At 60.0% G+C, this 43,841-nt stretch carries 42 protein-coding genes and 1 pseudogene (1 of these 43 cut by a window edge); 21 read left to right on the top strand and 22 right to left on the bottom strand.

The window, feature by feature from the left end; translation table 11 throughout:
- The 5 genes in view from QRN31_RS09770 to QRN31_RS09790 are tightly spaced (at most 17 nt apart) and all read right to left on the bottom strand, a layout consistent with a single transcriptional unit that may run on beyond the window.
- On the bottom strand, positions 1-1,614 hold the 5' portion of the coding sequence (locus QRN31_RS09770; protein WP_285431760.1) for a vWA domain-containing protein. 378 nt of this gene lie to the left of the window's left edge; the window shows 1,614 of its 1,992 coding nt (coding positions 1-1,614); it begins with the start codon at positions 1,612-1,614; its stop codon lies off the left edge, out of view.
- Complete coding sequence (locus QRN31_RS09775; protein WP_285431709.1) at positions 1,614-2,630, bottom strand: hypothetical protein; 1,017 nt, start codon at positions 2,628-2,630, stop codon at positions 1,614-1,616. The genes QRN31_RS09770 and QRN31_RS09775 overlap by 1 nt, the downstream gene beginning before the upstream one ends.
- 3 nt (positions 2,631-2,633) lie before the next feature.
- Positions 2,634-5,345, bottom strand: coding sequence for a putative virulence factor (locus QRN31_RS09780; protein ID WP_285431710.1), 2,712 nt, complete (start codon positions 5,343-5,345; stop codon positions 2,634-2,636).
- Positions 5,342-8,407, bottom strand: coding sequence for a virulence factor SrfB (locus tag QRN31_RS09785; RefSeq protein WP_285431711.1), 3,066 nt, complete (start codon positions 8,405-8,407; stop codon positions 5,342-5,344). The genes QRN31_RS09780 and QRN31_RS09785 overlap by 4 nt, the downstream gene beginning before the upstream one ends.
- A 17-nt stretch (positions 8,408-8,424) precedes the next feature.
- Positions 8,425-9,813: an SrfA family protein gene (locus QRN31_RS09790; RefSeq protein WP_285431712.1), complete on the bottom strand. Its 1,389-nt coding sequence runs from the start codon at positions 9,811-9,813 to the stop codon at positions 8,425-8,427.
- A 265-nt stretch (positions 9,814-10,078) separates the two neighbouring features.
- Here QRN31_RS09790 and QRN31_RS09795 point away from each other — a divergent pair, with 265 nt between their 5' ends.
- On the top strand, positions 10,079-11,293 hold the full coding sequence (locus tag QRN31_RS09795; RefSeq protein ID WP_285431713.1) for an aldose 1-epimerase family protein: 1,215 nt from the start codon (positions 10,079-10,081) through the stop codon (positions 11,291-11,293).
- A 6-nt stretch (positions 11,294-11,299) separates the two neighbouring features.
- Here QRN31_RS09795 and QRN31_RS09800 read toward each other — a convergent pair whose 3' ends face one another.
- The 5 genes from QRN31_RS09800 to QRN31_RS09820 form a co-directional block, all read right to left on the bottom strand.
- Positions 11,300-12,793, bottom strand: a complete 1,494-nt coding sequence (locus QRN31_RS09800) for a YifB family Mg chelatase-like AAA ATPase (RefSeq protein WP_285431714.1) — start codon at positions 12,791-12,793, stop codon at positions 11,300-11,302.
- Positions 12,794-13,147: 354 nt separating this feature from the next.
- A complete protein-coding gene (locus QRN31_RS09805) occupies positions 13,148-13,318 on the bottom strand; it encodes a hypothetical protein (RefSeq protein ID WP_285431715.1) in 171 nt (56 codons plus the stop codon).
- A 33-nt stretch (positions 13,319-13,351) separates the two neighbouring features.
- Complete coding sequence (locus QRN31_RS09810; protein WP_285431716.1) at positions 13,352-13,888, bottom strand: N-acetyltransferase; 537 nt, start codon at positions 13,886-13,888, stop codon at positions 13,352-13,354.
- A gap of 211 nt (positions 13,889-14,099) precedes the next feature.
- Entirely contained in the window at positions 14,100-14,627 is a 528-nt protein-coding gene (locus QRN31_RS09815; protein WP_285431717.1) for a BRO-N domain-containing protein, read from the bottom strand.
- Positions 14,628-15,060: 433 nt separating this feature from the next.
- Positions 15,061-15,321 carry an accessory factor UbiK family protein gene (locus QRN31_RS09820; protein ID WP_285431718.1) on the bottom strand — a complete coding sequence of 87 codons (261 nt, stop codon included), beginning with the start codon at positions 15,319-15,321 and terminating at the stop codon, positions 15,061-15,063.
- Between the two features lie 417 nt (positions 15,322-15,738).
- Between QRN31_RS09820 and glnK the strand changes: the two genes are divergently transcribed.
- From glnK to sutA, 4 genes are all read left to right on the top strand, one after another.
- Positions 15,739-16,077, top strand: a complete 339-nt coding sequence (gene glnK, locus QRN31_RS09825) for a P-II family nitrogen regulator (RefSeq protein WP_002555808.1) — start codon at positions 15,739-15,741, stop codon at positions 16,075-16,077.
- 37 nt (positions 16,078-16,114) lie between these two features.
- Complete coding sequence (locus QRN31_RS09830; RefSeq protein WP_285431719.1) at positions 16,115-17,452, top strand: ammonium transporter; 1,338 nt, start codon at positions 16,115-16,117, stop codon at positions 17,450-17,452.
- A gap of 214 nt (positions 17,453-17,666) precedes the next feature.
- Positions 17,667-18,092, top strand: coding sequence for a secondary thiamine-phosphate synthase enzyme YjbQ (locus tag QRN31_RS09835; protein WP_222588975.1), 426 nt, complete (start codon positions 17,667-17,669; stop codon positions 18,090-18,092).
- Between the two features lie 101 nt (positions 18,093-18,193).
- Positions 18,194-18,517, top strand: a complete 324-nt coding sequence (gene sutA / locus QRN31_RS09840; protein WP_090178135.1) for a dormancy-specific transcriptional regulator SutA — start codon at positions 18,194-18,196, stop codon at positions 18,515-18,517.
- A 186-nt stretch (positions 18,518-18,703) separates the two neighbouring features.
- On the opposite strand, the gene QRN31_RS09845 is transcribed toward sutA, so the two are convergent.
- The 6 genes from QRN31_RS09845 to lptM are packed head-to-tail and all read right to left on the bottom strand — an operon-like array spanning position 18,704 to position 23,314.
- A complete protein-coding gene (locus QRN31_RS09845) occupies positions 18,704-19,411 on the bottom strand; it encodes an HAD family hydrolase (RefSeq protein WP_285431720.1) in 708 nt (235 codons plus the stop codon).
- Positions 19,411-20,307, bottom strand: coding sequence for a tyrosine recombinase XerC (gene xerC, locus QRN31_RS09850; protein WP_285431721.1), 897 nt, complete (start codon positions 20,305-20,307; stop codon positions 19,411-19,413). The genes QRN31_RS09845 and xerC overlap by 1 nt, the downstream gene beginning before the upstream one ends.
- A gap of 2 nt (positions 20,308-20,309) precedes the next feature.
- Entirely contained in the window at positions 20,310-21,035 is a 726-nt protein-coding gene (locus QRN31_RS09855; protein ID WP_090178145.1) for a DUF484 family protein, read from the bottom strand.
- Positions 21,036-21,048: 13 nt separating this feature from the next.
- Positions 21,049-21,879, bottom strand: coding sequence for a diaminopimelate epimerase (gene dapF / locus QRN31_RS09860; RefSeq protein ID WP_285431722.1), 831 nt, complete (start codon positions 21,877-21,879; stop codon positions 21,049-21,051).
- Between the two features lie 4 nt (positions 21,880-21,883).
- On the bottom strand, positions 21,884-23,131 hold the full coding sequence (lysA, locus tag QRN31_RS09865) for a diaminopimelate decarboxylase (protein ID WP_285431723.1): 1,248 nt from the start codon (positions 23,129-23,131) through the stop codon (positions 21,884-21,886).
- Positions 23,132-23,140: 9 nt separating this feature from the next.
- Positions 23,141-23,314 (bottom strand): LPS translocon maturation chaperone LptM, encoded by a 174-nt coding sequence (gene lptM, locus QRN31_RS09870; protein ID WP_285431724.1) that lies wholly within the window; start codon positions 23,312-23,314, stop codon positions 23,141-23,143.
- 328 nt (positions 23,315-23,642) lie between these two features.
- Between lptM and cyaY the strand changes: the two genes are divergently transcribed.
- The 3 genes from cyaY (at position 23,643) to rnk (ending at position 24,880) form a co-directional block, all read left to right on the top strand.
- On the top strand, positions 23,643-23,975 hold the full coding sequence (cyaY, locus tag QRN31_RS09875; protein WP_090178152.1) for an iron donor protein CyaY: 333 nt from the start codon (positions 23,643-23,645) through the stop codon (positions 23,973-23,975).
- A 4-nt stretch (positions 23,976-23,979) separates the two neighbouring features.
- Positions 23,980-24,192: a DUF1289 domain-containing protein gene (locus tag QRN31_RS09880; RefSeq protein ID WP_222588969.1), complete on the top strand. Its 213-nt coding sequence runs from the start codon at positions 23,980-23,982 to the stop codon at positions 24,190-24,192.
- A gap of 277 nt (positions 24,193-24,469) precedes the next feature.
- Positions 24,470-24,880, top strand: coding sequence for a nucleoside diphosphate kinase regulator (rnk, locus tag QRN31_RS09885; RefSeq protein WP_285431726.1), 411 nt, complete (start codon positions 24,470-24,472; stop codon positions 24,878-24,880).
- A gap of 6 nt (positions 24,881-24,886) precedes the next feature.
- On the opposite strand, the gene QRN31_RS09890 is transcribed toward rnk, so the two are convergent.
- The 3 genes from QRN31_RS09890 to QRN31_RS09900 all read right to left on the bottom strand — a co-directional run bounded on the left by QRN31_RS09890 (position 24,887) and on the right by QRN31_RS09900 (position 28,681).
- Positions 24,887-27,730 carry a class I adenylate cyclase gene (locus QRN31_RS09890; RefSeq protein WP_285431728.1) on the bottom strand — a complete coding sequence of 948 codons (2,844 nt, stop codon included), beginning with the start codon at positions 27,728-27,730 and terminating at the stop codon, positions 24,887-24,889.
- A 193-nt stretch (positions 27,731-27,923) separates the two neighbouring features.
- Complete coding sequence (locus QRN31_RS09895) at positions 27,924-28,169, bottom strand: TIGR02647 family protein (protein WP_285431730.1); 246 nt, start codon at positions 28,167-28,169, stop codon at positions 27,924-27,926.
- 227 nt (positions 28,170-28,396) lie between these two features.
- Positions 28,397-28,681 (bottom strand): hypothetical protein, encoded by a 285-nt coding sequence (locus QRN31_RS09900; RefSeq protein WP_007894899.1) that lies wholly within the window; start codon positions 28,679-28,681, stop codon positions 28,397-28,399.
- Positions 28,682-28,805: 124 nt separating this feature from the next.
- Between QRN31_RS09900 and QRN31_RS09905 the strand changes: the two genes are divergently transcribed.
- Positions 28,806-29,465: a glutathione S-transferase family protein gene (locus tag QRN31_RS09905; protein WP_285431733.1), complete on the top strand. Its 660-nt coding sequence runs from the start codon at positions 28,806-28,808 to the stop codon at positions 29,463-29,465.
- A gap of 99 nt (positions 29,466-29,564) precedes the next feature.
- Here QRN31_RS09905 and argH read toward each other — a convergent pair whose 3' ends face one another.
- Positions 29,565-30,959: an argininosuccinate lyase gene (gene argH, locus QRN31_RS09910; RefSeq protein ID WP_033060676.1), complete on the bottom strand. Its 1,395-nt coding sequence runs from the start codon at positions 30,957-30,959 to the stop codon at positions 29,565-29,567.
- Between the two features lie 347 nt (positions 30,960-31,306).
- Here argH and QRN31_RS31550 point away from each other — a divergent pair.
- The 8 genes and pseudogenes from QRN31_RS31550 to QRN31_RS09945 all read left to right on the top strand — a co-directional run.
- Positions 31,307-31,423 (top strand): annotated as a pseudogene (locus QRN31_RS31550) (sensor histidine kinase); the annotation flags it as partial.
- Positions 31,420-32,166 carry a LytR/AlgR family response regulator transcription factor gene (locus QRN31_RS09915; RefSeq protein ID WP_285431736.1) on the top strand — a complete coding sequence of 249 codons (747 nt, stop codon included), beginning with the start codon at positions 31,420-31,422 and terminating at the stop codon, positions 32,164-32,166. The pseudogene QRN31_RS31550 and the gene QRN31_RS09915, both read left to right, overlap by 4 nt.
- A 138-nt stretch (positions 32,167-32,304) precedes the next feature.
- Positions 32,305-33,246 (top strand): hydroxymethylbilane synthase, encoded by a 942-nt coding sequence (gene hemC / locus QRN31_RS09920; RefSeq protein ID WP_285431738.1) that lies wholly within the window; start codon positions 32,305-32,307, stop codon positions 33,244-33,246.
- Positions 33,243-34,010: a uroporphyrinogen-III synthase gene (locus QRN31_RS09925; protein ID WP_285431740.1), complete on the top strand. Its 768-nt coding sequence runs from the start codon at positions 33,243-33,245 to the stop codon at positions 34,008-34,010. Before hemC ends, QRN31_RS09925 begins: the two co-directional genes overlap by 4 nt.
- A gap of 16 nt (positions 34,011-34,026) precedes the next feature.
- Positions 34,027-35,181 (top strand): uroporphyrinogen-III C-methyltransferase, encoded by a 1,155-nt coding sequence (locus QRN31_RS09930; protein ID WP_285431742.1) that lies wholly within the window; start codon positions 34,027-34,029, stop codon positions 35,179-35,181.
- Entirely contained in the window at positions 35,178-36,416 is a 1,239-nt protein-coding gene (locus QRN31_RS09935; protein WP_285431744.1) for a heme biosynthesis protein HemY, read from the top strand. Before QRN31_RS09930 ends, QRN31_RS09935 begins: the two co-directional genes overlap by 4 nt.
- A gap of 263 nt (positions 36,417-36,679) precedes the next feature.
- Positions 36,680-37,228: a disulfide bond formation protein B gene (locus QRN31_RS09940; protein WP_285431746.1), complete on the top strand. Its 549-nt coding sequence runs from the start codon at positions 36,680-36,682 to the stop codon at positions 37,226-37,228.
- 176 nt (positions 37,229-37,404) lie between these two features.
- The gene (locus tag QRN31_RS09945) at positions 37,405-37,863 is read left to right on the top strand and encodes an Rsd/AlgQ family anti-sigma factor (protein WP_064680385.1); all 459 of its coding nucleotides are present in this window, start codon (positions 37,405-37,407) and stop codon (positions 37,861-37,863) included.
- 77 nt (positions 37,864-37,940) lie between these two features.
- Here QRN31_RS09945 and QRN31_RS09950 read toward each other — a convergent pair whose 3' ends face one another.
- Positions 37,941-38,606, bottom strand: coding sequence for an FKBP-type peptidyl-prolyl cis-trans isomerase (locus QRN31_RS09950; protein ID WP_285431747.1), 666 nt, complete (start codon positions 38,604-38,606; stop codon positions 37,941-37,943).
- Positions 38,607-38,798: 192 nt separating this feature from the next.
- Here QRN31_RS09950 and QRN31_RS09955 point away from each other — a divergent pair, with 192 nt between their 5' ends.
- Positions 38,799-39,911 carry an AlgP family protein gene (locus QRN31_RS09955; RefSeq protein WP_285431749.1) on the top strand — a complete coding sequence of 371 codons (1,113 nt, stop codon included), beginning with the start codon at positions 38,799-38,801 and terminating at the stop codon, positions 39,909-39,911.
- Here QRN31_RS09955 and QRN31_RS09960 read toward each other — a convergent pair.
- Positions 39,908-40,372 carry a TIGR02444 family protein gene (locus tag QRN31_RS09960; RefSeq protein WP_285431750.1) on the bottom strand — a complete coding sequence of 155 codons (465 nt, stop codon included), beginning with the start codon at positions 40,370-40,372 and terminating at the stop codon, positions 39,908-39,910. The genes QRN31_RS09955 and QRN31_RS09960 overlap by 4 nt on opposite strands.
- A gap of 50 nt (positions 40,373-40,422) precedes the next feature.
- On the opposite strand from QRN31_RS09960, the gene QRN31_RS09965 reads away from it, so the two are divergent.
- The 3 genes from QRN31_RS09965 (at position 40,423) to QRN31_RS09975 (ending at position 43,687) form a co-directional block, all read left to right on the top strand.
- Positions 40,423-42,333, top strand: a complete 1,911-nt coding sequence (locus QRN31_RS09965) for an ATP-binding cassette domain-containing protein (protein ID WP_285431752.1) — start codon at positions 40,423-40,425, stop codon at positions 42,331-42,333.
- Positions 42,333-42,914 carry a mechanosensitive ion channel family protein gene (locus QRN31_RS09970; protein ID WP_285431754.1) on the top strand — a complete coding sequence of 194 codons (582 nt, stop codon included), beginning with the start codon at positions 42,333-42,335 and terminating at the stop codon, positions 42,912-42,914. Before QRN31_RS09965 ends, QRN31_RS09970 begins: the two co-directional genes overlap by 1 nt.
- 140 nt (positions 42,915-43,054) lie before the next feature.
- Complete coding sequence (locus QRN31_RS09975; protein WP_285431755.1) at positions 43,055-43,687, top strand: LysE family transporter; 633 nt, start codon at positions 43,055-43,057, stop codon at positions 43,685-43,687.
- Positions 43,688-43,841: the final 154 nt, after the last annotated feature.

Genomic DNA, 43,841 nt, shown 5'->3' on the forward strand with positions numbered 1-43,841 from the left:
CACGTCGCTCAAGTCGCTGAGCTGGGATTTGGTCAGCAGCACCCGCACATCGGTGGTGGGGATGTTCTGCTTGATCAGGTCGCGGTCGGTGATCCATGCCTTGAACACCGGCGGCGCCTTGCTGTTGGTCTTCTCGCCCAGATAGGCGAGCTGCATGGCGTGGCCGATCAGGGCTGCGTCCTCGAGCATTTTCTTCTCGGCCGGGTCCTGCTTGGCGTTCGCGGCGCTGCCGATGGCGTCTTCACCCATGTAGGCGGCTTTCACCTGGGAGGTGATCGCGGTGGCCAAGGCGTCGACCTTGCGCCCGAACTCCTGAACGTCACCGGCGTTCACCGGGTAATACAGCGAGGTGTTGGTGCCCGGGTAGGTCGACAGGTTCCGGTACTGGGCTTCGGCCTTGGCGTGGTCTTTGACCCCGGCCGGGGTTTTCAGGTGCAACGTGTAAATCGCCACGCCCGGATTGGCCGCTTCGAGGCGAACCTGCGAGGCGCTCAAACCGGTCTTGGACAACTTGTCGTCGCCTTCGATGGCGCCCGCGTCGGTGATCAGCACCACATAGCGTGCGCCGAACTGGCTCCAGTCGACCTTGTCGATGCTCTCCATGACGCCGGCAAAAGCGTCTTCATCGAAGCTACTGCTGGAGACTTTGGCCTGCTTGAGGTCGGCGACCTTGGCAAGGAAGTCGGCGCTGTCTTTCACCTTGGTAGGGTCGGCGTACATCTTGGTGGTGTATTCCAGCCCCGGCACCGCTTGGGTGTTGGAGCGGAACGCAACCATGCCGAACTTGACCTGCTTGCCGAGGTTCTGCGACTCGATCTGTTGATAGACCTTGCGGATCGCCTCGCGGGTGCGATCGATGTACGGGTCCATGGAGATGGTCGAGTCGATGACAAACACCACCGCCGCGCTGAATTCCTTCAGCTGATTGGACTTTTTGTCCTCGGGGTCCTTACCGCCGGCCGCGTTGTTGGCTGCGCCGCCCTTGGCGTTCTTGTCATCCGGTTTGCTGACCGAGGCGACGTTGAGCAGGCGCGTGCGGAAACCGCTTTCGGTCATGACTTCTTCGCCGCTCAAAATGGGCAGCAGGTAGAACTGCTTTTGCAGGTCGACGAAGTATTCAGGTTCCTGGGCCAGCACGCCTGGGGCTTGCTGGCTTTTTTTCAGGGAGGCCCGCAGCGGAGCAACTTTGCTGACCGGGTCCGGCGCATCAAGGATGCCTTCGACCGTGGCGCGGTCCTTGAAGAACAACAAGCGGTCGCGGTTGGCCGGGTTGGTGAAGGCCAGCGTCAGCTGCATTTTCCAGTCGGTGGTGCAGCTCGCCGGTAGCCAGCCAATGGTTTTGCCATAGCTGTCGGGGCCGACTTTCAGCCATTCGGCGTTGGCCGCTTGCGCACGTTCGTACACATAAAAACGGCTGAAGACTGGTTGCTCATCACCCGCCGTTCCGCCTGCGCTCGGGCTGATTTTGCAGCCCGGCGTGGTCAGAACGCGCTGGAACAAGGTTTTCTTGCCGGTCTGGATCAGCGGCTTGTCATCGGCCTGGGACAGCGGGCTGATGCACAACGCCAAGAGGGCGGCGCCGCTCAGCAGGAATCGACTCACGGGAGAGCGCATCACTTCTGCAACTCCTCAAAACGCTGCTTGGCTTCGGCGTTGTTCGGGTCCTGGGTCAGGATGGTTTCATACCAGTAGGCGGCGGTGGCGTTGTCCGCGACCGGGAAGCACTCACTGGCTTTCAAGTATTTCGGGTCATATTCGCGGGCATAGGCGTTGGCGATCAGCGCATCACCGGCCTGGGCACGGTTGGCGTACAGACGCTGGGCGACGCCGCAATGCTTGCCGGCCTTGGCTTCGTTGATGATCTCCAGCAACTTGGCGCTGTCCGGCGCCGCCTTGATGCAGGTCTGGACGAAGGTCAGTTCGGGCAGGCTGTTCATGCTTTCCAGGGTGCAGGCTTGTGCATCGGCACCCGCAGGTGCAGCGGCTGCAACAACCGGGACAGCGGCCGGGGTGCGTTTCATAAGCCAGAACCCGACGGCGGCGGCCACCAGCAACAGCACCACGAGCGCCAGGCCGATCAGGCCTTTTTTGCTTTTCTTCACCGGGGGCGGTGGCGGGTTGTAGGCAGGTTCGTTGGGCACCGATTCCAGTACGATTTCCGGCTCGGCAGTGTGCAGGACCAGCTCCGGCAGCTCTGGAATCTCTGGCTCCGGCGCACTGGGCGCTGTCAGGTCCGCACCGCCATACGTCGAGCGCGTCTGGCCGCCAGCGGTGGATGCGAGCAAACCTACACCGGGCCGAACCACGCCTTTGTCAGCGTGGCCGAGGCTCTGTTCGCGCAGTTCGATCTGGAATTGCGAGCTGGCGCTGCCTTCCAGCAGCGGGTCGACCACTTCCGGGCCGACCTGCGCCTGGAGGCCTTCGCCACTGGCGGTGACATTGAAGCGTGAGACTTTGAACCAGAACGGATTGTTGCTCCAGGCCTTGCGGTCCTGGAGGTAGAAACCGTCCTGGTTGCGCTGAATGGAAAACTCCAGCTGTTCTTCGCCACCCTGCCATTTCTTCACGGTGAGGTATGCCTGGCCAGGCACGTTGGGTTCTAAGGCGAGCAGGTCGACACGAATTGGCATTGCTTATCTCGCTGTGAAGGCTGCGAGCACATGGCCCAGCCGTTCATTCTGTTCAGGGGTGATTTCGCGGCCGGCGCCATGGCCGGCGTTGTCCTGGGTGATGTAGGCCAGGCCCGAGAGCCAGTCGCCGAGAAACCGTTGCGCCTGGTTCGCTGGATGCGGCGGCAGCTCAGGCACTTGTCCCGGACCGATGTCGGTGTAGAACGAGAACAATGGCGCCTTGGCGCCAGCGCGGCTATTCGGGCGCTCGTTCACCGGTTTCTGCAGGTAGCCGAACCAGGACACGAAATCGCGCAGCACGCGTTGCACTTCCAGCACCTGGCGCTCGACCAGTTGATCGCGTCGCGCGCCGCTTTGCGCACGCTTGAGCACCGCGCGGCTCAGTTGGCCCGGCAGGTCCTGGCGGTAACCGGCCGTGATCAGTTCGTCGACCACGGCTTCGAGCAAGGCCTTTTCCAGGCCCAGCAGGTTGAGCAGGCTTTGGCGGGCGGTCAGCTCGCGCAGGTGCGCGATCCAGGCCTTGAAAGCGGCTTTGGCAAAACGGTGCTCGTTACTTTGCAGCTCCGGAGCCGGCGTTTGGGGTTTGCTGCTGACTGGCGATTCGTGGCTCGGGTCGTCGCCAAAATCGAAATCGAAACCGGCGTCGTTGCCATACAGGCTCTGGCTCGGTGTCGGGGCCACTGGCTCATCGTTGGTGACGAGGTCGTCTTCGGTTTCGTACACGCCGCTGAGGTACAGGTCGCGCACCTCTTCGCTCGGCATGTCGAGTTGATCGATGAGCTCACCCAGCACCGCCGGACGACGGCCCAGGCCGGTCAGAATCATCTGCGCCTGGGCTTTCTTGGCGGCTGCCGCGCCGTCGCCGTCGGCGTGATACCAAGTGCTCAGGCCGTGAGTGGTCAGGCCTTCGAGGCATTCGCTCAATTGCTCGCGGATGCGCTGCAACTTGAATTCGATGTTGGCCACGCCCTTGAAGCTGCTGCTGAAGTGGCTGATGCCACCGTCATCGTTGCGCAGCATTTCTTTCCAGGCATTGGCCGGATTGTTGATGTGTTTGCACACCAGTTCGTTCTCGGCAAAGCTCACGCCCAGGGCGTCGACACGTTCCTGGTAGCTGGCATTGAGGCCGGTCTCGGCGCCGCTTTCGTCTTGCACGATGAACGCAGCGTCCATGCGCGGTTTGCGCACCAGGAAGGTGTTCTGGAACGGTGTGCCGGCCCAATCGTTCATCCAGCTCAGGCTGCCGAAGCGCTCGAGCATGGTCAGCTTGACCATGCCGTTCCAGCTCTCGTCGTACTGATCGGGGGTCAGGCTCAGGGAGTTGGTGATGCGCAGGTCGAGCATGGTCAGCGCCCAGATCAGGCCGGTGTCGCGTTTACTGCGAGCGGCGGCATCGGCGCCTTGCGTCTTCTCGATCCAGCGCGTCAGCACCGGGCCGACGTCATTGACGTCGCTCTGCTTGGTCGAGCCGGTGCAGACCACCAGCGCGTTCATTTCCTGGTTGTCGGTGTAGCGTTCGAACAGGTAGGCGACCTTGCCACGCAGGATCAGCTGCGAGACCGAGTTGTCCTTGGTGCTTGATTCGGGGTCGCTGGAGTCGGCGATCTCGTGCAGCTTCTTGCGTCCGCGATAACCGGGGAAGTCCAGCAAGTCGACCTGGTTGACGATGTCGTCCGCTGGAGCCTCGATCAGGCCGAAGGTCATCTCGGCAGTCAGTGCTGCCAGTTGTGCGACAGGGATGCCCTGACTGTTTTGCAGGCGGCCATCGACCTGGGGACGCACGTCGATTGGCAAGTCCTGCGGGCTGCCGAAGCGCTCGAGGATGTCGACGTTCATGATGCTGTCACGCTGGCTGTAGGTGTCGTTTTCGAAACTCACCAAGGCGTGCAGCGGGGCGAATACGGTTTCGGGCAGGCCCAGCTTGTGCAGTGCGCCAGCCAGTTGCTGGTACACCCGCGTCAGCTCGCTTTGCTCACCCCAAAGGATGGAAAACAGCTCGGCACGCTCCTGGAAGTTCAGGCGCGGCGCCAGTTGCAACGCCGTGGGCCAATACAGGTGCTCAAGCTTCTTCACCGAATTACGGAAGTTGTCCCGCAGGTAATCCCACAGCGACACCAGGTCGTCGGCGCTGACGCCCGGCTGCAACGGCCCGGTCTCGCGTCCTTCGAACGGTTTCAGCACGCGCTGGATACGCTCTTCGTCGATCTCGTAGGAGATTCGTTCAAGGTCGAAATCCTTGAACCAGGAGTTGGCGAGAATCTTCGCCAGCTCGATTTCCTTGAACAGTGTCAGCTCGACCGGGAACTGCGGATCCTGGCTCGGCGTGGCGCGACGACTGAAGCGCGTCACCAGGCCGGTGGCTTCCTTGCCGCCACCCACCGGGTTGATGTGCTTGATGAAGTCCAGGCGCTGGCCACCGAAATCGGTTTCCAGTTTGCCGTTCCGGCCGGCCGCCAGCGCCGAAATCAGGTAGGACTTGCCGGCCTGGGACAAGCCGAAAAAGCCGATGGTCATCGGCGTGCAGGCCACACGACCCAGGCTGTGAGCCAGGTTGCGGGCACGGTGCAGGCGGATGTTCAGGTTGTCGGCTTCGCTGTCCAGGCGTGGCGCGTTGCCGCGCGTCTGGCCAATCCATTCCAGCGCCTGACCGGCACCTTCATAAACAGCGGCCCAACTGGCAGAGAGCTGAGTTTGATCGGGGGTCAGGTCATTCATTTGCGTTTCACACTTCCACTGTCGAGCCAGTACTTGGTCTCGCTCAGGCCGGCGTCAAGCATGGTGTTGAGTTCCAGCTCGAGGTCGCTGCGCGGGTTGAAGTTGACATTGCTACTGTTGGATTCGATGTCGCGGACCGAGAGGCGGTCGCTGACCAGATCCTGCTTGCGTGTGTACTTGTCCGCCGGCTTGACCTCGAAGCGCACCTTGAGCAGCGGCGCGCTGCCGTTTTCACCCACTGCGCGGGAGAACTTCTCCCGGCCAGCCTTGGTGAACCGCAAGGTGTACAGCGGCGAGGCGGCCCAGCGATCAGCGGCCAACTGGCGGAAACCGAGGCGCAGATCGCCGCGCATTTCCAGCTGTGGCGTGTCGGCATCGTCGCCGCTGCCGATTTCCGGCAGCTTGATTTTGTAGTCTTCGGACTGGATGTCGCGGTACAGCACATCGGCATCCTTGATCACGTTGTTCAGGTCGATGACGCCGATGTGCTTGACCGTCGAATACGGTTTGAGCGCCGAAGAGCGGAAGTAGAAGTTCGGCACGCTGTGGTTGGCGCACAACAGGCACAGCATCGCGCCAACCGACGCGGTGCTTTTCGGGTCGTCGATCCGGCCGTTCTTGTGGAACGGATACCAGCCGCCGGTGCGGTAGTTTTGCAGCGCCAGAATGCGCCCCGGAGGCAGCGGCAGCACCTTGCGAATGAACGCCTGAATACCGGGCAGACGCGAAGGGCGGCCGGTCAGCAGCAAGACGTCGCACGGGTAATAGGCGACCACTTCACACAGGGCACCAAGGATTTTGGTGATGTTGATCTGGCCGTTGAGGAACGCAGCGTGGAGCTTCTGCAGATCAAAGCCGATCAGCGCTTCATACAGGTCGAAACCGCTCTGGCCACCGACATCGCGGCGCACCGCGGCGTTGACGTAGTCGAGCACGGTCTTGCTGATCGCGTTGTCGCCCAGCAATTGGCGATAACTTTGCGGGCTGACTTCCTGCGGTACTTGCGGATCGTAATGCTCGTAAGCCTTGAGCAACGCCAGGCCCAGCGGTGCGAACACCTGCAGGTTCAATTGCTGGCGCAGAATCATGTCCTGGGCGCTGACCGATTCATCGCCACAGAGCCGCGACATCAATGAGTCCGGGGCTTTCACGCCAGCGTTCTGCAAGGCTTTCTCGAAGCTTGGCAGGATGAAGTCCTGAATCACGTCCAGCAGGATGTCGTCGCCGGCCACTTTGAAACCATCGCGAAAACGCTGCTCGGGCACGATGTGCGCATTGCTGCCGCTGCCGGTATTGCCTGCGCGGTCGAGGCGGTAGTCGGTAATGACCAGGTCCGTGGTGCCGCCGCCGATGTCGATGGTCGCCAGGGTGATGCGTTCGCGGTCAGTCTTGTCTGGCCGGGCGATGGTGTCGAAAAATTCTTCCGGGTGACCGGCGAAGTTTTCGTTGACCTCGGTGTACAGGTACACCAACTGGCCACACGAGGCCTCGTCCCATTCCACGCGGATGCTCGGGATCGGCGTGCGTGGGCTGACGGCCTGATCCTGATGCGGGTCTTCTTCGCCGACGTGCCAGCCGAGGCTTTTCCAGACCAGACCGATGGCTTGCAGCATGCGTTCGTTGAGAATGCTGCGCTCGGCCTGGGGCATGCCCGGCGGCACGGTCAGGGTGATGCTGTTGAGCTGGCGCGGCACACGGGTATGCCCCTGTCGCGAGCGCTGGGCCGGGCTGTTGATTTGCGACAGCGCCTGGGCCAGCACTTCGGCGAGCATGAAGGTCATCAGCGAGCTGCGCGAATAACGCGGCATGAACACCGGCAGGCGATCATCTTCTTCGAGGCTGTAAAGCGCCTCGCCGGTTTCGTTGATCAGGTGCGAAAACGGCGCGGCGGTGGCGTACGGCTCGCTGTCAGTCTTGATGTATGAGCAGTTGAAGCGCCAGCCGTGGCCGTAGGCATTTTCATCCCACAAGTAACGTTTCGGACTGGACAGGCCGGTGGAGCCTTCGGTGCCGCGACGACGGCTGGCCAGACGGCTGGCCTCGTTGCCGACCCGGGCGATCGTCGCCCACTGGAAGGCATCGTGCCGGCCACTCTTGACCGAACAGTGGTCCTTGCCGAAATACGCCTGGGCGAATTCGACGCGGCTTTCGAACGGCAGGTTGTAGGTGTGTTCGGGGGTGATCAGGTCGCGCAGTTCCAGCACGTAATTCTGCTTCAGGCCGGAGCCGGCCTGACCATGGTTTTCGATCAGAATGCCGCAGGTGCGCGAGTTGCCGACGTCCAGCACCAGGTCCACCGGAATCGGTTTGACCAGACCATTGCTGTCGTTGGCGACTACTTTCAGCTCAGGAATTTCAACTTTCGCACGGGTCGTCGACTGCTGGGCGGCGGACGGATTGCTCAGCAGACTCAGCAAGTTGAGGTAGTGCGCCAAGTGATAGTTGGCGCGGATGTCGGTGTCCAGCTCTGCGCGCGAGCGGTGGGCATTGCCCTCGTTGAACACTTCCAACAGCCATTCGTTGACCCACGGCTGGGCCAGGAACCAGCGGGTTTCGCTGGCCTTCGTCGCCAGTTTGAAGGACACGCCGGAGCTGATGTCTTCTTCGTTTGGCGCCAGGTAAGCGGTGCCGTCACGCTTGGGCATCACGCGGCTGTCGAAGGCCATCGTCAGGCGGTGGGTGTTGCCGTCAATGTCGGGTGTCGCCAGTTTGACCAGGCGCATGCGCGACCAGTTGGTCGGGCCTTCGTCGAAGCGGTGCGGCGGCATGAAACGGAAAAACGGGGTCGGCAGCCAGACACCGTCGAGCAGCTCGAGGCTGCTTTTCATGTCGACGCTGAACGCAGGTTTGGCCTTCTCGATTTTTTCCGGCTCTGGCTCGTAGAAAAAGAAGTCTTTCTCTTCGTTGTACGACAGGCGGCAGATCAACCCGCTGATCATCGGCGCGAACTCGCCCGCCGGTTCTTTGCGAGGATCCAGGCGCAGGGCGAAATCCATGAACTGGATGCCGGTGTCGCTGACCAGCGTGACGGTGTCTTCGAATTGGGTGACTTCAGGCAACATGTCGGGTTATTCCGTCTTTATTCGGCCACGTGCCGCATGGACATGGGGAATTGTTCTTTGCCATAACCGCCGGTGCAGTCTGCGACTGTGGTCGCCCCTTTGCGGCAGTTGACCTTGGGCATGTCGTAAGTGCTGCCATCGCCACACACGGCCTGGCCCTGACTGTCGATGGCCAGGCTGCCACCCTTCATAGTAGCGCTCACCGGCCCGGTGCATTTCGTGCCGTCGGCCTGGTGTACGGTGACTTCGCCCTTACCGTCCTTGAGCTGGTATTCCAGACGCAGGGGTTTGCCGGTTCGACGATCCTGAATACCGGCACCGGCGCGGAACTGACCGTCGAGGAACTTGGCGGCACCGTCGGCGGCGTCTGGCGGAATGCTCAGGGGAGGGCCGGGTTTTGCGGCGGCGGATTTTTCGGCCTCGGGCGATGTGATATCCGGCGGCGCAGTTTTGTTTTCGGGTGGCGCGGTTGGGGCTTCGGCTGCCGGGTCATTGGCTGCGTCTTTGGCAGGGTCTTTGGCCAGGTCGGCCGGCGCTGCATCAGCCTCGTTGCCATCGACCGCCGGCGCTTCCACGTCACGGGTTTCGGTCACAGCGGTACCGGTGCCGGTTCCAATGGTGGAGCCTACAACTGTGCCCGTCACCGGAACGCCGTTCAACGTCGTGGCATTGCCGGTCAGTTGCGGCTCTTCCCGCTGTTTTTCCACCGGCACAATGCCCTCAGGCAGCAGGTCTACCGCGACCAACGGAATCGGCACGCAACCGCGCAAACCGAGCAACAGCCACAAAAGCAGCAGCAGGAACGGCAGCAGCAACAGCCACCACCAGCGACGCCACCACGGACGAGCAACCACCGGCACGACGGGCGCAACCACAGGCGCGGCTTCGACCACAGGGGGCAGCGTAAACGCGGGCGGAACCTGATAGAGGCAGTGCAGGGGATCGATGTTGCCAGTGCCGGCATGCTCGAAACCCCAAAAGGTCAACACCGGCTTGCCTTGCACCAGGTAAACGAAATTCTCATCGGGGAAATGAATCACGCGCTTGAGCAGTTTGCCGAACACGGCTTTGTCGCCTTGCTGCTGTTCGCCGGAGTCAGTGACCAGAAAACGCTGGCTCAATTCCTCGAGCGCGGTTTTCAGCGATTCAAGTTGGCGACGGGCCGGAGCGCGTTCTTCTTCGGTCGCGCTGCTCCACGGGATCACATCGCCGTCGAGGCCGCTGTACCAGTCGATCTGGTTGCCGAGTTCATCGCTTTGAGGGATGGCCAGATGATCGACCATTTCAGGGTTCTTGCGGCGAATGGCTTCGCGCAATTGCAGGGCTGCCCGGTAGACCGGTTGACCTGTCTCGCCCAGGGCTGTGAATGACCCGCTCTTACCGCTGCGTAATAGTGCCCCGCGCATTCAAACTCCATATGTTTCGTTGCGCAAAAATGACAGACAAAGGTGTCTGCGCTTGCTCCTGCAATTAGCAGGCGACCTTAATGTCATAATGATGTCGCCGTCAATCAACCGGAGGTCCAAAACCGTATGAGACTAGCGTAAGCGTGCGGAGGTTGCATGGGGTCAATTTAAATTCGCTTGGGAAGGCGCGAGCGTAGGCTTTTTAATCTTGCTGAATCGTTTCATCAGCGTTATAAAAAAGCACAACTCCAAGAAAGGCTTCCCCATGACCCCGCTCAAACTTGCCATCGCTCTCGGTGCTCTGACCGCTGCCTCCCACGCCATGGCTTGGGATTACGTGCTGCTCGACAGCGACAAAGCCGCCCAGAACTGGCAGATCACCAGCCAGCAACTCGGCGTGAAAACCGACAAACCCTTCTCCGTGACCCTGCGCACTTTGCACGGTGGCCGGCAGGAGGGCGTCAGCATCGTCGACATCGATAACGGCGCGCTGAAACTTTCGGTGGTACCGACTCGCGGGATGAACGTCCTGCAAGCATCTGTCGGCGATGTGCGCATGGGCTGGGATTCGCCGGTCAAGGACGTGGTCAATCCGTCCTTCATCGAACTCAACGGCCGAGGCGGACTGGGCTGGCTCGAAGGCTTCAACGAACTGGTCGCCCGCTGTGGTTATGAGTGGGTCGGCCACCCCGGCATCGACAACGGCGAACTCCTGACCCTGCACGGCCGCGCTGCCAACATCCCCGCCAGCAAAGTCACCCTGCACATCGACGAAAAACCGCCTTATGCCATCAGCCTGCGTGGCGAGCTGAAAGAGCAGGCGTTCAAGAAAGTCGACTTCTCCGTCGCGACCGAACTGGTCACCGAACCCGGCAGCGTCGCGTTCGCCCTCAACGACACGCTGACCAACAACGGCGACTATCCGAAGGAATACCAGGCGCTGTACCACAGCAACTTCAGCACGCCGTTCCTGGAACAGGGCGCACGGTTTGTGGCGCCGGTGAAACAGGTTTCGCCATTCAACGACAAGGCCAAAGGGGATTTGCCGGATTGGCAGACTTACCGTGCGCCGACCAAGGACTACGACGAGACGGTTTACAACGTCGTGCCTTACGGCGACACCAAGGGCGATACGCTGACCGTGCTGCATAACAAGGCCGGGAGCCTTGGGGTGTCGGTTGGGTTCAATACTCAGCAGTTGCCAGTGTTTTCGTTGTGGAAGAACACCGATACGCAAGGGCAGGGGTATGTCACCGGATTGGAGCCTGGGACGAGCTTTTCCTACAACCGCCGGTATCAGCGGCCGCTTGGGTTGGTACCGATGATTGGGGTTAAAGAGCAGAAGCAGTTTCAGATCCGGTATAGCTTGCTGGCGGACAAAGGGGCTGTGGATAAGGCGCTGAAGCGGGTGAGCGAGATTCAGGGTGGGCGGGAGATTGAGGTAAGACAGGCGCCGTTGGTGGATCTCTCCAAGGAATGACTTTCATCAGTTTGTGCTTGGCCGATACTGCAATGCCTCCGCCAGATGTTCGCGGGTGATCCCATCGATCTGTTCAAGATCCGCCAACGTGCGTGCGACCTTGAGCAGTCGATGGGCTGACCTGAGTGACAAGGTCAAACGCTCGCAAGCAGTTTCCAGCCACGCCTCGTCGGTTGTGGATAACTTGCAGTGTCGACGCAGCCCGGGCAAATCAAGGAAGGCGTTGGCACAGCCTTGGCGTTTGTTTTGAAGCTCCCGGGCGTCGGCGACCAATACCGCAGCAGTGGCGGTGTCATCGCCGGGTTTGAGCGCAGGATTCAAAGCCGTGGCTTCTCGGGCGACAGTCAGGTGCAGGTCGATCCGATCCAGCAGCGGCCCCGATAATTTGTTGCGATAACGCTGGACCATGTCCGGTGTACAACTGCATTTGCCGCTGGGTTCGCCAAGATATCCACAGGGACACGGGTTCATCGCGGCCACCAGTTGAAAGCGCGCCGGAAACCTCACGCGATCCTTGGCGCGGGAAATCACGATGTGCCCTGATTCCAGCGGCTCCCTTAAAACCTCCAACACCTTGCGATCGAATTCTGGAAGTTCGTCGAGGAACAGCACGCCATGATGGGCGAGGGTGATTTCGCCGGGTTGCGGCTTCGATCCGCCACCCACCAATGCAGGGCCGGAAGCCGAGTGATGGGGCTGGCGGAAGGGTCTCTGCGGCCAGTGGCTCAGGGGCACGCAACTGGTGACGGATTGAATGGCTGCGACTTCCAACGCCTCGTTTTCGGCTAACGGGGGAAGCAGCCCCGGTAACCGACTCGCCAACAGTGTTTTCCCGGTTCCTGGCGGTCCGCTAAATAGCAAGTTGTGAGCCCCGGCCGCCGCAATCAGCAATGCGCGCTTGGCAGAGATTTGTCCTTGCACCTCATTCAAGTCCGGATAGGGTTTGCTGGCGTAGAGCAAGCCATTGGAAACGTAGGGCTCGACCGGCGTATGTCCATTGAAGTGCGCGACGGCTTCCAGCAGGTGATCCACGGCAAACACCTTCAGCCCGGACGCCAGGCACGCTTCCTCGGCGTTCGCCCGTGGCACCATCAACGAGCGTCCGGCCTTGCGTGCCGCCAGCGCAGCCGGCAACACACCTCTCACGGCCCGTACCGCGCCGGACAATGCCAACTCTCCCAGGCATTCAATGTCATCCAGCGTCAACGTTGGCACCTGCACGCTGGCGGACAGAATCCCCAAGGCAATCGCCAGGTCGAACCGTCCGCCATCCTTCGGTAAGTCCGCTGGCGCGAGATTCAGCGTGATGCGCCGCGCCGGGAATTGCAGACCCGAGTTGATGATCGCGCTGCGTACCCGATCCTTGCTTTCCTTTACCGCCGCTTCGGGTAAACCCACCATCGTCAGCGATGGCAAGCCGTTGGCCAGATGGACTTCGACGGTGACGGCGGGCGCATCCACGCCAATCTGGGCGCGGCTGTGGACGATGGAGAGGGACATGGTCGTTCCTTGAGCTTTACGGGAACCGCTTCCTGCGGTTTTTTGAAGGGTAGTCGTAGACGCGTGACGGCGCAGGCGCCAAATTTTCGCAGGATGTTGCGAGTGTCTTTCTGATGGGTGAAGCGTAAGGGAGTGGGGATTTGCGACGTAATCAGTCGCGGGATGAGGTTGTTGTAGGACGTTGCCTGGATTTGTGAAGGACGGCGGCGAGAGCTGAATCGAAGGCGAAAAAAACCGCCTTGGGGAAGCGGCTTTTTATGTGCGGGCTTCGGTGAGGCCAAGACCTGCAAATCCTCAACAGACACACTCACGTTATCGAACCAAGCGGGTGATCTCTGTTGGGCACAGCTGGGTTCAGATTCTTACCCCGGCTAGCAGGCCGGCAGGCTCAAGTTCTTTGCCTCGAGCTGCACCGACTTCAAGAAAGCGTCGTTGATTCGCAGACACGTTTCCGGCCAAACGGAGCGCCTCGACATGAAACTCATAAATTAATAACAGCTTGGCCTTTCGTTTTTTTGAGTTCATAGACACCTCGTGTGTCTGGATCATGAGTTGATGTTATTGGCCATCCACGTAAATGACAAGGCGGTTTGTCTCGTCAAAATTGAATCCGAGCTCCTGATAGTAGGAGACAACGTTAGGGTCAGGATCTTGTATCTCGATCTCTTTGCACCCCAGCATCCGCGCATAAAATTCTGCCGCCAATAGCGCCATTTGAGCGATCGATCCGCGAAGTGGATGAGTTTTGTCCGGGTGCCCCTGTAAAAGGATGATCTTTATGCAAACAGTGCTTCTTCTTGGGGTCGCATAGCACAGGCCACATAGCATTTGTGCATACCAGATCGCCAAATCGAAACCCTTGGCGTCCTTACACTTCCAGCCCGGGATGCTATCCCATGGATACAGAACTGCTGCTGTCCACAGATGAGAGGCATCTATCGCAGCAGAGGTAATAGGATCAAAACTGATGACCGACATATCTATCTCTAGACCTTGAGCTGCACAGTCTTTGGCGAAGGTTTTGTGCGCCAGCTTCCTTGCGTTCGATTTGAGAGTCTGGTCGCGCAGTTCCGTACCTTTTCCTTTTCTTCTCATCGTTCGTGTTCTGTTGGGATCAGGGCGATGAAAGATAAAGGGCTGGAGAGTGCTCCGTAATCAGGCGCGGGAGCCGCGTTCTGTAGGACCGAACTGGGATTATTGAAGGGCGTTAGATCAAAAGCTTTCAGATGTAGGAAATGGCAGCGTTAGCCGTGGGCTAGTGCTGCCAGAAGACATACATATGCAGTTTGTGTGGTGCTATTGGTTGTTAAAGCGATTGCAACATCCGCGAAGCACGCTTCCACCAAGGTGCATTGATCGAGCGCTGCGGCCGTTCACTATCCGCCAGCATCTGCGGAACATCCTGCAGCCGTATCCACGGTTGGTTATTCCAGTGCAGCAAACTCAACGACATCTCGGGCCAGTTCAGCAGGCTCAGGATCGGGCGTTCGGTTGAGGTGGGTTGTTGGGCGTCTCTGAGGGCTGGTACTACGTTGTGGGTCAGCCATTCGCGCAGGCCTCGGTATTCGGGGCAGTAGTGGTAGACGAGCAGGGCGTAGACGCCGGATTCGCTGATTAGCAGGGTGTTTTCGAGGGTGCCGTGGATGACGACTTGCGCGGTTTGATGTTGATCGGGATCGAGTTTCCGGACGGCGCGTTCGTCGAGGAAAAGGCGAAGCAGACGACCCAGGTCTCGGGCGCTGAACCAAGGCTGGTTTTCGATCAAAAGCGCGTGAAGGTGGAGTTTGTGGCGGGTGAAGACGTGTGGGGACAGATAAGCGTCATCGCTATTCATTGTTACAGCTCCTTTTGCTAAAGGGGCTGCCGTCAATCGTCGCCAAACGATTGGGGTGGCAGCTGTGCGCGGGTTGGCGAACCGGAGCAAAAGGAACCCGGCAGACCCGGAGGTCTCCCACGCACAGCCGCCATGACTCGATGTGGCGGAAATGAACCCGCCGTCGATGGTTGTCGTACGCCTTAAGCTTCCAGGTCGCCAAACCCAGTGCTGAATATTCAGCTGGGATGAGCTTAGAAACCTGGGCTTCGCGGCGCTATCGGACGGCGGTGTGATCTTTGTAGGACGTTGCCGAGATGGTGGCGGGGCGGAAGATCAAAAGATCGCAGCCTGCGGCAGATCCTACAGGGGGTGGTCTATCCAGTGTGGGAGAGCTGGTAGACCGAGGTGACGCTATTCGCGGGCAAGCCCGCTCCCACAGGGATTTGCAGTGTTACTCAACAGGCGGATTGAGCTTCGCTTCAAGCTCCGCCACCTTCGCCTCAAGACTCTCCAGCCGTGCCCGGGTCCGCGCCAGCACGACCATCTGGCTATCGAACTCTTCCCGGCTCACCAGATCCAGCTTGCTGAAGCCACTCTGCAACAAAGCCTTGAACTGGCTTTCGATTTCGCTTTTCGGCAACGGGGTTTCGCCGCTGAAAAGGCGTGAGGCGGTGCCGGTCAGGGCGTCGAGGAAGTCTTTGGGTGCGAGCATGGCAAATGTCCTGTCAACAATGGCGGGCAGTGTATCACGCAGTGTCTATAGTCAATTCCGGCGGCAGGGATGCACGCTTTTCGCGCATGCGGACGGACGGCATCGCACCGTTGTTGTGCGTAACGCGTCAGGTGTTGCAGTGATGTGGTGGGTATCTGCGGCCAAAGGCTTGAAAACAGTAGGTTTTGTGGAGATGGCAAGCTTTCTGCTTAGTCAGTAGTAACCCATGCACTGATGCAGTCGCTGTGACGAATGCAGTGCGCCGAGCGGAACGGGGAGTTGTTTCGTGAGGAGCGGTTAGCTGGCGTCGGACGGGCAGGTAAGGCCGACGATGCGTTACAAAGCCAGGCACTGCGCTTAGACTTGAGTCGGGTTTGTTTTCCTGGGGCAAGTCCACCAATTCGGGAGAGAGTTTTCATGAAGCTAGTCACTGCCATCATCAAGCCGTTCAAACTGGACGACGTGCGCGAATCGCTGTCCGAGATCGGCGTGCAGGGCATTACCGTTACTGAAGTCAAAGGCTTCGGTCGGCAGAAGGGTCACACCGAGCTGTACCGCGGCGCGGAGTACGTGGTCGATTTTCTGCCCAAGGTGAAGATCGATGTCGCCATTGACGACAAGGATCTGGACCGGGTTATCGAGGCGATAACCAAGGCTGCCAACACCGGCAAGATCGGTGACGGCAAGATCTTCGTGGTCAATCTGGAACAGGCGATTCGCATCCGTACCGGCGAAACCGATACCGACGCGATTTAAAAGCCGCCACAAACCCAACGCCCCAGGAGAAAACAATATGACTCTGCGTAAATTCGCAGGGCTAGGAGCCCTGTTGTCCCTCGTAATGCCCGGCCTGGCTATGGCGGCAGATCCGGTGGCGCCTCCAGTCCTCAATTCCGGCGATACCGCCTGGATGATGACCTCGACAGCCCTTGTGCTGTTCATGACCATCCCCGGCCTCGCGCTGTTCTACGGCGGCATGGTTCGTTCCAAAAACGTTCTTTCGTTGATGATGCAATGCTTCGCCATTACCGGCCTGGTCACCATCCTGTGGTTCATTTATGGCTACAGCATGGCGTTCGATACCACGGGGATGGAAGCCAACGTCGTCAACCTCAACTCCTTTGTCGGCAGCTTTGCCAAGGCCTTCCTCGCGGGCATCACGCCTGCCAGCATTACTGGCCCGACGGCGCTGTTCCCTGAGGCGGTGTTTGTCACCTACCAGATGACGTTTGCCATCATCACTCCGGCGCTGATCGTCGGTGCGTTTGCAGAACGGATGAAGTTCTCCGCGATGCTGGTGTTCATGGGGATCTGGTTCACCGTGGTTTACGCGCCGATTGCGCACATGGTCTGGAGCGGTCCGGGTTCGCTGTTGGGCGACTGGGGCGTGCTCGACTTCGCCGGCGGCACCGTGGTGCATATCAACGCCGGTGTGGCCGGCCTGGTTGCCTGCCTGGTATTGGGCAAGCGTAAAGGTTTCCCGACCACCCCGATGGCTCCGCACAACCTCGGCTATACCCTGATGGGCGCCGCGATGTTGTGGGTCGGCTGGTTCGGTTTCAACGCAGGTTCCGCTGCTGCTGCCAACGGCACTGCCGGCATGGCGATGCTGGTGACTCAGATCGCTACTGCCGCAGCAGCCTTGGGCTGGATGTTTGCCGAGTGGTTGACCCACGGTAAACCTAGCGCACTGGGTATCGCTTCGGGCGTGGTTGCCGGTCTGGTTGCGATCACTCCGGCGGCGGGTACCGTTGGCCCAATGGGTTCGATGATCATCGGTCTGGCAGCGGGCGTGGTGTGCTTCTTCTGCGCCACCACCCTGAAACGCAAACTCGGTTATGACGATTCCCTGGACGCCTTCGGTGTGCACGGTATCGGCGGTATCCTCGGCGCGATCCTGACCGGTGTCTTCGCTGCACCGTCCCTGGGTGGCTTCGGCACCGTGACCGACATCGCCGCACAAGTCTGGATTCAGTGCAAAGGCGTGGGCTTCACGGTGATCTACACCGCAATCGCCACCTTTATCATTCTCAAGGTCCTGGACGCTGTCATGGGCCTGCGTATCACGGAAGAAGAAGAGGCTGTCGGCATCGACCTGGCACTGCACAACGAACGCGGCTACAACTTGTAAGCACGCGCATAAAAAACTTGCCCGGCTTGCCGGGCATTTTTTTGTCCAGGATTTGTCCATGAAGGAGCTGCTGAAAGGTTTTTTCCTACATGTTTGGTGGTGTTTACGGCGGGCGTTTTTCTGCGGCCAATGGCTTACATGATTGAAGGAATATTAGGGCCTTTGTTTTTTCCCAGAGCGCGCTAGAATGCGCCCCGAACGTGCGGAGAACTGTATGTGGCAACAGACTCTGATAACCCTGCGGGCAAGGCCTCGGGGCTTTCATCTGGTAACGGACGAGTTACTCGCCGGCTTGCCTGAAATCAAGGCGTGCCGGGTCGGTCTGTTGCATTTGTGGCTGCAGCATACCTCGGCGTCGTTGACCATCAACGAAAACGCCGATCCGGCGGTACGTCGCGACTTCGAACGATTCTTCAATCGTCTGATCCCACAAGGAACAGACGGCTATGAGCATAACGACGAAGGCCTGGACGACCTCCCGGCGCACTTCAAGGCCAGCGTGCTTGGCTGTCAGCTCAGTTTGCCGATTTCGGCGGGCCGACTGGCGCTGGGAACCTGGCAAGGCGTTTATCTGGGCGAGCACCGTGATTTTGGCGGTGCTCGTAAAGTCCTCGCCACCGTGCACGGTGAAGAGGCATGAGCCGCTGGTCACCAGCGGCTATTGAATTTTTCCGGCGGCCTTCGACAGATGGCGAAGCTGGGCTATAACTAATCTGCTTTTCGCAAGTCATGAGGTAGAACATGAGCGACGATGATCTGGAAAACGACGACCTCGAAGTAGGCGACGACGACGAAACCGAAGAAGGTCTGGAAGCAGCGGCCGAAGACGTCGCTGAAGACGACGGCGGTGATACGCCCGTTCCGACCGCCAAAGGCAAAGCCAAGGCAGCGGTATCGGTCGATGAGCTGCCGAGCGTTGAAGCCAAGAACAAGGAACGCGACGCCCTGGCCAAGGCCATGGAAGAGTTTCTGGCGCGGGGCGGCAAGGTGCAGGAAGTGGAGGCCAATGTGGTCGCCGATCCTCCCAAGAAGCCTGACAACAAGTACGGCAGCCGGCCTATCTAAGCGCCTGCTACCTGCTTGCTGAAAAAGCCCGCCGTCGCTGCGGGCTTTTTCATGGGTGATACAAATCGTGGGTCTGCGGTGATCCCCTGTGGGAGCGGGCTTGCTCGCGATAGCGGAGTGTCAGCCAATATCAATGTTGAATGTCACACCGCGATCGCGGGCAAGCCCGCTCCCACAGGTTCTAAATCAGGCCGAGGCGGAGTTCCAGAGGGCCAACAGCGCTGGCAACTCGGTCAAACTGCGAATCTCGGCATCCGGTGCCTTCTCGGCTTCCCAGGCCTTGCCCGCCGGGTTAAACCAGATCGCCCGCAATCCCGCCTGCTGTGCTCCGGCAATGTCATCTCCCGGATGATCACCGATATGCACCGCCGTCTCCGGCGTCGCCCCGCCACGCTGCAACGCCTCGTGAAACAGTCGCGCATCGGGTTTGGCGATGCCGATGTCTTCGGCGCACAACGCAAATTTGAAGTAGTCCGCCAGCCCCAACCGGCGCACATCGGCGTTGCCGTTGGTGACCACGCCGAGGGCGTAGTGCTTGGCCAGCGTGCCCAGCGTCGGCTCGACGTCAGGGAACACATCGATCTGGTGCCGCGCGTGCAGAAACACTTCAAAACTCTTGTCGGCCAGATCCGAAGCCTGAGCAGGGTCGTAGCCGGCTTCTTCCAGCGCATGGAACAGCACTCGGCGGCGTAGCGCGCTGATGCGGTGTTTGAGGCCCGGTTCGCTCCCCAGGATACGCTCGCGAATGGTCCACAAATGCTCTACCGGCACTGCGCCCAGGTTGGGTGCGTGCTCGGTCAGCCATTCACGCAATACGGCTTCGGCGCTGACGATCACCGGGGCGGTGTCCCACAGGGTGTCGTCGAGATCGAAGGTGATCAGTTGGATGGTCATTAATCATCGCCCTTAATGCGTTTGGCCCGTGGATGGGCGCTGTCGTAGACCGTTGCCAGGTGCTGGAAGTCCAGGTGGGTATAGATCTGGGTGGTCTTGATGTCCGAGTGGCCAAGCAGTTCCTGCACCGCTCGCAGGTCCTGAGAGGACTCCAACAAGTGGCTGGCGAAGGAGTGTCGCAGCATGTGCGGGTGCAGGTTCTGCCCCAGTTCACGCTCGCCGGCTGCCTTGACCCGTACCTGAATGGCCCGTGGACCGAGGCGCCGGCCTTGCTGGCTGACAAACACTGCGTCGTCCGTCGGGTTGGTCATGGCCCGCAACGGCAGCCACAATTCCAGGGCTTCACGAGCCTTTTTACCCACCGGAAGCAGTCGGGTCTTGCTGCCCTTGCCGAGTACTTGAACCATGCCGTCGGCCAGATCCAGCTGATCCAGATTGAGTCCAGTCAGTTCCGAAAGCCGCAAGCCCGAGGAATAGAACAACTCCAGAATGGCCTGATCCCGGCGCGCAAGGAAATCATCTTCCACCGCGCCTTCAAGCAGTTGCAGCGCACGGTCGGTATCGAGGGTTTTAGGCAGCCGGCGTTCGCCTTTGGGCGGAGCCAGACCGTTGGCCGGGTCGTGATCGCACAGGCCTTCGCGGTTCAGATAGTGATAGAGCCCGCGCACTGCGGAGAGCAGGCGCGCCAGGCTGCGGGACGATTGACCCTGTGAGTGCAGGCGCGCGATCAGGCTGCGCAAGCGTTGAATGTCCAGGGCGGCCCAGCTGCTGATGTTCTGTTTGACGCACCAGCCGAGCACTTTGTCGAGGTCGCGGCGGTAGGCATACAGCGTGTGGGGCGACACCTGTCGCTCACTGCGCAGGTGTTCGCAGTAAGCGTCCAGTTGCCGTTCCACGATCAGCGTACCGAGCGCAGGGAACTGTTGACCCGTGGCAGCACCCGGCCCATGACTTCGGCGATGTAGCTCAGGAACAGCGTGCCAACCGAGCTTTTATAGTGCTGCGGATCGCGACTGGCGATGGCCAGGACGCCGTGGATGCCTTGATAGCTGATGGCGACGACGGCGGTGGAGCCGATCTGCTTGCGCTGTTCTTCGCCGAACAGGAAGTCCAGTTCGTGATCGCGCAGGCTGCCACTGACGCTTTTATCTTCCGAGAGCAAACCGCCAATGGCCGTCTGTGCTTCGGCATGGGTCACCCAGCGGCCGACCGGCATGGGATTGTCACCCAGCAGGATCAGGCTGACGAAAGGCACCTGGAAGTCCTGGCGCAGACTGTCTTCGACGCTGATGACCACGTCTTCCAGGCTGTTGGCGTCCATCAGCGCGAGAATCAGGCGGCGGGTCTTGTCGAACAGACGGTCGTTGTCGCGGGCCACGTCCATCAAGTGCGAGAGGCGATGACGCAACTCGATGTTGCGGTCGCGCAGGATCTTCATCTGGCGCTCGACCAGCGAGACGGTATCGCCACGCTGGTGCGGAATGCGCAAGGCCGGGAGCAGTTCTTCGTGCTCGACGAAGAAATCCGGATGAGCCTCCAGGTACGCGGCAATCGCCGCCGCCTCAAGGCTTTCGGAAGGGGATTCGTCGGGCTGTAGGGCGGGAACCTGGGGCTTATCTTTCATGGATTCGACTCTCTCAAAGACGCACTTGTCCTTCATAAACGCGCACTGCCGGGCCAGTCATCATGACCGGTTGGCCTGGGCCTGCCCATTCTATGGACAGGCGCCCGCCAGGCAGGTCGATCAATAGCGGCGAATCCATCCACCCCTGGCTGATCGCAGCCACTGCAGCTGCGCAAGCGCCGGTGCCGCAGGCCTGGGTTTCCCCGGCGCCACGTTCCCAGACGCGCAACTGCGCGCGGTTCCGGTCGATAACCTGGAGAAAACCGACATTGACCCGCGCCGGGAAGCGCGGATGGTGTTCGATTTTCGGCCCCAGTTCATGCACCGGTGCGTTGTTGATGTCGCTGACCCGGAGCACGGCATGGGGGTTGCCCATGGACACAGCGGCCAGTTCGACCGAGGTGCCATCGACGTCAAGCTTATAGCTCAGCGCCTGTTCCGGCGCCTCGAATGGAATCTCGGCCGGCACCAGGCGTGGCGCGCCCATGTTGACACCGATCTGGCCGTCGCTGCGGATATCCAGCTCGATGATGCCGCTTTTGGTCTCGACGCGAATCTGCCGCTTGGCGGTCAGGCGCTTGTCGAGCACGAAGCGGGCAAAACAGCGCGCACCGTTGCCGCACTGTTCCACTTCGGAGCCGTCGGAGTTGAAGATCCGGTAACGGAAATCAACGTCCGGGTTGCTCGGCGCTTCGACGATCAGCAACTGATCGAAACCGATGCCCGTGTGCCGATCGCCCCAAAGCTTTGCGTGCTTGGGCAGGATGTGCGCGTGCTGGCTGACCAGGTCGAGGACCATGAAGTCGTTGCCCAGGCCGTGCATCTTGGTAAAACGCAGCAGCATGGGGTTACTCCGGCAGCAGGCTTTCGCCAGCAAACAACTCGGCTACCGTCTCACGGCGACGCACTTCGATTGCCTGATCACCGTCCACCAACACTTCAGCGGCGCGGCCACGGGTGTTGTAGTTCGAACTCATGACAAACCCATAGGCGCCGGCCGAATGCACAGCCAGCAGGTCGCCTTCTTCCAGGGCCAGTTCACGGTCCTTGGCCAGGAAGTCGCCGGTCTCGCAGATCGGGCCGACGATGTCGTAGGCACGCGCGGCAGTAGTGCGCGGACGCACGGCGGTGACGTCCATCCAGGCCTGGTACAGCGCCGGGCGGATCAGGTCGTTCATGGCCGCATCGACGATGGCGAAGTCTTTGTGTTCGGTGTGCTTGAGGTACTCGACCTGAGTCAGCAGCACGCCGGCGTTGGCGACGATAAAGCGGCCCGGCTCGAACACCAGTGCCAGGTCACGACCGTCAAGGCGCTCGCGCACGGCTTTGATGTAGTCGGCAGCCAGTGGCGGCTCTTCATCGCGATAACGCACGCCCAAGCCGCCACCGAGATCGATGTGGCGCAGGTAAATGCCGCAATCGCCGAGGCGGTCGACCAGGCCCAGCAGGCGGTCGAGGGCATCGATGAACGGAGGCAGGGTGGTCAGTTGCGAACCGATGTGGCAATCGACGCCGACCACTTCCAGGTTCGGCAGCTGCGCGGCGCGGACGTACACGTCTTCGGCGTCGGCGATGGCAATGCCGAACTTGTTCTCTTTGAGACCGGTGGAAATGTACGGGTGGGTGCCGGCATCGACGTCCGGGTTCACACGCAGCGAGATCGGCGCGCGAACACCCAGCTCGGCGGCGACCACTTGCAGGCGTTCCAGCTCGTCGGTGGATTCGACGTTGAAGCAATGCACGCCGACTTCCAGGGCACGACGCATGTCGTCACGGGTCTTGCCAACGCCGGAGAACACGATCTTGTCGGGGCTGCCACCAGCGGCCAGGACGCGTTCCAGCTCACCACGGGAGACGATGTCGAAACCGGCGCCCAATCGCGCCAGGACATTCAGTACACCCAGATTGGAGTTGGCCTTGACCGCGAAGCAGACGAGGTGCGGCATGCCGACCAGCGCATCGGCGAACGCCAGATACTGGGCTTCGATGTGGGCACGGGAGTAGACATAAGTCGGTGTACCAAAGCGCTCGGCGATGGCCGACAGGGCAACACCTTCCGCGAACAGCTCACCGTCACGGTAGTTAAAAGCGTCCATGGCATTCCCTTATTGGTAGACGTCGTGCTTGTGTGCTTTCGACGGGCTCTTTTGCGAGGATTGGGCTTGCTCGGCTGGATCCTGGGAATCGTCAGGCAGGTACAGCGGGCCTTTTTGACCACAGGCCGACACAAGACAAGCAATCGCTGCGAGCGCAGCAAGGGAAGAGATCAGGCGCTTCATGGCGAAATCCTTGAAAATGCGTTAATTGCGCCGGAGTATACCGGCCACCCGGCAGCTTGCCTATGTAACGGAGCTCCCGTCCGGCGGGGCTTCGCGCGATGCTCTCGACCAAGCGTAATCCCTGTGGGAGCGGGCTTGCCCGGGAAGACGGTGGTTCGGTCAACAAAGATGTTGAATCTGCTGGCCCCTTCGCGGGCAAGCCCGCTCCCCCATGTACTGTGTTTGATGTACCTATATCGGCGCTTGATCGTTATCCTTTGCAATCGTCGGGGCTCGCCCGTATCTTGCGGCGCTTGAGCGTGAACAGACATTTTTTGAGGTTGCCGCAATGAGTTTGACCGAAGCCCGTTTCCACGACCTGGTCGATACCACCCAGCAAATGCTGGAAGATATTTTCGACGAGAGTGATCTGGATATCGATCTGGAGAGCTCGGCCGGTGTGCTCACCGTCAAGTTCGAAAATGGCAGTCAGTTGATCTTCAGCCGCCAGGAGCCGTTGCGCCAGCTATGGCTTGCGGCGGTATCCGGTGGCTTCCACTTCGACTATGACGAAGAGAGCGAGCGCTGGATGTGCGACAAGAGCGAAGAGCAGCTGGGCGAGATGCTCGAACGCATCGTCAAGCAGCAGGCTGATGTCGAACTCGATTTCGAAGGTCTGTGAGGTCGTGACTCAGCCCGTTCGTCCTCCCAAGCCGCTTTACAGCAATGTCAGCCCGGCGGTGCCTTCGCCGTGCAGCGGTGTCTGTCGGCTGGACGAGCAAAAGGTCTGCCTCGGCTGTTTTCGCCATGTCGAAGACATCCGCGAATGGCGCTCGGCCGATGATGATCGCCGGCGAGCGATCTGCGCCCAGGCGACCCAGCGCAAATCCTGCGCCTGACACTTAACTGTAGGAGCGAGCCTGCTCGCGATATCGGTCTGACATTCAACATTGATGGTGTCTGACACGCCGCTATCGCGAGCTGGCTCGCTCCCACAGGGGCTCCTCTGACTCAGCTTGCAAAGGTCATATCGGGGCTTGGTCGGCCTGACTTGTATATTTATTGAGCTGTGATAGTGTCCAGAAACGCCTCAACCCATCGAGGTTCGTGAAAACCCCGCCTTTTTCTGGCGGGGTTTTGCTTTTTTTGCGCAGAAGAAAGGAGTCTGCCTCTATCATGACCGTACCTTCCATCACCCTTACTCGTCTGGACGTGCAACGTCTGGAGCGCCTGATCGACAGCCTGGATGACACGCTGCCGGGCGTTATCGCGCTGCAAACCGAACTGGACCGCGCCGATACCGTGGTCGGTCACGATGAAGTGCCCGCCGATGTCGTGACCATGAATTCACGTGTGCATTGCCGTGAAGAAATCAGCGGCAAGGACTATCACCTCACGCTGGTTTATCCCAAACATGCCAACGCCGATGAAGGCAAGATTTCCATTCTGGCGCCGGTTGGCAGCGCGCTGCTGGGCCTCAAGGTCGGGCAGCATATCGACTGGCCGGCACCGGGGGGCAAAACCCTGAAACTGACCCTGCTGGAAGTTGAATCACAGCCTGCCAATGGCGGCGATTTCCCGGAATAGAACCCCTCAGACCTGCTCGAGCGCCTCGTTCAGTGCGCGCTCCAGGTCAGCCTTGTAGCGCAGGTACAAATTGCTTGAGCCATGTCCATCACCGATCAGGCCCGACAGGTCCAAGTCGGTGATGTAGCAGCGATAGCGCTCGATTTCACGGCGCTGCTCGACGATCTCCTGGGCGACCACGCTGAACAGTTGGTCGCCATATTCAAGCTCAGAAAACTCCCGCTGATTGCAATACAACGTGACCTGTACCTGCCCCGGTGCGGCTTTGCCGACGATTGCCTGTACGTCATAGAACGGCTTGTTGATCGGGGTTTGCGGCACGGATCGGGCCTCGACCCGGCGAGCGCGTCCTAGGCCTGACGGCAATAGCTGGTAGTACAGCGTGTCCAGGCTCAGGGGCTGGGTGCTGTTCATGGGTAGCAAAGCGTCGCGTCGGTACTGAATCGATTGCAGGAACCGTTGCAGTGGCACCAACAGGCTTTGTTCGTCGTGATAAGGCAAACGCTGCTGCCACAAGGCATTGAACTCATCCAGAACGTAGACATCGGCCTGCTGTTCATAGACGCGGTAGAACACCTGAATGCACTCGGGCTGGCCCATGGGCAGAAGCAGCGCCAGGTCGTGATCCTCCAGCGCCATCGGGTCCAGCTGCAGCGGGCTGTAGCTCGCCAGTTCTTCACCGAGGTAATCCAGCAGCGCTGGCAGCGTGGCGAGGGCGACGTGATTGACCTGGCCGGGCACCAGCTCCAGCACGTGGTAATGCTGTTGGACCTGAATCAGGTAGCGATGATTGAGGTTACTCAACAGTAGGTTCTGTGCGGTATCGAGGACTTCTTCGACCCGGCGTGCGATGAACTGCGCGCGGTTGTGGCAAAAGCAGCGAACCCGCAACTTGGGTTGTTGTGCTCCGCCAGGGAGGTTGTTGAGGTAGTTGCGCAGGCAGTCGAGTAGCGCATGGGGGCCGTCATAGCGGCTGACCAACACTTCGTTCCAGCTATTAAGCGTGACCTGGTCCAGGGTCAGCACCAGATTCTCGCGGACCCCAGCGTAGCTCAAGGAGTCGGTGCGCTCGGTGGTCATCAGGATGTTCAGGTCGCGGTGATGCTTGAGCGGATCGACGCCGACGTTCACCAGAATCAGCACTTCACTTGGCACGCTGGGGCGCAGCAACGGTTCTTCGGCAACCGTTACCAAGGGCAGGGCGATGGTCTGTTGCAGGCTGCCAAGCAGATTGAACAGTTCAAACTCGCTCAAGTCGCTGGTGCCAGGGTGCAAGGCGAGACGGGTGCTGCTGTCGATCACTCCATTACGATGGCACCAGGTCAGCAACTCCAGCAATTGGCGGCTGCGCTTGATCGGCGCGAAATGTTCCCACTCGTGGGCGGCCAGGCTGCCGTTGTACAAACACCACTGAACGTTCCCCGGCTCTTTCTTGTTGGGCGCCTGAACCAGCGTCAGTGTGTCTTCGGCCAGGTCCGGGGCGATGCCAGGGTTGATGAACTCGACTTTGTCCGCTTTGCGCTCAAACGCCGCGTACAGCCGCCGACCCAGCACATTGAGGTCGCGTTTGTTGATCAGGCTGACGGTTCGTTCGTTGCGGGCAAACTGGGTCAGGAAGCGGTAGCTGTAGTTCAGCTCGTTGACCAGGGCGCGGCGTTCTGCGCTGACCTGGCGGACCTTCCATTGGCTGCGGCTGTCGAGCAGCGCGAGTTGTCGCTGATCCCAATTCCATTCATGAGCCAGCCGCTCAAGCAATGAGCGCTGCCAACTCTGGGTGCGACTGCTGCCGGTGAGCTTGCGGTTGACCTTCAGGTACAGCGCGCGGCGGACCAGTTCCAGCCGCTCAGGCTCGCCACGGGCCGTGAGGTATTCCTCGATGCGCCGATAAACCACGATGTAGGGATCGAGCTCATCGAGGTCCAGCTGATTGGCGAACACCGCTTGCTTGAAGCGCAGGCTCAGGCAATGCACCTTGGGATGTTCGCTGGCGTAGACCTCGGTCAGCAGCAGCTTGAGCACGGATTTGTAAGGCGACTCGATGCCTTTGAACAACTGCCAAAGTCCGGCGCCGATGAATTCGCCGGGCGGGATGAAGGCCAGATGCCCCAGATCCAGTGACTCATCAGCCCGGATGAAACGCTTGGACAGCAGCGTGTGGGTGTAACGGTCGTAGGCCGCTTCCTCGTAGACCGGCACCAGCCACCAGATGGGCGTGCGTCCGGCCAGCCAGATGGCAGTGCGGTAGAACTCGTCCAGTAACAGGTAGTGCTGAGTGGTGCCGCAGTCTTCCGAACTCAGCTGCGTGTCGCGCTCGCCGAGCACGAAGCGCGTTGGGTCGATCAGAAAGAAATGCGCCTCGGCGCCTTGGCTGGCGGCCCAGACTTCGAGCAACTGGCACTTTTTACGCAGCTCGCCGAGTTCATTTTCGCTCAGGTCTGGCGCATGACAGACCCACACATCCATGTCGCTCTGATCGGCCTGGGCCAGGGTGCCCAGGCTGCCCATCAGGAACAGGCCGTGAATTGGTCGCGGCGGATTGCTGCCGTGGCGCGGCTTATAGGAAAACGATCGGGTCAGGCGTTGGGCTTCAGCGAGGGCGTTGGCGTCAGGCTCGAAATTCGCCAGCCCCGCCGGCGTGCTGCCCGACACGTAACCTGGCAACAGCGGATGATTGACGTGGAAAAACAGTGGCAGCAGCGTCAGCACTGTTTGTTGGCGGGTCGACAACCCTTCCATGGCGCGGGCCATGCGGCCTTCGTTGAGTTTCAGAAAACGTGCGCGCAGTTGGCTGAGAACCTTGCGGTCGATTCCCTCGTCCAGATCGGGGCGGATTTCATGGGTGCGGGTCATGTCAGCTCAAACCGGCTCGCGTAGCTCGGACGTAGGGTCTGCGGATGAGGGGCAGTTTAGCGCCTCGTGCCCGGGACTTTTAAGCTGATTTTGTATCTTTGACGTCAGATTCTTATCGTGCGGCGACGGCAGGAAGCCAAGTGTGCCCGCGGAAATCCCGTGGCAGGGGTTTCCGTGGGCGATGCGTTGATGCTCAGGCTGTTTCCTGGACGCTCAGAATCGTCAGAACGGTTTGTACGTTTTGTGCGGCGTCACGACCCAGACTGGTCAGATAACCGCCATCGGGCTGGTCGATCAGTTCTTTTTCGTACAGGCGTTGAGCGGCAGCAATGGCTTTCGGGGCAGCGGTCTGATGAATTTTCAAACCTTCCTGGGAACTGTCCAGGTTGAAGAGGGCAAGGATTTCCAGTTCGGCAAACAACTCAGGGGTAAGCGACATAAGGACTCCAGACTTTCTAGGAATTGGACGACAGCGCCCCTAAGGTGAGCCCACTCGTGCGGCATGTCCAGTGCCGGCATCAGGGTTTTTTCGCCTTGGGAAGCATTCCCCGGCGGGTGGTGCGGCAGCGGGGTGCGTACCAGTGTAGTCAGGGGCTGGGGGAAGGCAGGAATGTTTCGTGACAATCTGTGTTGGGAGCGCGTTGCACGCTCCCGACGGTGTTCGATTTACTTCTTTTCCGGCGGCAATTCCGGCAGCGCACGCAGCGCTGTTTCGTACCATTCGGTATTGAACGCGCGGTCTTCTTCCAGGATCGCGTCGATTTCTACCGCTAAAACGTGAGCCATCAGGTTGAGGATTTCTTCACGTTCGTAACCCACCAGTGTCAGCTTGTTGAAGGTGGCCTTGGCCGCTGGAGGGTTGTCGCTTTCAATCTGGTTTTCGATGGCTTCGATCAGTGTGTTTTCGGCGAACTCTTCTTCGTCGATCTCGATATCAGTTGGCTCGCTCATGGCAGGCTCCTCAAGTTAAGGCGGCCAGTTTACCTGCATTCAGCGCTGTGATGCTGCTGGCAAGAATCGCCTTGGCATTCTATAAAACAGGACTGCCAACCCCGCACGGCCTGGAGGCTATGTGATGCTCAAGCTTTATGGTTTTTCCGTCAGTAACTACTACAACATGGTGAAACTGGCGCTGCTGGAGAAGGGACTACCGTTCGAAGAAGTGCCTTTTTATGCCGGCAATAGCCCCGAGGCGCTGGCCATCAGCCCGCGCGGCAAAGTGCCGGTGCTGGGCGTCGAGCAAGGTTTTATCAACGAAACCGCTGTAATTCTTGAATACATCGAGCAAAGCCAGGCCGGCACGCCGCTATTGCCGAGCGATCCGTTCGAGCGGGCGCAAGTGCTGGCGCTGGCCAAGGAAATCGAGCTGTACATCGAGCTGCCTGCTCGGGCCTGTTTTCCCCAGGCGTTTTTCGGCATGCAGGTGCCGGACGCGATCAAGGAAAAGACCAGGGCGGAGCTGTTGCTGGGGTTTGCGTCCTTGGGCCGGCACGGCAAATTCGCCCCTTATGTGGCGGGTGAGCGTCTGAGCCTTGCCGATTTGTATTTCCTGTACAGCGTGCCGTTGGCCTGTGCGGTTGGGCAGAAGCTGTTCGATATCGATCTGCTGGCCGAAATGCCGGCGGCCAAGGTGCTGCTGGAGCGTCTGGAACAGAATCCGAACGTGAAGAGAATTGCAGCGGACAAGGAAGCGGCGATGCCAGCGTTTATGGCGATGGTCGCGTCCAAGAAGTGAGCTTTATAAGGTTCTGAAGTCAGTCATCGCGAGCAGGCTCACTCCCACAGGTTCAGTGTGATCCTTGTGGGAGCGAGCCTGCTCGCGATGCTTTTGCCTTTAGCGGCTGGCGAGCAGCGCCTGGCCGCGTGCCACTGCCTTCTTGACCTGCGCCGGCGCAGTGCCGCCGATATGGTCACGGGCATTGACCGAGCCTTCCAGGGTCAACACGGCAAACACGTCCTGATCGATCTGGTCGCTGAACTTGCGCAGCTCTTCGAGGCTCATTTCCGCCAGGTCTTTACCGCTTTCCACGCCGTACTTCACGGCATGACCAACGATTTCGTGGCAGTCACGGAACGGCAGGCCACGACGCACCAGATAATCGGCCAGGTCGGTGGCGGTGGAGAAACCGCGCAGGGCCGCTTCGCGCATCATCGCGTGCTTGGGCTTGATCGCCGGGATCATGTCGGCAAAGGCCCGCAGCGAGTCGCGCAAGGTGTCGGCGGCGTCGAACAGCGGTTCCTTGTCTTCCTGGTTGTCCTTGTTGTAGGCCAGTGGCTGGCCTTTCATCAAGGTCAGCAGGCCCATCAAGGCGCCGAACACACGTCCGGTCTTGCCGCGAACCAGTTCTGGCACGTCCGGGTTTTTCTTTTGCGGCATGATCGAGCTGCCGGTGCAGAAACGGTCCGGCAGATCGATGAACTGGAATTGTGCGCTGGTCCACAGCACCAGCTCTTCGGAGAAGCGCGACAGGTGCATCATCGCGATGCTCGCAGCCGAGCAGAACTCGATGGCGAAGTCGCGATCGGACACGTTGTCCAGCGAGTTGCCGCCGACCGCGTCGAAGCCCAAAAGCTGAGCGGTGTATTCACGGTCGATCGGGTAGGTGGTGCCGGCCAGTGCGGCGCTGCCCAGTGGCATGCGGTTGGTGCGCTTGCGGCAGTCGACCAGGCGTTCGTAGTCGCGGCTGAGCATTTCGAACCAGGCCAGCATGTGGTGCCCGAAGGTCACCGGCTGTGCGGTTTGCAGGTGAGTGAAGCCCGGCATGATGCTGCCCGCTTCGCGCTCGGCCTGTTCCAGCAAGCCTTTTTGCAGGCGGGTGATTTCGCTCAGGATCAGGTCAATCTCGTCACGCAGCCACAGGCGGATATCGGTGGCCACCTGGTCGTTACGGCTACGGCCGGTGTGCAGCTTTTTGCCGGTGACGCCGATGCGGTCGGTCAGGCGCGCCTCGATGTTCATGTGCACGTCTTCGAGGTCGATGCGCCAGTCGAACTGGCCGGCCTCGATTTCGCCCTGGATGGTCTTCAGGCCATCGGTGATGCTGTCGCGCTCGGCATCGGTCAGCACGCCGACCTTGGCCAGCATGGTGGCGTGGGCGATCGAACCCATGATGTCGTGGCGATACAGGCGCTGGTCGAAAGTGACGGAGGCGGTGAAGCGGGCGACGAAGGCGTCGACGGGTTCACTGAAGCGGCCGCCCCAGGACTGATTGGTCTTGTCAGTGCTCATGAATTCGCTCGTATCGGCTGGAGAAAAATGTCGTTGGAAGCTGCCGCGGATAATAACAGGGTTGCCAATCCTGTCGCTGACACTGGTCGACACGTTTTTTTCTCATCCCCCGGTCCATACTCAGGACAGGCCTCGTGGGAAATTGCACAACGATATTTTTCAATTGAGCAATATCGTCTCGGCAACCGTCTACAGTTGGACAGTAGGATCAGCGCACTTCTGGGCGCTGCCGCTGACTATAAAAAGAGGGGGTGTTCATATTGTGTATCGGCAAACCCTACGGCGATACCTCGCTAACGCGGGCCAGAGCCTCCAAACATTCGGCAGTTGAAAATTTAGCCGGCGGTCTCGCGGCACTTTTTGGCCCTCGCGCCAGTCTTAGCGTGGATCGCGGTGACGGACGTCACTTCCCCTGTCTACGCTATCCTTGTGCGAGACTCACGCAGGAATCCAGCGCAATATGAATGTCCTGATCGTTGATGACGAACCCCTAGCCCGCGAGCGCCTGAGCCGAATGGTTGGCGAACTTGAGGGATACAGTGTCCTGGAGCCCAGCGCCACGAACGGCGAAGAGGCGTTGGCACTGATCGACAGCCACAAGCCGGATATCGTGCTGCTCGATATCCGTATGCCAGGCCTTGATGGCCTGCAAGTGGCTGCCCGGTTGTGCGAACGCGAAACCCCGCCCGCCGTGGTGTTTTGCACCGGGCCCGATGAATTTGCCGTGGAAGCCCTGCAGGCCAGCGCCGTGGGCTATCTGGTGAAGCCTGTGCGAACTGAACATTTACATGATGCATTGAAAAAAGCCGAGCGGCCCAATCGTGTCCAGCTCGCAGCCCTGACCCGTCCCGCCGCCGAAACCGGCAGCGGCCCGCGTAGCCATATCAGTGCCCGTACCCGTAAAGGCATTGAACTGATCCCCTTGGGTCAAGTGGTTTACTTTATTGCCGACCATAAGTACGTGACCTTGCGCCACGAAGGCGGCGAAGTGCTGCTGGATGAACCGCTCAAGGCCCTTGAAGATGAGTTCGGCGATCGATTCGTGCGAATCCACCGTAATGCATTGGTCGCTCGCGAGCGTATCGAGCGCTTGCAACGCACGCCTCTGGGGCATTTTCAGCTGTTCCTCAAAGGCCTGAACGGTGACGCCCTGATCGTCAGCCGCCGTCATGTGGCCGGCGTGCGAAAAATGATGCAACAGCTTTAATACGCTGTTTGCAGGCGGATTTCATACCCGATTGCTGGAGATTCGAGGCCAGGGAGGCCGCGCAGTGTCTGATACAAGTCAAAGTGGATTTGGCTGAGCTGTTATTATCCGCCGTATCTATTCAGTACGGATTGATCCATGTCCTCTCGCGAAATCCGCATCGCCACCCGCAAAAGTGCTCTCGCCCTGTGGCAGGCCGAATACGTCAAAGCCCGTCTGATCGAGGCCCATCCGGGTCTGCTCGTGACGCTGGTGCCCATGGTCAGTCGCGGCGACAAGCTGCTCGACTCGCCGCTGTCGAAAATCGGTGGCAAGGGCCTGTTCGTCAAGGAGCTGGAAACCGCGCTGCTGGAAAACGAAGCCGACATCGCGGTGCACTCCATGAAAGACGTGCCGATGGACTTCCCCGAAGGCCTCGGCCTGTTTTGTATCTGCGAGCGCGAAGACCCACGTGATGCCTTCGTTTCCAACACATATGCCAGCCTGGATGCGTTACCACCGGGCAGCATCGTCGGGACGTCGAGCCTGCGTCGCCAGGCCCAATTGTTGACCCGTCGCCCGGACCTGGAAATCCGTTTCCTGCGCGGCAACGTCAACACCCGTCTGGCCAAGCTCGATGCTGGCGAGTACGACGCCATCATTCTGGCGGCGGCCGGCCTGATTCGCCTCGGCTTTGAAGATCGCATCACCTCGCCGATCAGCGTCGACGATAGCCTGCCTGCCGGTGGCCAGGGTGCAGTCGGTATTGAATGCCGCAGCGCCGACAGCGAAATCCACGGGTTGCTGGCGCCGCTGCATCACCAGGACACTGCCACTCGGGTGATCGCTGAACGTGCTCTCAACAAACATCTGAATGGCGGCTGCCAAGTGCCGATCGCCTGCTACGCCGTGCTTGAAGGCGAACAGCTCTGGTTGCGTGGTCTGGTCGGCGATCCGAGCGGCGGCCTGCTGCTCAGCGCTGAGGCCCGTGCGCCGCGCGGTGACGCAGAAGCCTTGGGCGTACAAGTCGCCGAAGACTTGCTGAGTCAGGGTGCCAACGACATCCTCAAGGCGGTCTACGGCGAAGCAGGTCACGAGTGACGGGTTGGCGCCTGCTGCTGACACGCCCTGCGGATGAGTCAGCGGCGTTGAGTGGCGCGTTGGCGCAAGTGGGTATTTTCAGCAGCAGCTTGCCGCTTTTGGAAATAGCCCCGATTCCGGTATCTGACACAATGCGCGACGTCATTCAGGGGCTGAACCAGTTTGACGCGGTGATCGTGGTCAGCAAGCCGGCCGCTCGCATAGGTGTTGACCTGCTCAATCGATATGGGCCGCAGCCATCGTCCCCAAGCTGGTTCAGCGTGGGGGCGGCGACCGCTCAGGTCCTCGCAGATAACGGGGTAAATGTGAGTTTTCCTGTCGAGGGCGATGACAGTGAAGCCTTGCTTGAACTTCCCTCGTTGCGCGAGGCTGTCGCTCGACCCTTTTCACGCGTGTTGATCATGCGCGGGGAGGGCGGTCGTGAGTTGCTGGCTGAGCGTTTGCGCGAGCTTGGTGCTAGTGTCGAGTATCTGGAGTTGTACCGTCGGGAGCTGCCTCAGTACCCGCCGACGGCATTGCCTGACCGGATTGAAGCGGAACGCTTGAACGGGCTGGTGGTCAGCAGTGGGCAGGGTTTTGAGCACCTGCGCCAATTGGCGGGTGATGCCTGGCCTGCGCTGGCGCGGTTGCCGTTGTTTGTTCCAAGCCCCAGGGTCGCCGAGCTGGCACGTGCCGCCGGGGCCCTGACAGTTGTGGATTGTCGTGGCGCCAGTGCCGCGGCTTTGCTGACGGCGTTACGGGAGCATCCCGAACCCGTTTTTTAATGCAAAGGATGGATACGTGAGCGAAACAGCCTTGCCTAAAGATGACGTCCAGCCGGTGCTCGATGCACCGGTTGATGCACCGGTTCAAACACCACCACCCGCTGCTGTGCAGCGCCGGGGCAATGGGCTGGCAATCGTCGCGCTGCTGTTGGGCGCTGCCGGTGTTGCCGTAGGCGGTTGGGGTGTCTGGCAGGTGCGTCACCTGCAAGCCAATACCCAGCAGCAATTGAGCCAGGTCCAGGCGTTGAGCGATCAGGCGCAAAGTCTGAAACTTAACGAACAACGACTGAGCGCGCGCCTTGAGCAACTGCCCGCGGCCGAGGAACTGGACGCTCGCAGCCGTCTGGTGATTCAGCTTCAAGCTGATCAGCAACGCCTGAACCAGCGTCTGGAAACCGTCCTCGGTGCCAGTCGCAAGGATTGGCGTCTGGCCGAAGCCGAGCACTTGTTGCGTCTGGCCAGCCTGCGCCTTTCCGCGTTGCAGGACATCAGCAGCGCTCAGGCCCTGGTGCAGGGTGCCGATGAAATTCTTCGCGAACAGAACGACCCGGGTTCCTTTGCCGCTCGCGAGCAAGTGGCCAAAACCCTGGTGGCTCTGCGCAGCACCGAACAACCGGATCGCACCGGACTGTTCTTGCGACTGGGCGCTTTGCGTGATCAGGTCATTAACCTCACTGAACTGGCGCCTGAGTACAAGGATCGCGGTGAGTCGCTGTTGGGCCTGACCGCCGATGGCGATGGCGCCAGTCGTTGGGCGCAGTGGTGGGACCAGATTTCGCGCTACATCCGTATCGATTTCAATGCCGACAAGAATGTTCGTCCGTTGCTGGCTGGGCAGAGTCTGAGTCAGGTACGTCTGGCCCTGAGCCTGACACTTGAACAAGCGCAATGGGCCGCGCTCAACGGTCAGGCCGCTGTTTATACCCAGGCGCTGGCCGAGGCGCGTGACGTATTGAAAGGCAATTTCAACCCGGACAACCCGCAAAGCAAAGTCATGCTTGAACAGGTGGCCGAGTTGAGCACGCAGCCGGTGACGGTCATCACACCGGACCTGACCGCAACGTTGAGCACGGTTCAGGGTTATCTGGAGCGCCGTAATGTGAACGCCGAAGATTCGATCAAACCAATGGCCAAACCTGCTGCGAACACTGCGCCGGAGGCCACGCCATGAAACGTCTCTATGTGATCGTGTTTCTGGTCATCGCGGCGGCCGCCGCGCTGGGCCTGGCGATCGCCGAGCATTCCGGTTACGTGTTGATCGCCTACAAAACCTTTCGCTATGAAGCGAGCCTGTGGGCAACCCTGGCGCTGGTCGCGGTGCTCTGGCTGGTGTTCTGGGGCATCAAGGCGGTGATCGAGCTGGTCGCGACCTCCAGTGGCGTGGTCAATCCCTGGTCGCGGCGCAATCGTAGTCGTCGGGTGCAAGTGGCGATCGAGCACGGCCAACTGGACCTGGCCGAGGGACGCTGGGCCAGTGCGCAGCGTCATCTGCATCGCGCCGCCGAAGCCGAGCGCCAACCGCTGCTTTACTACCTCGGTGCGGCGCGTGCCGCCAACGAACAAGGCCTTTACGAAGAAAGCGACAACTTGCTGGAACGCGCCCTTGAGCGTCAGCCCCAGGCTGAACTGGCCATTGCGTTGAGCCATGCCCAGTTGCAGACCGATCGGGGTGACACCGAGGGCGCCCTGGCGACGCTGCAAGCGATGCACGAGCGCCATCCTCATAACGTCCAGACCCTGCGCCAGTTGCAGCGCCTGCACCAGCAGCGCGGCGATTGGTCGGCAGTGATTCGTCTGCTGCCGGAGCTGCGTAAGGATAAAGTATTGCCACCCGCCGAACTGACCGAGCTGGAACGCCGGGCCTGGGGCGAAAACCTTACGCTGGCGGCGCGTCAGGAAGAGGACGGCACGGTCGGACTGCAATCGCTTAACCGCGCCTGGCAGCAGCTCACTTCCGCTCAGCGCCAAGAGCCACAGCTGGTCCTGGCCTACGCCGAACAGTTGCGGCAATTGGGTGCACAAGTCGAAGCTGAAGAGGTTCTGCGCACGGCCCTCAAGCGTGAGTACAACAGTCATCTGGCGCGTCTCTACGGCCTGGTTCGCGGTAGCGATCCGGCGCGTCAGTTGCACACTGCCGAAGGTTGGCTCAAGGATCACCCCGCAGACCCGAGCCTGTTACTGACACTGGGCCGCTTGTGTCTGCAAAGCAGTCTGTGGGGTAAGGCGCGGGACTATCTGGAAAGCAGTTTGCGGGTGCAGCGCAATCCCGAGGCGTGTGCCGAACTGGCACGGTTGCTCGCGCAACTGGGCGACACGGAACGCAGCAACCAGTTGTTTCAGGAAGGTCTGGGACTGCTGGATGAACGCTTGTTGGCAGCACCGCTGCCGGCGCCTGTCTACGCCTGAAACCGGTCCTCCGCAGCTGTAGCGTTGCGCAGCTACTACGGGGGCCGAAGCTGATTTTGGCGCTATTCTCTCGCCCAAAATGGGTTGGATGTTAGGCGTTGTAGTCCCTGATAGGCATCGTCCTACACGGGACTACACCAAGTCCTCTAGCTCCTGTCGGGAATTCCCTACACTTTTGGTGAAGTGTCCGTGCTGGCCTGCCTTGAAAGGCTGGCGCGCTTTCCTCTACCGTAACAGCCTGTCTCTACTGTTACGGATAAGCCATGTTTTTGGCCTGCTCACGCTCCTTGTTTTTCATGGCTTTCATTGCAGGTGCCCTGGCCTTGGGTGTTTCCTATTACCTGGAATATGCGGTCGGTCTCAAGCCTTGCGGATTGTGCCTTTTGCAGCGGCTTTGCCTGGCTTTGTTCGCCGGTGTCTGCCTGGTGGCTTCGGTACATGGCCCTGGCCGCTTCGGGAACTTCCTCTATTGGCTGCTCGGTCTGTTCTGCAGCCTTGCGGGTACGATCACCGCGTGGCGACAGGTTTTGCTACAGAGCGATCCGTTGCAGCTCTCGGCTTGTTCGGCCAATTCCGGGGCGCTGTATGAGGACGTGCCGTGGTTGTGTCGAGTGACGAAAATGTTCAGCGGAGACGCGGATTGCGCAGAAATCTCCTGGACGCTATTCGATTTGAGTCTCCCGGAATGGAGTCTGCTGCTGTTCATGGCGATGACGATCCTGGGGATCTATCAGCTGCTGCGCATTGTCTGGCTTGCCTGCAAACGACCGCTCAGCGGCACGTCGTCGCACCGGGCGCCGGCGGGAGATTAAACACTTGTATGAACTTTATCTCCTGCGTACCTTGAAGCCATTGTCGCGCGGGCATAATCTGGCCCGCACGTGTCATTGGAATTATGTTGCTCGATGACGCTCTGCCTGGTCGTTTCTTGATTTCAAGTCTGCGACAGGTGTAGGGCAGCATGACCCACAAGGGAAGAGAGATCACCATGCTCGAAAGTTGTCAGAATGCTCAGGAACGTTGGGGTGGAGTGCATCTGCTGATCGATCGCTGGTTGCAGGAGCGTCACGAACTGGTTCGAGCCTACGATGCTCTCGGTGCCAAGCCAGAGGCTTTGGGCGAAAATCGAAAGCCTTTGCAGGAATTCTGTGGAGTGCTGGTTGACTACGTGTCTGCCGGGCATTTCGAGATCTACGAACAGCTGACCGGGGAGGCCAAAGCCTTCAACGACAAGCGTGGTCTGGAACTCGCCGAGACCATCTACCCGCGCATCGACGTCATCACCGAGAAGCTGCTCGCGTTCAACGACCTGTGTGATGCAGGCAAATGTGTCGCGGAGAAATTCAAGGAGCTGGGCGGGTTGTTACACGAGCGCTTCGAGCTGGAAGATTGTCTGATCGAAGTGCTGCACACCGCTCACAAGGAAGAGGACTCGGTTCAGGCCTGAGTCTTCCCTGCAAGATCCTCCCTCCCAAAGGGAAGCTGAAAACGGTGCGCCATGCGCGCCGTTTTCGTTTCTGGCTATCAGCTCGTGACGCCGCGCAATTCGACTTCAAACACCAGCGGCGTGAACGGCGCGATCAGGTCGCCGGCACCTTCTGCGCCGTAGGCTTGAGACGATGGAATCACCAGTCGCCATTTCGCGCCGACCGGCATGTTTTGCAAGGCGCTGCGCCAGCCGCTGATTACGCTGTCGAGACTGAACCATTGCGGCTTGCTGTTCTGGTCGAACACGGTGCCGTCCGGAAGGCGCCCGATGTACACCACTTCGACCTTGCCATTTGGGCCAGCCTTCGCTCCAGTGCCCGGCGCCAACTCCGTCAGTAAAATTCCATCCGCGAGTTCGCGAACACCCTGCCTGGCTTTTTCCTCAGCGAGAAAATGCTGCTCTTTTTCAAGCGCAACTTCACTTTGGGGGACGGAGGACTGCTCGGCGACTTGCGCTTCATGCTGGGCAAGAATCTGTTCGATCTGCTCGTCTTTCAACGCCAGCGGTTTGCCTTGGTAAGCTTGCTGCAAGCCGTCGAGCAGTGCCTGGATTTGCAGGTCCGGTACCTCTTGGCGCAAGCGTTCGCCCAGGCTCGCACCCAGGCTGTAAGCGAGATCGTGAGCGTCATTTGCAGTGGTTTTTTCAGCGGCCTGGGCAACGGAAAAAAACACGCACAGCGATAAAAAAAGGTAGCGCGACATGGGCACTCTCCGACCTGAGATGCGGTGGATTATGCCAGTGTGAAAGCGCTCGAAGGTGAACTGGTTTTGCGCAAGTGCAGAAGATTTTCGATCCGTTGCAACGCAGCGCTTTCGATACTGTCAACATGCCCTAGCGGCGGTGTCTACAGAGGTCTAGTATGACCCGCACCCACGTCAGCCAGGAGGTAAACCATGTCGGCCACCAAGAAGCCAGTAAATACCCCGTTGCACTTACTCCAACAACTCTCGGGCAGTCTGCTCGAGCATTTGGAAACCGCTTGTTCGCAAGCCTTGGCTGATGCTGAAAAACTGCTCGCCAAACTGGAAAAACAGCGCGGAAAAGCGCAGGAGAAATTGCACAAGTCCCGTACCAAATTGCAGGACGCCGCAGCAGCTGGAAAAGCCAAGGCGCAAACCAAAGCCAAGGATGCGGTGAAAGAACTTGAGGACTTGCTCGATGCCCTCAAGGATCGTCAATCCGAAACGCGCAGCTACATTCTGCAACTCAAGCGCGATGCTCAAGAAAGCCTGAAACTGGCCCAGGGCGTCGGTCGTGTACAAGAGGCTGTCGGCAAGGCGTTGTCCCTGCGTTCGGCCAAGCCTGCTGCGGCACCTGCCAAGAAAGCTGCTGCCAAACCGGCTGCTGTAAAAGCACCGGCCAAGCCTGCTGCCAAGGCACCGGTGAAAGCTGCAGCCAAGCCAGCTGCTAAAACTGCCGCTGCAAAACCAGCTGCAAGAACTGCCGCTGCCAAACCTGCTGCCAAGCCAGTTGCTGCGAAAACAGCTGCCGCTAAACCTGCTGCAAAAACCGCTGCTGCCAAACCGGCTGTGGCGAAAACCGCAGCGGCAAAACCAGCTGCTAAATCGGCCGCAAAGCCAGCCGCTAAAACTGCTGCTGCCAAGCCAGCTGCTAAAACTGCCGCTGCAAAACCAGCTGCTAAAACTGCAGTTGCCAAACCGGCTGCAAGAACCGCCGCTGCCAAACCTGCTGCCAAGCCAGCCGCGGTAAAAACCGCTGCAGCCAAACCGGCTGCAAAAGCTGCGGTAAAACCAGCCGCCGCAAAACCTGCTGCAGCCAAACCCGCCGCTGCGAAGCCAGCTGCAAAACCTGCTGCCAAACCAGCCGTGAAAAAACCGGTTGCTACTGCCAAGCCAGCCACTGCGCCAGTTGCAAAGCCAGCGACTTCGGCTTCGGCACCTGCTGCATCGGCTGCTCCGGCGCCAGCCACAACCTCGACAACTGCGCCTGCGCCAATGCCAGCTGCACCGTCGAGCACCAGCACCACCCCAACCAGCGCTTCCTAAGTGCCGGTTACCGCGACGCGCAGCTGATGCAGCGCGTCGCGGTCCAGGTGTGCGGCGCCTGCCGCTACACCTTCCAGCCAGGCCGTTAGATCGGTCGCCTCATACTGCGGCCAACGCTGCGCCAAACGCTCCAGTCGCGACAACAAATGCCGTTCGGCTTCCATCTCAAGTGACTTCACTTTTTCGCGTAAACCATCCAACCCGGCGTCCTCGCTCGCGGCGGCTTTCCATTGCTGGCGTAAAGCGCGCAACGGTTGCACGACATCCGCGTCCCAAAGCCCGGCTACGTCGCGAAGCTGCTGCAAACGTTGTTCGTTACAGGTCACGCCACGTTCTTCCAGCCACAACCCGCACAGCAGCAGGCACACGTTCACCCCCGCCGACTGCAAGCGCAGGCACGAACGTTCAACCCCAGGACGGGCGTAGGCGGTCAGGGAAAAGCTCCACAGGTCAGAGGACATAGTGCTACTCGCGCCAGTTGCGAGCGAAGCTGGTAGACTCCGCCGCCATTATGATTCGACTTCAGAACCTGACTTTACAGCGTGGCCCTCAACGTCTGCTAGAAGACGCTGAGCTGACCCTGCACGCCGGCCACAAAGCCGGCCTCATCGGTGCCAACGGCGCCGGCAAATCGAGCCTGTTCGCCTTGATCCGGGGCGAACTGCACCCGGACTCGGGTGACTGCTTCCTGCCGGCCGACTGGCGCATCGCCCACATGCGCCAGGAAATCGAGACGCTCGAACGCCTGGCGGTCGACTACGTGCTCGATGGCGACCTGCGCCTGCGTGAGGTGCAACGTGACCTCGCTGCGGCCGAAGCGGCGCATGACGGCGCGGCTCAGGCCCGCCTGCACTCGGAACTCGACAGCGCCGACGGTTACACCGCCGACGCCCGTGCCCGCAAACTGCTGGCCGGCCTCGGGTTCACCAACGAGCAGATGGATCGCCCGGTAGGAGATTTCTCTGGTGGCTGGAGGATGCGTCTGAACCTGGCGCAGGCTTTGATGTGCCCATCGGACTTGCTCCTGCTCGACGAACCGACCAACCACTTGGACCTCGACGCTATCATCTGGCTCGAAGAGTGGCTCAAAAGCTACCCCGGCACCTTGCTGCTGATTTCCCACGACCGGGATTTCCTCGATGCCGTGGTCGATCACGTCGCCCATGTCGATCAGCGCAAGATCACCCTGTATCGCGGTGGTTACAGCGCCTTTGAACGCGCCCGTGCCGAACGTCTGGCGCAGCAACAGCAGGCCTACGAGAAGCAACAGGCGCAACGTGCGCACATGGAAAGCTACATCGCCCGCTTCAAGGCCCAGGCCACCAAGGCCCGTCAGGCGCAGAGCCGGATCAAGGCGCTGGAGCGGATGGAAGAACTGTCTGCCGCCCACGTCGATTCGCCGTTCGACTTCGTCTTCCGCGAATCGCAGAAAATCTCCAGCCCATTGATCGATTTGTCGGACGCTCGTCTGGGTTACGGCGACAAAGCGGTGCTGGAGAAGGTCAAGCTGCAACTGACTCCGGGCGCGCGGATCGGTTTGCTCGGGCCAAACGGCGCCGGTAAATCGACCCTGATCAAAAACCTCGCCGGTGAACTCGAGCCGTTGGCCGGTCGCCTGACGCGTGGTGAGAACACCGTCGTGGGCTACTTTGCCCAGCATCAGCTGGACTCTCTGGATTCCAAAGCCAGCCCGTTGCTGCACTTGCAGCGCCTGGCTCCGACCGAACGCGAGCAGACCTTGCGCGACTTCCTCGGTGGTTTCGACTTCCGTGGCGCGCGTATCGATGAACCGGTGCTGAATTTCTCCGGGGGTGAAAAGGCCCGTCTGGCCCTGGCCTTGATTGCCTGGGATCGGCCGAACCTGTTGCTGCTCGACGAACCGACCAACCACCTGGACCTGGAAATGCGCCTGGCGCTGACCATGGCCCTGCAGGAATTCAGTGGCGCGGTATTGGTGGTCTCCCACGATCGCCATCTGCTCAAAAGCACCACTGACAATTTCTACCTGGTGGCCGACGGCAAGGTCGAGGAGTTCGACGGTGACCTGGAAGACTACGCCCGTTGGCTGGTCGAGTATCGTCAGCGCAATGCCCCGGTCAGCAACACCCCGGTCAATCCGGACAAGACCGACAAGAAAGCCCAGCGTCAGGCCGCTGCTGCGTTGCGTCAGCAACTGGCGCCGCACAAGCGCGAAGCTGACAAGCTTGAAGCCGAGCTGGGCAAGCTGCACGAGAAGCTGGCGAAGATCGACACAAGTCTTGGCGACAGCGACATTTACGAACCGGCGCGCAAGAACGATTTACGTGACCTGCTGGCCGAACAGGCCAAGCTGAAAGTGCGTGAAGCCGAGCTGGAAGAAGCCTGGATGGAAGCCCTGGAACTGCTGGAAAGCATGCAGGCGGAGCTGGAGGCGCTGTCCTGATGGACGCCTTCAAGCTGCCGCTGCCAGCGGTGTGGATCGAGCCGATCTGGCTCGTTGCGCAAATCCTGTTGATCCTGCTGGCCGGCTACTTCGCCCAGCGCTTCGTCGCTAAATGCCTGACCCGCCTGGGTGATCGTTACCCGTTTCCGCCGCAGTTGCTCATGCCGCTGCGCGGTGGGTTGCGCTGGCTGATCATGGGCAGCGCGCTGATTTTCGTGCTGGAACGCCTTGGCGTCTCGGCGACAGTGCTCTGGACGGCGTTGTCCGGGTTTGTGGCCGTCGCGGCGGTGGCATTCTTCGCCATGTGGAGCGTGCTCTCCAATCTGCTGTGCGCCGTTTTGATCTTCACCGTCGGCCCGTTCCGCCTCGGCGATGTGGTCGAACTGGTGGACACCACCGACAAGCCTGGCGTCAAAGGTCGGGTGGTGGCGATCAATCTGCTTTACACCACACTGATCGAAGCGCAAGAGCTCGGCACTGGTAGCGCCATGGTGCAAGTGCCCAACAGCCTGTTCTTCCAGCGCTCGGTACGACGCTGGCGCGGCAGTGACGTGATTCCTTCGAGCGGGTTTGAGAAGTAAATCTTCCGATAGACCGCTTTCGCGAGCCTGATGCCGTAAACGCTGGTCGGTAGCAGCAACATCCTGCAAAAAATCGGTGGTCATCGGCCCAAAGCCGCATTAGCTTAGACGTCTGATACGAGTCTGAGTCGAGGTGTGCGATGGAGCTTCAAACATGGCTGGCATTTTTTGCCGCCTGTTGGGTGATCAGTTTGTCTCCCGGTGCCGGCGCCATTGCGTCGATGTCCAGCGGTCTGCAATACGGTTTCTGGCGTGGTTACTGGAATGCGCTGGGCCTGCAATTGGGTCTGGCGGTACAGATCGCGATTGTTGGCGCCGGTGTTGGCGCGATTCTCACGGCGTCTGCTTCAGCTTTTTATGCGATCAAATGGTTCGGCGTGGCGTACCTGGTGTACCTCGCGGTCAAGCAATGGCGCGCGCTGCCCAGCGACATGAGCGACGACGCAGCCGTGCGCCAGATTGGCAAGCCGATGGCGTTGGTGTTCCGGGGCTTCCTGGTCAACATCAGCAACCCCAAGGCGCTGGTGTTCATGCTGGCGGTGTTGCCGCAATTCATTGATCCGCATGCGCCGCTACTGGCTCAGTACCTGATCATTGGCGTGACCATGGTCTGCGTTGACCTGATCGTCATGGCCGGTTACACCGGATTGGCGTCGAAGGTGCTGCGTCTGTTGCGCACGCCCAAACAGCAAAAACGCATGAACCGCACGTTTGCCGGGCTGTTTATCGGTGCGGCGGCGTTTATGGCGACCCTGCGCAAAGCGGCACTCTAAAAGGCTCAGGTACAAAAAAAGGCGACCCTCGAGGTCGCCTTTTTCGTTTCAGGTGTCTCGTCCTGAATAAGGTTTACACCTTCTGGCTTCTGATCAGGGGGGTGCAATGGATACGGGCGCAAAACGCAGTCAGCGCGATTACACGCTGACTTTT

The sequence above is a fragment of the Pseudomonas sp. fls2-241-R2A-110 genome (assembly GCF_030209165.1).
In the GTDB taxonomy this organism is placed as follows: Bacteria; Pseudomonadota; Gammaproteobacteria; order Pseudomonadales; family Pseudomonadaceae; genus Aquipseudomonas.

What these genes read in the sequence shown, in the direction of transcription:
- QRN31_RS09775 (WP_285431709.1), bottom strand. Translation starts at nt 2,630, where the DNA reads ATGCCAATTCGTGTCGACCTGCTCGCCTTAGAACCCAACGTGCCTGGC.
- QRN31_RS09780 (WP_285431710.1), bottom strand. Translation starts at nt 5,345, where the DNA reads ATGAATGACCTGACCCCCGATCAAACTCAGCTCTCTGCCAGTTGGGCC.
- QRN31_RS09785 (WP_285431711.1), bottom strand. Translation starts at nt 8,407, where the DNA reads ATGTTGCCTGAAGTCACCCAATTCGAAGACACCGTCACGCTGGTCAGC.
- QRN31_RS09790 (WP_285431712.1), bottom strand. Translation starts at nt 9,813, where the DNA reads ATGCGCGGGGCACTATTACGCAGCGGTAAGAGCGGGTCATTCACAGCC.
- QRN31_RS09795 (WP_285431713.1), top strand. Translation starts at nt 10,079, where the DNA reads ATGACCCCGCTCAAACTTGCCATCGCTCTCGGTGCTCTGACCGCTGCC.
- QRN31_RS09800 (WP_285431714.1), bottom strand. Translation starts at nt 12,793, where the DNA reads ATGTCCCTCTCCATCGTCCACAGCCGCGCCCAGATTGGCGTGGATGCG.
- QRN31_RS09805 (WP_285431715.1), bottom strand. Translation starts at nt 13,318, where the DNA reads ATGAACTCAAAAAAACGAAAGGCCAAGCTGTTATTAATTTATGAGTTT.
- QRN31_RS09810 (WP_285431716.1), bottom strand. Translation starts at nt 13,888, where the DNA reads ATGAGAAGAAAAGGAAAAGGTACGGAACTGCGCGACCAGACTCTCAAA.
- QRN31_RS09815 (WP_285431717.1), bottom strand. Translation starts at nt 14,627, where the DNA reads ATGAATAGCGATGACGCTTATCTGTCCCCACACGTCTTCACCCGCCAC.
- QRN31_RS09820 (WP_285431718.1), bottom strand. Translation starts at nt 15,321, where the DNA reads ATGCTCGCACCCAAAGACTTCCTCGACGCCCTGACCGGCACCGCCTCA.
- glnK (WP_002555808.1), top strand. Translation starts at nt 15,739, where the DNA reads ATGAAGCTAGTCACTGCCATCATCAAGCCGTTCAAACTGGACGACGTG.
- QRN31_RS09830 (WP_285431719.1), top strand. Translation starts at nt 16,115, where the DNA reads ATGACTCTGCGTAAATTCGCAGGGCTAGGAGCCCTGTTGTCCCTCGTA.
- QRN31_RS09835 (WP_222588975.1), top strand. Translation starts at nt 17,667, where the DNA reads ATGTGGCAACAGACTCTGATAACCCTGCGGGCAAGGCCTCGGGGCTTT.
- sutA (WP_090178135.1), top strand. Translation starts at nt 18,194, where the DNA reads ATGAGCGACGATGATCTGGAAAACGACGACCTCGAAGTAGGCGACGAC.
- QRN31_RS09845 (WP_285431720.1), bottom strand. Translation starts at nt 19,411, where the DNA reads ATGACCATCCAACTGATCACCTTCGATCTCGACGACACCCTGTGGGAC.
- QRN31_RS09855 (WP_090178145.1), bottom strand. Translation starts at nt 21,035, where the DNA reads ATGAAAGATAAGCCCCAGGTTCCCGCCCTACAGCCCGACGAATCCCCT.
- dapF (WP_285431722.1), bottom strand. Translation starts at nt 21,879, where the DNA reads ATGCTGCTGCGTTTTACCAAGATGCACGGCCTGGGCAACGACTTCATG.
- lysA (WP_285431723.1), bottom strand. Translation starts at nt 23,131, where the DNA reads ATGGACGCTTTTAACTACCGTGACGGTGAGCTGTTCGCGGAAGGTGTT.
- lptM (WP_285431724.1), bottom strand. Translation starts at nt 23,314, where the DNA reads ATGAAGCGCCTGATCTCTTCCCTTGCTGCGCTCGCAGCGATTGCTTGT.
- cyaY (WP_090178152.1), top strand. Translation starts at nt 23,643, where the DNA reads ATGAGTTTGACCGAAGCCCGTTTCCACGACCTGGTCGATACCACCCAG.
- rnk (WP_285431726.1), top strand. Translation starts at nt 24,470, where the DNA reads ATGACCGTACCTTCCATCACCCTTACTCGTCTGGACGTGCAACGTCTG.
- QRN31_RS09890 (WP_285431728.1), bottom strand. Translation starts at nt 27,730, where the DNA reads ATGACCCGCACCCATGAAATCCGCCCCGATCTGGACGAGGGAATCGAC.
- QRN31_RS09895 (WP_285431730.1), bottom strand. Translation starts at nt 28,169, where the DNA reads ATGTCGCTTACCCCTGAGTTGTTTGCCGAACTGGAAATCCTTGCCCTC.
- QRN31_RS09900 (WP_007894899.1), bottom strand. Translation starts at nt 28,681, where the DNA reads ATGAGCGAGCCAACTGATATCGAGATCGACGAAGAAGAGTTCGCCGAA.
- QRN31_RS09905 (WP_285431733.1), top strand. Translation starts at nt 28,806, where the DNA reads ATGCTCAAGCTTTATGGTTTTTCCGTCAGTAACTACTACAACATGGTG.
- argH (WP_033060676.1), bottom strand. Translation starts at nt 30,959, where the DNA reads ATGAGCACTGACAAGACCAATCAGTCCTGGGGCGGCCGCTTCAGTGAA.
- QRN31_RS09915 (WP_285431736.1), top strand. Translation starts at nt 31,420, where the DNA reads ATGAATGTCCTGATCGTTGATGACGAACCCCTAGCCCGCGAGCGCCTG.
- hemC (WP_285431738.1), top strand. Translation starts at nt 32,305, where the DNA reads ATGTCCTCTCGCGAAATCCGCATCGCCACCCGCAAAAGTGCTCTCGCC.
- QRN31_RS09935 (WP_285431744.1), top strand. Translation starts at nt 35,178, where the DNA reads ATGAAACGTCTCTATGTGATCGTGTTTCTGGTCATCGCGGCGGCCGCC.
- QRN31_RS09940 (WP_285431746.1), top strand. Translation starts at nt 36,680, where the DNA reads ATGTTTTTGGCCTGCTCACGCTCCTTGTTTTTCATGGCTTTCATTGCA.
- QRN31_RS09945 (WP_064680385.1), top strand. Translation starts at nt 37,405, where the DNA reads ATGCTCGAAAGTTGTCAGAATGCTCAGGAACGTTGGGGTGGAGTGCAT.
- QRN31_RS09950 (WP_285431747.1), bottom strand. Translation starts at nt 38,606, where the DNA reads ATGTCGCGCTACCTTTTTTTATCGCTGTGCGTGTTTTTTTCCGTTGCC.
- QRN31_RS09955 (WP_285431749.1), top strand. Translation starts at nt 38,799, where the DNA reads ATGTCGGCCACCAAGAAGCCAGTAAATACCCCGTTGCACTTACTCCAA.
- QRN31_RS09960 (WP_285431750.1), bottom strand. Translation starts at nt 40,372, where the DNA reads ATGTCCTCTGACCTGTGGAGCTTTTCCCTGACCGCCTACGCCCGTCCT.
- QRN31_RS09965 (WP_285431752.1), top strand. Translation starts at nt 40,423, where the DNA reads ATGATTCGACTTCAGAACCTGACTTTACAGCGTGGCCCTCAACGTCTG.
- QRN31_RS09970 (WP_285431754.1), top strand. Translation starts at nt 42,333, where the DNA reads ATGGACGCCTTCAAGCTGCCGCTGCCAGCGGTGTGGATCGAGCCGATC.
- QRN31_RS09975 (WP_285431755.1), top strand. Translation starts at nt 43,055, where the DNA reads ATGGAGCTTCAAACATGGCTGGCATTTTTTGCCGCCTGTTGGGTGATC.